The sequence below is a fragment of the Vibrio lamellibrachiae genome (assembly GCF_050337265.1).
Lineage (GTDB): Bacteria > Pseudomonadota > Gammaproteobacteria > Enterobacterales > Vibrionaceae > Vibrio > Vibrio kyushuensis.
This window is the reverse complement of record NZ_JAKJSU010000015.1, coordinates 57,672-112,271: the sequence shown is the minus strand read 5'-3', so window position 1 is coordinate 112,271 and position 54,600 is coordinate 57,672. Positions and strand designations below refer to the sequence as shown.

49 protein-coding genes and 5 tRNA genes are annotated in these 54,600 nt (G+C 42.2%); 23 read left to right on the top strand and 31 right to left on the bottom strand.

Annotated elements, in window-relative coordinates; all coding sequences use genetic code 11:
- Positions 1-122: 122 nt before the first annotated feature.
- The 9 genes from L4C54_RS21585 to pncC all read right to left on the bottom strand — a co-directional run bounded on the left by L4C54_RS21585 (position 123) and on the right by pncC (position 7,080).
- Positions 123-199 (bottom strand) — tRNA-Arg (locus L4C54_RS21585).
- A gap of 67 nt (positions 200-266) precedes the next feature.
- Positions 267-359: transfer RNA gene (locus tag L4C54_RS21580), tRNA-Ser, on the bottom strand.
- A 44-nt stretch (positions 360-403) separates the two neighbouring features.
- Positions 404-480 (bottom strand) — tRNA-Arg (locus L4C54_RS21575).
- Between the two features lie 71 nt (positions 481-551).
- Positions 552-644 (bottom strand) — tRNA-Ser (locus L4C54_RS21570).
- A 182-nt stretch (positions 645-826) separates the two neighbouring features.
- Positions 827-1,027: a carbon storage regulator CsrA gene (csrA, locus tag L4C54_RS21565; protein ID WP_248007442.1), complete on the bottom strand. Its 201-nt coding sequence runs from the start codon at positions 1,025-1,027 to the stop codon at positions 827-829.
- Between the two features lie 92 nt (positions 1,028-1,119).
- Positions 1,120-2,307, bottom strand: a complete 1,188-nt coding sequence (locus L4C54_RS21560) for an aspartate kinase (RefSeq protein ID WP_428809759.1) — start codon at positions 2,305-2,307, stop codon at positions 1,120-1,122.
- Between the two features lie 185 nt (positions 2,308-2,492).
- Positions 2,493-5,078, bottom strand: a complete 2,586-nt coding sequence (gene alaS, locus L4C54_RS21555; protein WP_428809758.1) for an alanine--tRNA ligase — start codon at positions 5,076-5,078, stop codon at positions 2,493-2,495.
- Between the two features lie 250 nt (positions 5,079-5,328).
- On the bottom strand, positions 5,329-6,366 hold the full coding sequence (gene recA, locus L4C54_RS21550; protein WP_428801194.1) for a recombinase RecA: 1,038 nt from the start codon (positions 6,364-6,366) through the stop codon (positions 5,329-5,331).
- Positions 6,367-6,561: 195 nt separating this feature from the next.
- Positions 6,562-7,080, bottom strand: coding sequence for a nicotinamide-nucleotide amidase (gene pncC / locus L4C54_RS21545; protein ID WP_428809757.1), 519 nt, complete (start codon positions 7,078-7,080; stop codon positions 6,562-6,564).
- A 103-nt stretch (positions 7,081-7,183) separates the two neighbouring features.
- Between pncC and mutS the strand changes: the two genes are divergently transcribed.
- Positions 7,184-9,745 carry a DNA mismatch repair protein MutS gene (gene mutS, locus L4C54_RS21540; RefSeq protein ID WP_428809756.1) on the top strand — a complete coding sequence of 854 codons (2,562 nt, stop codon included), beginning with the start codon at positions 7,184-7,186 and terminating at the stop codon, positions 9,743-9,745.
- Positions 9,746-9,914: 169 nt separating this feature from the next.
- Here the strand turns inward: mutS and rpoS are convergent, their stop codons facing one another.
- From rpoS to folB, 11 genes are all read right to left on the bottom strand, one after another.
- Positions 9,915-10,928 (bottom strand): RNA polymerase sigma factor RpoS, encoded by a 1,014-nt coding sequence (gene rpoS, locus L4C54_RS21535; protein ID WP_428809755.1) that lies wholly within the window; start codon positions 10,926-10,928, stop codon positions 9,915-9,917.
- Between the two features lie 70 nt (positions 10,929-10,998).
- Positions 10,999-11,874, bottom strand: a complete 876-nt coding sequence (locus L4C54_RS21530) for a peptidoglycan DD-metalloendopeptidase family protein (RefSeq protein ID WP_428809754.1) — start codon at positions 11,872-11,874, stop codon at positions 10,999-11,001.
- A 2-nt stretch (positions 11,875-11,876) separates the two neighbouring features.
- Positions 11,877-12,503, bottom strand: a complete 627-nt coding sequence (locus L4C54_RS21525; protein WP_428809753.1) for a protein-L-isoaspartate(D-aspartate) O-methyltransferase — start codon at positions 12,501-12,503, stop codon at positions 11,877-11,879.
- Positions 12,500-13,261, bottom strand: a complete 762-nt coding sequence (gene surE, locus L4C54_RS21520) for a 5'/3'-nucleotidase SurE (RefSeq protein ID WP_428801200.1) — start codon at positions 13,259-13,261, stop codon at positions 12,500-12,502. Before surE ends, L4C54_RS21525 begins: the two co-directional genes overlap by 4 nt.
- A 46-nt stretch (positions 13,262-13,307) precedes the next feature.
- Positions 13,308-14,348: a tRNA pseudouridine(13) synthase TruD gene (truD, locus tag L4C54_RS21515; RefSeq protein WP_428809752.1), complete on the bottom strand. Its 1,041-nt coding sequence runs from the start codon at positions 14,346-14,348 to the stop codon at positions 13,308-13,310.
- A 113-nt stretch (positions 14,349-14,461) separates the two neighbouring features.
- Positions 14,462-14,938, bottom strand: a complete 477-nt coding sequence (gene ispF / locus L4C54_RS21510; RefSeq protein ID WP_428801287.1) for a 2-C-methyl-D-erythritol 2,4-cyclodiphosphate synthase — start codon at positions 14,936-14,938, stop codon at positions 14,462-14,464.
- Positions 14,935-15,696, bottom strand: coding sequence for a 2-C-methyl-D-erythritol 4-phosphate cytidylyltransferase (gene ispD / locus L4C54_RS21505; RefSeq protein WP_428809751.1), 762 nt, complete (start codon positions 15,694-15,696; stop codon positions 14,935-14,937). The genes ispF and ispD overlap by 4 nt, the downstream gene beginning before the upstream one ends.
- A 1-nt stretch (position 15,697) precedes the next feature.
- Positions 15,698-15,979, bottom strand: coding sequence for a cell division protein FtsB (gene ftsB, locus L4C54_RS21500; RefSeq protein WP_428801203.1), 282 nt, complete (start codon positions 15,977-15,979; stop codon positions 15,698-15,700).
- A 135-nt stretch (positions 15,980-16,114) separates the two neighbouring features.
- Positions 16,115-16,918, bottom strand: a complete 804-nt coding sequence (locus L4C54_RS21495) for an undecaprenyl-diphosphate phosphatase (RefSeq protein ID WP_428809750.1) — start codon at positions 16,916-16,918, stop codon at positions 16,115-16,117.
- A 10-nt stretch (positions 16,919-16,928) separates the two neighbouring features.
- On the bottom strand, positions 16,929-17,423 hold the full coding sequence (gene folK / locus L4C54_RS21490) for a 2-amino-4-hydroxy-6-hydroxymethyldihydropteridine diphosphokinase (RefSeq protein ID WP_428809749.1): 495 nt from the start codon (positions 17,421-17,423) through the stop codon (positions 16,929-16,931).
- Positions 17,420-17,773, bottom strand: coding sequence for a bifunctional dihydroneopterin aldolase/7,8-dihydroneopterin epimerase (folB, locus tag L4C54_RS21485; protein WP_428801206.1), 354 nt, complete (start codon positions 17,771-17,773; stop codon positions 17,420-17,422). Before folB ends, folK begins: the two co-directional genes overlap by 4 nt.
- A 256-nt stretch (positions 17,774-18,029) precedes the next feature.
- Between folB and plsY the strand changes: the two genes are divergently transcribed.
- Positions 18,030-18,641: a glycerol-3-phosphate 1-O-acyltransferase PlsY gene (plsY, locus tag L4C54_RS21480; protein ID WP_428801207.1), complete on the top strand. Its 612-nt coding sequence runs from the start codon at positions 18,030-18,032 to the stop codon at positions 18,639-18,641.
- 53 nt (positions 18,642-18,694) lie between these two features.
- Here the strand turns inward: plsY and tsaD are convergent, their stop codons facing one another.
- Positions 18,695-19,711, bottom strand: a complete 1,017-nt coding sequence (tsaD, locus tag L4C54_RS21475) for a tRNA (adenosine(37)-N6)-threonylcarbamoyltransferase complex transferase subunit TsaD (protein ID WP_428809748.1) — start codon at positions 19,709-19,711, stop codon at positions 18,695-18,697.
- A gap of 257 nt (positions 19,712-19,968) precedes the next feature.
- On the opposite strand from tsaD, the gene rpsU reads away from it, so the two are divergent.
- The 14 genes from rpsU to L4C54_RS21405 all read left to right on the top strand — a co-directional run bounded on the left by rpsU (position 19,969) and on the right by L4C54_RS21405 (position 31,830).
- A complete protein-coding gene (gene rpsU, locus L4C54_RS21470; protein WP_004396009.1) occupies positions 19,969-20,184 on the top strand; it encodes a 30S ribosomal protein S21 in 216 nt (71 codons plus the stop codon).
- 27 nt (positions 20,185-20,211) lie between these two features.
- Positions 20,212-20,655, top strand: a complete 444-nt coding sequence (locus L4C54_RS21465) for a GatB/YqeY domain-containing protein (RefSeq protein WP_428801209.1) — start codon at positions 20,212-20,214, stop codon at positions 20,653-20,655.
- Positions 20,656-20,743: 88 nt separating this feature from the next.
- Positions 20,744-22,483: a DNA primase gene (gene dnaG / locus L4C54_RS21460; protein WP_428809763.1), complete on the top strand. Its 1,740-nt coding sequence runs from the start codon at positions 20,744-20,746 to the stop codon at positions 22,481-22,483.
- Positions 22,484-22,581: 98 nt separating this feature from the next.
- Positions 22,582-24,429 (top strand): RNA polymerase sigma factor RpoD, encoded by a 1,848-nt coding sequence (gene rpoD, locus L4C54_RS21455; protein WP_428801210.1) that lies wholly within the window; start codon positions 22,582-22,584, stop codon positions 24,427-24,429.
- Between the two features lie 143 nt (positions 24,430-24,572).
- Positions 24,573-24,648 (top strand) — tRNA-Ile (locus tag L4C54_RS21450).
- 451 nt (positions 24,649-25,099) lie between these two features.
- Positions 25,100-25,624, top strand: coding sequence for an Lrp/AsnC family transcriptional regulator (locus L4C54_RS21445; protein ID WP_428809747.1), 525 nt, complete (start codon positions 25,100-25,102; stop codon positions 25,622-25,624).
- A 90-nt stretch (positions 25,625-25,714) separates the two neighbouring features.
- A complete protein-coding gene (locus L4C54_RS21440; protein WP_428809746.1) occupies positions 25,715-25,891 on the top strand; it encodes a helix-turn-helix transcriptional regulator in 177 nt (58 codons plus the stop codon).
- A gap of 183 nt (positions 25,892-26,074) precedes the next feature.
- A complete protein-coding gene (locus L4C54_RS21435) occupies positions 26,075-26,662 on the top strand; it encodes a YagK/YfjJ domain-containing protein (RefSeq protein ID WP_428809745.1) in 588 nt (195 codons plus the stop codon).
- Positions 26,663-26,759: 97 nt separating this feature from the next.
- Positions 26,760-27,344: a hypothetical protein gene (locus L4C54_RS21430; RefSeq protein ID WP_428809744.1), complete on the top strand. Its 585-nt coding sequence runs from the start codon at positions 26,760-26,762 to the stop codon at positions 27,342-27,344.
- 15 nt (positions 27,345-27,359) lie between these two features.
- Positions 27,360-27,959 (top strand): hypothetical protein, encoded by a 600-nt coding sequence (locus tag L4C54_RS21425; RefSeq protein WP_428809743.1) that lies wholly within the window; start codon positions 27,360-27,362, stop codon positions 27,957-27,959.
- Between the two features lie 334 nt (positions 27,960-28,293).
- Positions 28,294-29,112 carry a hypothetical protein gene (locus L4C54_RS21420; RefSeq protein ID WP_428809742.1) on the top strand — a complete coding sequence of 273 codons (819 nt, stop codon included), beginning with the start codon at positions 28,294-28,296 and terminating at the stop codon, positions 29,110-29,112.
- Positions 29,113-29,685: 573 nt separating this feature from the next.
- Positions 29,686-30,888, top strand: coding sequence for a hypothetical protein (locus L4C54_RS21415; protein ID WP_428809741.1), 1,203 nt, complete (start codon positions 29,686-29,688; stop codon positions 30,886-30,888).
- Between the two features lie 11 nt (positions 30,889-30,899).
- Entirely contained in the window at positions 30,900-31,283 is a 384-nt protein-coding gene (locus L4C54_RS21410) for an STAS-like domain-containing protein (RefSeq protein ID WP_428809740.1), read from the top strand.
- 1 nt (position 31,284) lies between these two features.
- The gene (locus tag L4C54_RS21405; RefSeq protein WP_428809739.1) at positions 31,285-31,830 is read left to right on the top strand and encodes a hypothetical protein; all 546 of its coding nucleotides are present in this window, start codon (positions 31,285-31,287) and stop codon (positions 31,828-31,830) included.
- A 245-nt stretch (positions 31,831-32,075) separates the two neighbouring features.
- Here the strand turns inward: L4C54_RS21405 and L4C54_RS21400 are convergent, their stop codons facing one another.
- The 4 genes from L4C54_RS21400 to L4C54_RS21385 all read right to left on the bottom strand — a co-directional run bounded on the left by L4C54_RS21400 (position 32,076) and on the right by L4C54_RS21385 (position 36,303).
- The gene (locus L4C54_RS21400) at positions 32,076-32,645 is read right to left on the bottom strand and encodes a recombinase family protein (RefSeq protein WP_428809738.1); all 570 of its coding nucleotides are present in this window, start codon (positions 32,643-32,645) and stop codon (positions 32,076-32,078) included.
- 440 nt (positions 32,646-33,085) lie between these two features.
- Entirely contained in the window at positions 33,086-34,228 is a 1,143-nt protein-coding gene (locus L4C54_RS21395; protein WP_428809737.1) for a YadA C-terminal domain-containing protein, read from the bottom strand.
- A gap of 174 nt (positions 34,229-34,402) precedes the next feature.
- Entirely contained in the window at positions 34,403-34,873 is a 471-nt protein-coding gene (locus tag L4C54_RS21390; RefSeq protein ID WP_428809736.1) for a TetR family transcriptional regulator, read from the bottom strand.
- A 116-nt stretch (positions 34,874-34,989) separates the two neighbouring features.
- Positions 34,990-36,303, bottom strand: coding sequence for a tyrosine-type recombinase/integrase (locus L4C54_RS21385; protein ID WP_428809735.1), 1,314 nt, complete (start codon positions 36,301-36,303; stop codon positions 34,990-34,992).
- Between the two features lie 1,433 nt (positions 36,304-37,736).
- On the opposite strand from L4C54_RS21385, the gene L4C54_RS21380 reads away from it, so the two are divergent.
- The 4 genes from L4C54_RS21380 (at position 37,737) to L4C54_RS21365 (ending at position 42,221) form a co-directional block, all read left to right on the top strand.
- Positions 37,737-39,686: a PTS mannitol transporter subunit IICBA gene (locus L4C54_RS21380; protein WP_428809734.1), complete on the top strand. Its 1,950-nt coding sequence runs from the start codon at positions 37,737-37,739 to the stop codon at positions 39,684-39,686.
- A 105-nt stretch (positions 39,687-39,791) separates the two neighbouring features.
- Positions 39,792-40,940 carry a mannitol-1-phosphate 5-dehydrogenase gene (locus L4C54_RS21375; RefSeq protein ID WP_428809733.1) on the top strand — a complete coding sequence of 383 codons (1,149 nt, stop codon included), beginning with the start codon at positions 39,792-39,794 and terminating at the stop codon, positions 40,938-40,940.
- Positions 40,941-40,990: 50 nt separating this feature from the next.
- Entirely contained in the window at positions 40,991-41,524 is a 534-nt protein-coding gene (locus L4C54_RS21370) for an MltR family transcriptional regulator (protein WP_428809732.1), read from the top strand.
- Positions 41,525-41,573: 49 nt separating this feature from the next.
- Complete coding sequence (locus tag L4C54_RS21365; RefSeq protein ID WP_428809731.1) at positions 41,574-42,221, top strand: HAD family hydrolase; 648 nt, start codon at positions 41,574-41,576, stop codon at positions 42,219-42,221.
- A gap of 90 nt (positions 42,222-42,311) precedes the next feature.
- On the opposite strand, the gene glmS is transcribed toward L4C54_RS21365, so the two are convergent.
- Positions 42,312-44,144 (bottom strand): glutamine--fructose-6-phosphate transaminase (isomerizing), encoded by a 1,833-nt coding sequence (gene glmS / locus L4C54_RS21360; protein WP_428809730.1) that lies wholly within the window; start codon positions 44,142-44,144, stop codon positions 42,312-42,314.
- Between the two features lie 89 nt (positions 44,145-44,233).
- The gene (locus L4C54_RS21355) at positions 44,234-44,995 is read right to left on the bottom strand and encodes a DeoR/GlpR family DNA-binding transcription regulator (protein ID WP_428809729.1); all 762 of its coding nucleotides are present in this window, start codon (positions 44,993-44,995) and stop codon (positions 44,234-44,236) included.
- Between the two features lie 424 nt (positions 44,996-45,419).
- On the opposite strand from L4C54_RS21355, the gene pykF reads away from it, so the two are divergent.
- Positions 45,420-46,832, top strand: a complete 1,413-nt coding sequence (gene pykF, locus L4C54_RS21350) for a pyruvate kinase PykF (protein WP_428801220.1) — start codon at positions 45,420-45,422, stop codon at positions 46,830-46,832.
- A 93-nt stretch (positions 46,833-46,925) separates the two neighbouring features.
- On the opposite strand, the gene L4C54_RS21345 is transcribed toward pykF, so the two are convergent.
- From L4C54_RS21345 to L4C54_RS21335, 3 genes are all read right to left on the bottom strand, one after another.
- Positions 46,926-48,809 carry a GGDEF domain-containing protein gene (locus tag L4C54_RS21345; protein WP_428809728.1) on the bottom strand — a complete coding sequence of 628 codons (1,884 nt, stop codon included), beginning with the start codon at positions 48,807-48,809 and terminating at the stop codon, positions 46,926-46,928.
- Between the two features lie 89 nt (positions 48,810-48,898).
- Positions 48,899-49,594, bottom strand: coding sequence for an oxidative stress defense protein (locus L4C54_RS21340; protein ID WP_428809727.1), 696 nt, complete (start codon positions 49,592-49,594; stop codon positions 48,899-48,901).
- Positions 49,595-49,692: 98 nt separating this feature from the next.
- Complete coding sequence (locus L4C54_RS21335; protein ID WP_428809726.1) at positions 49,693-50,595, bottom strand: LysR family transcriptional regulator; 903 nt, start codon at positions 50,593-50,595, stop codon at positions 49,693-49,695.
- 112 nt (positions 50,596-50,707) lie between these two features.
- Between L4C54_RS21335 and L4C54_RS21330 the strand changes: the two genes are divergently transcribed.
- Together L4C54_RS21330 and L4C54_RS21325 are read left to right on the top strand one after the other, a co-directional pair.
- A complete protein-coding gene (locus L4C54_RS21330; protein WP_428809725.1) occupies positions 50,708-52,768 on the top strand; it encodes an alkyl/aryl-sulfatase in 2,061 nt (686 codons plus the stop codon).
- Between the two features lie 121 nt (positions 52,769-52,889).
- Positions 52,890-53,408 carry a hypothetical protein gene (locus tag L4C54_RS21325; protein ID WP_428809724.1) on the top strand — a complete coding sequence of 173 codons (519 nt, stop codon included), beginning with the start codon at positions 52,890-52,892 and terminating at the stop codon, positions 53,406-53,408.
- A 99-nt stretch (positions 53,409-53,507) separates the two neighbouring features.
- Here the strand turns inward: L4C54_RS21325 and mscS are convergent, their stop codons facing one another.
- Positions 53,508-54,371, bottom strand: coding sequence for a small-conductance mechanosensitive channel MscS (mscS, locus tag L4C54_RS21320; RefSeq protein ID WP_428809723.1), 864 nt, complete (start codon positions 54,369-54,371; stop codon positions 53,508-53,510).
- Positions 54,372-54,600 lie beyond the last annotated feature (229 nt).

Here is a 54,600-nt window from a genome sequence, read left to right as displayed (position 1 = left end):
GGTTCGTAGCCAGGTACTCTATCCAGCTGAGCTAAGAGCGCACAAGGTTTCGATACTGAATTCTCTATTAACTTAGTGTTAATTAAGTTATCAATATCAGGATTAATGAAAACCCTAAATAGTGGCGCGTCCTGGAGGATTCGAACCTCCGACCGCCTGGTTCGTAGCCAGGTACTCTATCCAGCTGAGCTAAGGACGCACAAGATTGTGAACAATATCACAATTTATTTCTTTTGGAACAAAAAAATTGACCTAAGGCCAATAAATGGCGGAGAGGGAGGGATTCGAACCCTCGATGCGGCTATAAACCACATACTCCCTTAGCAGGGGAGCGCCTTCGGCCACTCGGCCACCTCTCCACATTATATCTTTCATTCTAATAAGAAGTGACTCTTAAAAAGAATGGCGCGTCCTGGAGGATTCGAACCTCCGACCGCCTGGTTCGTAGCCAGGTACTCTATCCAGCTGAGCTAAGGACGCACATTTTGTTCTCTGTCTGTTTGCCTGCTAAAACAAACAATTATTTGTATGCTACAACAAATAAGCAAGAATGGCGGAGAGGGAGGGATTCGAACCCTCGATGCGGCTATAAACCACATACTCCCTTAGCAGGGGAGCGCCTTCGGCCTCTCGGCCACCTCTCCGTCTTGCGGAGGCACATATTACGATTTACCGAAAATATGTCAAACACTTTCTTGGCAAAAAGATTAAAAAAAACGTCAACCGTTTGCAATTTAATCAAAGCGATGTGAAATCACTCTTTTTACTCGTATTATCTGTTTTAAACTCACAAAAAAGGCCAGCATAGATGCTAGCCTCTTAGATATTAGTAACTGCCGCCAGGTGCAACGTTACCATTACCTTTTTCTGCTTGGATTCGCATGTAGATCTCTTCACGGTGTACAGAAACCTCTTTTGGAGCATTTACACCGATACGAACCTGATTACCTTTTACACCAAGAACAGTGACAGTTACTTCATCACCGATCATAAGAGTTTCGCCAACACGGCGAGTCAAAATTAGCATTACTAGCTCCTTGAGTAGTCTCTAAATAAATTTGCTACGAAAGTATTATCTAACAAAAGTTATATTTTCGTAAACAATAATGTTAATCAATATTAGCCTAAAAGCACGTGTTTCTTTTGGCCATCGAATGCTTGGCTTTGGGCAATATAAGCATCATGTAGCACATAAGCTGCATTATCTACGCAATCTTTAGATAAAACAATCGTCAATGATTCATTCTCAATAAAATCGCTGACAACGTTAATATCACGTCCTATTAACAACTGCTTTGATGACTTAATCAATCCTTTTGCTCGCAAGCCAACGACCGTTAACAGGCTTACCTCTGAACTATTACGGATTTTGTCACTGAACACCAGATCCAATTTAGAAATTGAGTCATGTTCAATCACAATGCTCACGTGATCTGGATGTTTGATCACATTCCAGATGGTGATCCCGAGCATTTGGCACTGTGTCGTCGCACTTGCTAAGTGTGCGGGCTCTATCTCGACCAATAGCATATTTCGACTTATCGCGATTCCTGCAACGTTTTTGGACGCTACCTCTCCTTGAATCAAACTGCCATTGTTCGTTTTGAAAGTAGAAAGAACTCGAAGCGGTACATTGTGTTTCCATGCATATTGAACTGATGGCAAATGTAATACCTTGGCACCTTTACGGGCCATCTGCTCCATCGATGGAAAATCAATGACATCTAGTTTCTTAGCATTGGGAACCACTCTTGGATCGCAAGTGTAAATGCCATCAACATCAGTGAAAATCTGACACTCTTTCGCCTTTAGTGCTCCAGCTAACGTAACAGCACTGGTATCTGATCCGCCACGCCCTAAAGTCGTGATGTCTCCGTTATCATTAATCCCTTGAAAGCCAGCTACAATGACTATGTTGTCTTGCTCTAGTCGGCTTTCAATTGCATAGGTATCAATGCATTTGATCGTGGCGTCATTATGTTGGCTATCTGTCTGTATGCTGGCTTGTGTTCCTGTTAGTGAACACGCTTTATACCCAAGTTTACTGAGCGCCATAGCAAGCAGTGCCATCGAGACTTGCTCACCAGATGACAACAAGACATCAAGCTCGCGCGCGTTTGGCACACTGTCGATCTGCGTTGCCAAAGACATTAAGCGATTCGTCTCTCCTGACATCGCTGACACAACAACCACAATATGATTGCCTTGATTCTTAGCATTAATAATATGTTTGGCGACAGTATGAATCGATTCAATCGTTCCTACTGACGTCCCACCAAATTTTTGTACGATAACGGGCTTTTTCACCAGCCTTCACCTTCCCAAGACTAAATCTTATTGGACCTACAGAAACAAACTTCATAGGTATGTAAAAGAGAAAAACCAAGTCGTCTACTTGGCTCTGTATTTCGTCCAATTAAACCACTTGGTTCTAATAACATTGTTATGCTCAATCAAAACTTTTCAATTAAGCATACTTTTTTTGCTAACGGTTACTTCAAGCGCTCTTGTAACCAAGCACGAGTAGAAGTAAGTGCTTCAGGTAATGCTTCGATATCATTACCACCAGCTTGAGCCATATCAGGACGGCCACCGCCTTTGCCACCAACTTGCTCTGCAACCATCTTGACTAGATCACCAGCTTTCACTTTGCCGATAAGATCTTTAGTCACGCCAGCGATTAGGCCAATCTTGCCATCGTTAACGTTCGCAAGAAGAATGATGCCACTACCAACGCGATTCTTAGCTTCATCAACCATTACGCGTAAGTTTTTGTTGTCACCGCCTTCGATGGCAGCAACAAGAACTTTTGTACCTTCGATCTCTTCAACCTTGCCCATGATGTTCGCGCTTTCCGCAGCAGCCATCTTGTCTTTCAGTTGTTGGATTTCTTTCTCTAATTGCTTTGACTTGCTAGCAGCTTCGCTGAGTTTCTCTTCATACTGAGCTTGCTGTGCATCAACCGCATCTAATGCAGCTTCACCAGTAACCGCTTCAATACGACGAATACCCGCAGCAATACCACCTTCCGATGTGATCTTAAATAGACCAATATCACCCGTGTTGCTTGCGTGAATACCACCACAAAGCTCTGTAGAAAACTCACCCATTGATAGTACGCGAACTTCATCATCATACTTCTCGCCAAACAGTGCCATAGCACCTTTTTGTTTAGCAGACTCGATGTCCATGATGTTCGTTTCAATAACGTGGTTTTGACGAACTTGAGCATTAACCATACGCTCTACTTCTTTCAACTCAGCAGGTGTAACCGCTTCTAAGTTAGAAAAGTCAAAACGTAGATTATTTGGCTTAACCAATGAGCCTTTCTGAGCAACGTGGTCACCAAGAACAGAACGCAAAGCAGCGTGTAGTAAGTGAGTTGCTGAGTGGTTCAAAGTAATTGCAGCGCGGCGTGATGCATCAACCTTTGCGCTTACTTCGTCGCCTTTAGCGAATACACCTTCAGAAAGCACACCGTGATGGGCAATTGCATTGCCTAGCTTTTGTGTGTCTTCAACAGTGAATACACCAGCATCAGTAATCAACTGACCTGCGTCACCACATTGTCCACCTGATTCTGCATAGAACGGCGTTTCATCTAATACGATGATCGCTTTGTCACCAGCAGAAAGAGTAGAAACTTCTTCGCCTTCAACAAAAAGTGCTGACACCTTGCTGCTGCCTGTCGTTGCTTCATAACCACAGAACTCACTTTCACTATCAATTTTGATAGTCGCGTTGTAGTCAGTACCAAACTGGCCCGCTTCACGAGCACGTTTACGCTGCTCTTCCATCGCCTTTTCAAAGCCAGCTTCATCAATAGACAATTCACGCTCACGCGCAACATCATTGGTTAAGTCTGCTGGGAATCCGTAAGTGTCGTACAGTTTGAAGACTGTTTCACCGTCTAGTACGCTGCCTTCTAGATTATCAAGAGCATCATTTAAGATAACCATGCCACGCTCTAGAGTTCGGCTAAAGTTCTCTTCTTCAATACGCAGAACTTTTTCAACGATAGCTTGCTGCTTCTTAAGCTCTTCACCCGCCGTGCCCATGACTTCAATAAGTACAGGAAGCAGTTTATGGAAGAATGAACCTTGAGCGCCTAGCTTGTTACCGTGACGTACTGCACGACGAATAATACGGCGAAGTACATAACCACGGCCTTCATTTGACGGCATAACACCATCAACAATGAGGAATGCACATGAACGAATGTGGTCAGCAACCACACGTAGAGATTGATTAGAAAGATCGTCATGACCAATCACTTCTGCCGCTGATTTGATTAATGTTTGGAAAACATCAATTTCATAGTTCGAGTGAACGCCTTGCATAATTGCAGAGATACGCTCGATACCCATACCCGTATCAACAGCCGGTTTTGGCAGTGGTTCCATCGTGCCATCGGCATGACGGTTAAACTGCATAAATACGTTATTCCAGATCTCAATAAAGCGATCGCCATCTTCTTCTGGCGTTCCAGGGCGACCACCCCAAATATGTTCACCATGATCATAGAAGATTTCAGTACATGGACCACAAGGACCGGTGTCGCCCATCTGCCAGAAGTTATCTGACTCAAACGGCTTACCACCCTCTTTATCGCCAATACGAACGATACGATCAGCAGGAATACCTACCGTTTTGTTCCAGATATCAAATGCTTCATCATCTGTTTCATAAATAGTAACTAACAGACGATCTCTTGGTAGCTGTAGAGTTTCAGTTAGAAACTCCCAAGCAAACGCAATAGCATCTTCTTTGAAGTAGTCACCAAAACTGAAGTTACCAAGCATTTCAAAAAAGGTGTGGTGACGAGCAGTAAAGCCAACGTTTTCTAAATCATTGTGTTTACCACCAGCACGTACACAACGCTGAGACGTAGTCGCTCGCGTGTAGGCTCGTTTCTCTGAGCCTAAGAAGCAATCTTTGAATTGGTTCATACCTGCGTTTGTGAATAGCAGGGTTGGATCGTTATGTGGAACTAACGATGAACTGTCTACGATTTGGTGTCCTTTGCTTTCAAAGAACTTAAGGAACGCGTTGCGAACCTCATCAGTGCTCATGTACATGCAGCTCTTCCTGAAAATTATCGAGTTAGAATTTTGCCGTATTGTAGATCATGGTTAAGTCATAGACTAGTTTTCTAACTAAAAAGACGCTATTGAGCTTAAATGAGGCACTAATTCGTCATTTAATACAGTTTCACTTTCAATATTTGAGGGGGAAATGTTCAGCTTGATCGGAGTGTTGAATGGCAAATACAACAAAGCCCTGCATTGCAGGGCTTTGGTTTAAATCAGGGAAGAATGTAGCTGAATATTACAACTCTTCTTCTGGTTGCTCTTCTTTTTCTGGCTCTTCAAGTTGAGCTGGAGTTAGCAGCATTTCGCGTAGTTTAGTATCGATTTCAAGCGCAACCGCTGGATGCTCACGAAGGTACTTACCAGCGTTTGATTTACCTTGGCCAATCTTATCGCCATTGTAGCTATACCAAGAGCCCGCTTTTTCAACAAGCTTATTCTTCACGCCTAAATCAATTAGCTCACCTTCGCGGTTAAAGCCTTTTCCGTAAAGGATTTGAGTTTCAGCTTGCTTAAATGGTGCTGCAATTTTGTTCTTAACTACTTTGATTCGCGTTTCGTTACCAACGATTTCGTCGCCTTCTTTGATAGAACCGGTACGACGGATATCAAGGCGAACCGATGCGTAGAACTTAAGTGCATTACCACCAGTTGTCGTTTCTGGGTTACCAAACATTACACCAATCTTCATACGAATTTGGTTAATGAAGATTGCCATACAGTTAGACTGCTTTAGGTTACCCGTTAGCTTACGCATTGCTTGAGAAAGCATACGCGCCTGAAGACCCATGTGGCTGTCGCCCATTTCGCCTTCAATTTCAGCTTTTGGTGTTAGAGCTGCTACTGAATCGATAACCAATACGTCAATCGCGCCAGAGCGTGCTAACGCATCACAAATTTCTAGAGCTTGCTCACCAGTATCTGGTTGAGAAACCAATAGTGCATCGATATCAACACCTAGCTTTTGTGCGTAGATAGGGTCAAGTGCGTGCTCTGCATCAACGAATGCACAAGTTTTACCAACACGTTGAGCGGCAGCGATAAGCTCAAGCGTTAACGTTGTTTTACCTGATGATTCAGGACCGTATACTTCAACGATACGTCCCATTGGTAGACCACCAGCACCCAGTGCGATGTCTAGAGAAAGTGAACCTGTTGAGATGGTTTCAACATCCATCGTACGGTTGTCACCAAGACGCATAATAGAACCTTTACCAAACTGCTTTTCAATTTGGCCAAGGGCTGCGGCTAATGCTTTTTCTTTATTTGCGTCCATCTCTATCTCCACACTGTTCGCAGTTTGAGTTGCGAACTAGAATACAATTGGTTTACCGATATACGGGTTACCCGTAAGGGTCTTTAATTGGCTTTTATTATACTGTTGATTCATACAGTGTCCATAGCTGTATGAAAAAAATAATAGCTTTATACTGTTTGGATCACACTATTTAGTGTCAATTATTTCTAACCACTATTTTGATTTCTTACTCAAATAATCGATAACGGATTGAAGTGCATGACTTATTGCTTGTGATCGAACACTCTCACGATCGCCTTCAAAATAGATCGTTTCAACCTTACGCCAATCACAATTACTTGCCCAAGCAAAACAAACCGTTCCTACTGGTTTACCTTCTGTTGCGCCACCTGGCCCGGCAATTCCACTAATGGAGACAGCCAACGTCGCTTTTGAATGGGACAAAGCACCATTAACCATTTCAACGACAATCGGCTCACTCACTGCACCATATTGCTCTAATGTCTCTTGCTTAACGCCTAACATCTCCATTTTTGCTTCATTGCTATAGGTAACAAATGCGCGATCAAACCAAGCAGAACTGCCCGCTATATCGGTAATAGAGGTGGCAACCCCTCCCCCAGTACAGGACTCAGCCGTTGCCATGATCTGCTTTGTTTCTAGAAGTAGCTGACCGACCTGTTTACTGAGCTGCTTATTAAGCTGTTCATTAAATACTAGATGTGACGCCATGACAGAAAACCTCTTTGTGTCTTTCGTATGAATTTGGATCTTTTCGCGTGAATCGTATTCACGTATCCTAAGCCGCAATAGATCAAAACGAAAGAATAGAACTGTGAAAGCCGATCAAAAACACACGCCAATGATGAAGCAATATCTTGGGCTGAAAGCTGAGAACCCTGAAATACTCTTGTTCTACCGTATGGGGGATTTCTACGAGCTTTTTTATGATGATGCCAAGCGCGCATCTCAGTTACTTGATATCTCTCTAACAAAGCGTGGGGCCTCAGCGGGTGAGCCTATCCCAATGGCCGGTGTTCCTTATCACTCGATTGAAGGCTACCTAGCAAAATTGGTTCAACTTGGTGAGTCTGTCGCTATTTGTGAGCAAGTTGGCGATCCAGCAACAAGTAAAGGCCCAGTCGAACGCAAAGTTGTACGCATTGTGACTCCGGGCACCGTGACTGACGAGGCCCTGCTTTCTGAACGTGTCGACAACTTAATTGCGGCTATTTACCATCACGGCGATAGGTTCGGTTACGCAACGCTTGATATGACATCTGGCCGCTTTCAATTAATTGAGCCAGAGAATGAAGAAGCGATGGCCGCGGAGCTTCAGCGCACATCACCAAGAGAGCTTCTTTTTCCGGAAGACTTTGAACCCGTACATCTGATGAGCAACCGAAATGGTAATCGTCGCCGTCCGGTGTGGGAGTTTGAGCTGGATACTGCCAAGCAGCAGCTTAACCAACAATTCGGTACTCGTGATCTCGTAGGCTTTGGTGTAGAAAATGCAAAACTTGGATTATGCGCTGCGGGTTGTTTAATTCAGTACGTTAAAGATACTCAACGCACTACCCTGCCACACATCCGTTCATTGACATTTGATCGCCAAGATCACTCGGTTATTTTGGATGCAGCTACAAGACGTAACCTTGAGATCACACATAACTTATCTGGCGGTTTAGATAACACCCTAGCAGAAGTGCTTGATCACAGTGCAACAGCAATGGGCAGCCGAATGCTAAAACGCTGGCTTCATCAACCAATGCGTTGTACTGACACACTCAATCAACGCCTTGATGCCATTAGTGAGCTTAAAGATTTAGGTTTATATAGCGATTTACAACCAACATTAAAACAGATTGGCGATATAGAGCGTATTTTGGCTCGATTAGCGCTTCGTTCTGCTCGCCCAAGAGACATGGCTAGACTGCGCCAAGCACTGCAACAACTGCCCGATCTGCATGCTTCTCTCAATGAGCTAAAGCAACCATATCTAGTAAAGCTAAACCAATATGCCGCACCATTTGAGGAGATACGCGATCTTTTAGAGCGTGCCGTCAAAGAGAATCCACCGGTTGTGATTCGTGATGGTGGTGTGATTGCACCAGGCTACAGCGAAGAGTTGGATGAATGGCGTGATTTAGCCGATGGTGCAACTGAGTTTCTTAATAAGCTCGAAGCAGAAGAGCGAGAACGTCACGGAATTGATACGCTGAAAGTTGGCTTTAACAATGTGCATGGTTTCTTTATTCAAGTTAGCCGAGGGCAAAGTCACTTAGTACCGCCTCATTACGTTAGGCGTCAAACGCTTAAGAATGCTGAGCGCTATATTATCCCTGAACTAAAAGAGCATGAAGACAAAGTACTGAGTTCAAAATCAAAAGCACTCGCCATTGAGAAAAAACTTTGGGAAGAGCTGTTTGATCTACTGCTTCCACACCTAGAACGCCTGCAAAATATCGCGTCAGCTGTATCACAAATCGATGTATTGCAAAACCTTGCTGAGCGCGCGGAAAGCTTAGATTATTGCCGCCCAGCCATCAGCAAAGAGACCGGGATCCATATTCAAGCAGGCCGCCACCCTGTGGTTGAAAAAGTAATGGATGCACCGTTCATCGCTAACCCAATTGAACTCAACGATAAGCGCAAAATGTTGATCATTACTGGGCCGAACATGGGCGGTAAATCCACCTATATGCGTCAAACAGCACTGATCGCCTTAATGGCACACATTGGTAGTTATGTACCTGCAGAATCGGCGCAGATCGGCTCAATAGACCGTATTTTCACTCGTATTGGTGCATCTGATGATTTGGCCTCTGGCCGTTCAACTTTCATGGTTGAGATGACAGAAACCGCCAATATCTTGCACAATTCGACACCAAAAAGTCTGGTACTAATGGATGAAATTGGGCGAGGAACCAGTACCTACGATGGCTTATCTTTGGCTTGGGCAAGTGCTGAGTGGCTTGCGAGTAATATAGGCGCTATGACACTGTTTGCGACCCATTACTTTGAACTGACTGAGCTTCCAAATCAGCTACCAAATCTTGCCAATGTACACTTAGACGCGGTTGAACATGGGGATAGCATTGCCTTTATGCATGCAGTTCAAGAAGGTGCAGCAAGCAAATCATATGGACTTGCTGTAGCGGGTCTTGCTGGTGTGCCGAAGAGTGTCATTAAAAACGCACGTAATAAGCTAACGCAGTTAGAGCAACTAGGTACGGCAACGGAACAGAATAAACCATCATCCGTTGATATTGCTAATCAGTTAAGTTTGATTCCAGAGCCAAGTGAAGTTGAGTCTGCGCTTGCAGGGATTGATCCCGACGACCTAACGCCAAGGCAAGCCCTTGAAGCGCTGTATCGCTTGAAGAAAATGATCTGATTTTCTTTATGTAGTAAAGATAAGAGTAGTAAAGAAAACAGAAAGCAATCAATACAAAAAAGATCCTGCTATTTACCTAATAGCGGGATCTTTTTATTTCAGCTTTTTCTAATTAAATCGAGTACTTAAAGCGAATAGTTAAGGTTATTTATCTTCAGAGCTATTCGTCTTATTCATCTTCGACACTAAAGAGGTTTTCCATGTTAAGCCCTTGCTTAATCAGTACCTCACGTAGTCGACGTAGCCCTTCAACTTGGATCTGACGAACTCTTTCACGAGTAAGATTTATTTCTCGTCCAACCTCTTCTAGAGTCGATGGCTCGTAGCCAAGCAGTCCAAATCGACGTGCAAGCACTTCTTTTTGCTTTGGATTTAACTCATCAAGCCAATGTACTAACGAGGCTTTAATATCGTTATCTTGAGTTGAAACTTCGGGATCTGAATTATTAATGTCAGGAATAATATCTAACAGTGCTTTTTCACCATCACCACCAATTGGCGTATCAACCGAACTCACACGCTCGTTTAAACGAAGCATTTTGCTCACATCTTCCACTGGCTTATCCAGTTTTGATGCGATCTCTTCTGCTGTTGGTTCATGGTCAAGCTTTTGTGATAGTTCTCTTGCGGTGCGGAGATAGATATTAAGTTCTTTCACTACATGGATAGGTAAACGAATAGTACGTGTTTGATTCATTAAAGCGCGTTCTATTGTTTGTCGGATCCACCATGTCGCATAAGTTGAAAAACGGAAGCCCCTTTCTGGATCAAACTTTTCTACAGCGCGGATCAATCCAAGGTTTCCCTCTTCAATCAAATCTAGCAGTGCGAGACCACGGTTGCTGTAACGGCGAGATATTTTGACCACAAGACGAAGGTTACTTTCGATCATGCGTTTACGTGCAGCTTCATCACCTCGTAGTGCTCGACGAGCAAACAAGACTTCTTCTTCTGCAGTAAGTAGCGGAGAAAAACCAATTTCACCTAGGTAAAGTTGCGTGGCATCTAGGCTTTTACTAGAAACCTCTGCTTCTTCACTGGCGACGGCTTTTGCTTTAGGTGCTGCTTTTGCTTTAGCGGTGGATTTTGCTTTCGTTGGTTTCTTTTTAGCTTTACCGGCATCCTTCGCGGTATTATCTAAATCAAACTCTTCGATTTTCGTTGCTGCATTGCTGATACTCATAGTGCCTCCCCCTGGCGAGCTAGCAAGACATTACTACTTCTTAATGTCGCTAAATTACCCTTAAAGTAAATTACGGTAAGTAACGATTTGGATTCACCGACTTACCTTGGTAGCGAATTTCAAAATGTAATCGAACACTGCTGGTCCCTGAACTGCCCATTGTTGCTATTTTTTGACCTGCTTTTACACTCTGTCCTTCTTGTACAAGCAACCGATCATTATGAGCATATGCACTGAGGTAGTTATCATTATGTTTTACAATCACTAGATTGCCGTAACCTCTTAACGCATTGCCCGAATATACAACGGTTCCTCCTGCTGTTGAAACGACGGATTGACCTCGCTGTCCTGCTATGTCAATACCCTTATTCCCTTGTTCTCCAGCAGAAAACTTCTTAATGATTCTCCCTTTGGTAGGCCATATCCAACTGCTAACTTTGTCGTTTTTTGGTTTTGTCTTAGTTGTGACATTGTTAACATTTTGTTGACTTGTTGATTTAACATACTCCTTTGATTTTGATTGATCAACCTTCTTTGGAGGATCTTGTTGTACTACTTTAGTTTTGACTGATGTATTTGCAGGTTTAGAGTTTTTACTTGTTTTTTCAGTACTTTTAGCAGCAACTGCTCCCGCACCTGTACCACCAAAGGCCGGAGCAACATAATTCTTACGCCATAAGTTAAGTTTTTGACCTGGATGAATCGTATAAGGGGGGGATAAGTTATTATTACGAATGATCTCTTTTACATCTTTATCTGTTACGTAACTGATAAAGTAGAGCGTGTCGCCTTTTTTCACTTCGTAGAAGCTGCCTCGATAGCTACCACGAGAAACACTACTGTAATCTTTCTTTAATCCAGAAACAGGCGCAGGGTTTTGTGCAGCACATCCAACTAAGAGGCTGACAAAACAAATGACCAGTATGTTTCTGGAAAATATACTCATATCTAAGCAAGATCACCGGCAACTAGGGGAACAAAACGCACCATCTCTATAACTTCTGAATGATACTCACTGCCTTGGCAGGTAATTTTAATAAGCTGCTGCTCATCTTCACCAACAGGGATAATCATTCTCCCACCTTCAGCTAACTGCGTTAGAAGAGCTTGAGGAACGCTCTCTGCTGCTGCTGTAACAATAATGGCATCAAAGGGCGCTTTATTAGGCCATCCTTTCCAACCATCACCGTGCTTGGTAGAAACGTTATAGATATCAAGTTGCTTCAAGCGTCTTTTCGCATCCCATTGCAGTGTCTTTATTCTCTCAATTGAATGCACATGATCCACCAATTGAGCAAGTACTGCAGTTTGATAGCCTGAGCCAGTCCCGACTTCCAACACGTTACTGCTGCGCTCTAGATCCAGCAGTTCTGTCATTCTAGCAACGATATAAGGCTGAGATATTGTCTGCCCCTGACCAATCGGCAGTGCATTATTATCATAAGCTTGATGAACCATCGCCTGAGATACAAAATATTCTCGAGGCAGGTTTCTGATTGCTTGTAATACTCGTGGATCTTGAATGCCACTCGCGACAAGAAAATCAATAAGCTTGTCAGCATGTGGGTTTGTCATAATCTCTTTTCCTTAAACCAATGTTCCATCGCTCGCAAAGATTCATGTGCGGTAAGATCTACCTGCAGTGGTGTAACCGAGATTTGGTTTTTATCCACCGCATAAAAGTCTGTGCCTTCCCCTGCGTCCTGCTCTTTTCCAGGAGGACCTAGCCAATAAATATCATGTCCGCGTGGATCTTTCTGCTTAATCATATTCTCAGCGTGATGGCGGGCACCTAAACGTGTCACTTTTATGATTGAGTCACTGTGACTATCTTTATCAGGGATATTCACGTTAAGTAATCGATTAGTAGGGATAGGCTGTGCGATATGCTGCTCGACAATCTGTTTTGCTACTTGAGCTGCAGCGTCAAAGTTAACTTTACCGACTAACGAAAAAGCGATCGATTGAACACCTAAGAAATGCCCTTCCATCGCCGCAGCCACAGTGCCAGAGTAAAGTACATCATCACCCAGATTTGCACCGTGATTAATACCAGACAACACAAGGTCAGGAAGATCGTCTTTCATTAGCTCATTGAGTGCAAAGTGTACGCAGTCAGTAGGTGTTCCTTGTACTGAATAAACTTGTGGTGCAATCTCATTTACCCTTAAAGGTTGCTCTAAGGTTAATGAGTTAGATGCCCCAGACCGGTTTCGATCAGGGGCAACAATGATGATCTGTGCAATCTCTTTTAAGGCATCAGCTAGCGCATGAATTCCTTGCGCGTGAACGCCATCATCATTGCTGATCAATATCTTTAACTTAGGCTTCATTTTCGTTTTACCTTAATAAACCCAACGCATTAATAAACAAAGCGCCTTAATAAACGCGTTCAACGATCTCTTCTTCCACTAGCTCTCTTACGATTGACGTTGCAAAACTACCAGCATCAAGTGAGAATTTAAGCGTTACTTGATCATCAGTGTGCGACCATGTGAGATTTTTGGGCTGCAACAAGATCGAACGACGATCATGGCGCATTCTATTACCACGGATCAGAGCCATTAAATCAGGTTCATCATCAAGGTGCGGCTGTTCGAGTTGTTGTGCTTTTTCTTGAGTAGGTAGTGCATTATCACCGGCTAATGCCGCAGTGATCATAGCCTCTTGGCCTGCAATAGCTTGCTCAATTGAAGCCAAATTGTCTTCTGTTACAGGGGTCGATTCGAAACCTGTAACGATGTCGCCAATGATCAGTGCGTTAAACACGTTTTGCTCTAATCGAGCTGAAACAATTCTGTTAAAGATCCATGAACGAGCAGAAGATAGATACAAGCTACGTTTGTTTTGATTGCGAGTTCGTACGTTCTCACGCCCCCAGCGACGAGCTTCCTCTAAATTATTACCCTGATTACCAAAACGCTGGCTACCAAAGTAGTTAGGCACGCCCACATTTGAGACTTTCTCAATACGTGCAATAACATCATCAACATCCGTCACATCTGACAGCGTGATTTCAAAATCATTACCCGCCAAATCGCCAGGGCGAAGCTTTTTGTTATGACGAGTCATATCGAGTATTTCAATGCTTGGATACTGCGTTAAAAATGCACCAAAATCAGGAGTGCCACCTTTAGGTAAATGAACGCTTAACCACTGCTCAGTCACTGCGTGACGATCTTTTAATCCCGCCCAGCTAATATCTTTCGATTTTACGCCACAGGTTTTTGCCAGCTCATTGGCAACAAAGCTAGTGTTTTCACCCGTTTTACGAATGCGCAGCATTAGGTGCTCACCAGAACCGGTGAATTCATAACCTAAGTCTTCACTTACTTTAAAGTGTTCAGCTTTTGCTTTTAATTTGGCCTTTGCCGTGGGCTTGCCGTGTAAGTAATGAAACTGGGATAAAACATCTGACATATTATTCTTCCGTCACAACGTGACTCTCGATTTGTTTTAAAGTAATACATGTTTTTAAATATCAGCTGCTTTTAAAGTAACTGGTATTATTAAAGATATGATTTTTGTAAAAGCTATTTTTTTAATAGTAGAACAACCGCTTCACAAGCGATGCCTTCTTTTCGCCCGGTAAAACCAAGTCGCTCTGTCGTTGTCGCTTTCACATTCACATTACCAAGCTCTGTTTCTAGATCTTCAGCAATCGCTGCACACATCGCTTTAATGTGAGGGGCCATTTTAGGGGCTTGCGCCATGATAGTGACATCAGCATTACCAAGCACGTAACCTTTCTCTTTCACTAAGCGATAAACATCTTTAAGCAGCTCTCGGCTATCCGCGCCTTTCCACTTATCATCGGTATCTGGAAAGTGACGACCAATATCACCTTCAGCAATTGCACCAAGCAGTGCATCACTTAAAGCATGCAAAGCTACATCACCATCGGAGTGAGCGATTAGCCCTTGCTCGTATGGTACCGCGACACCACCAATAATAACCGGCCCTTGACCACCAAATTTATGTACGTCAAAACCGTGACCAATGCGCATTATAGTATTTCCTTATTTCGGCTTAAGTAAAACTCAGCCAAAGCGAGATCTTCAGGCTGAGTTATTTTTATATTATCAGAGCGACCACGCACCAGAGCAGGTGCTTGGCCTAATCGCTCAAATGCAGACGCTTCATCAGTAATGATTGCGTTCTGTTTTGATGCTGCATCTAACGCCGCAGACAAAGATCCAACGGGAAACATTTGCGGCGTGAGTGCGTGCCATAGTGCTTCTCGATCAACGGTTGTGCTTATGTTTTTTGATTCATCAGAGCGCTTCATTGTATCTCGGACCGGACACGCCAATATCGCGCCAACATCATGATTCAACGAGACATCAATCAGGTTATCAATATCGCTTAATAGTACACAGGGCCGAGCGGCATCATGAACTAACGCCCAAGAGGCAAGGCTGTGATGGTTAACATACTCAAGAGCAGATAACACAGAGTCAGCCCTCTCTTTACCACCAGCAACACGAATTACATTTGGCTGATTGGCGATAGATAGAGTTGAGTAATAGGGATCATCTTCACTGATCGCAACAACAACGGTCTCTATCTTAGGGTGAGAGAGTAACTTACAAATGGTGTGTTCTAGAATGGTCACATCATTGATTGTTAAGTATTGCTTTGGGCGATCAGCTTGCATGCGACTACCAACGCCAGCAGCTGGGACGATTGCGACAATCGAGCTGTAACTTTGTTGAGGCTCTTGGGCTTGATTAAGCTCGTTATTTTCTTTAGATAAGTGCACTAACATTCTACTGAGATTCCTCTCCAAGCAATCGGTAGAACGTTTCTCCTTCTTTGACCATGCCCAACTCATGTCTAGCGCGTTCTTCTATAGCATCTAAACCTTGGCGCAAATCATCAATTTCAGCAAACATTTCTGCGTTACGAGCTTGGAGGTTATCGTTAACTTGATGCTGCGCTTGAATGTCACTATTAACTAAATTGAAATCAATAATGCCGTTTTTTCCAAACCACAATTCATATTGCAGCCAGCCAAACAGTAGCGTTAGTGTCAAAACAAAAATTCGCATAATCGTAACGTAATATAAGGGAGAAAGATTTAAGACCACATATATATCACAATGCAGCTTTTCAAGCGAGATGGGGCAAGTAAGGAAAGGGTGATAAATGGTGCTACATAATGAGCACCATCTAGAAAAGCGCTTTTATTGAAGCAGTAGGAAAGCAAACAAACCGCCACCTAGGATTAGGCGATAGATCACAAATGGTGTCATACCCATTCTAGAGATCAGTTTCAAGAATAAGTGAATGCAGATATAGGCACTAATAAACGATGTCACAACGCCGGTCATTAACACCCCTAAATGCAGAGGTTCACCACTCATTACGAGTTTTAACCCAAGGTAACCACCAGCCAAGAGAATGATTGGGATCGACATTAGAAACGAAAAACGAGCCGCCGCTTCTCGAGTGAATCCGAGATATAGAGCCGCTGTAATGGTTATCCCTGAACGTGAAGTTCCCGGGATCATTGCCATCGCTTGAGCGACACCGATAAACAGGGATTTCTTCCAGTCTGCTTGATGTTCATCGTAAAGCAGTTCAGCATTTTTATCGACATACCAAAGCAATAGACCAAAGATGATCGTAGTAACGGCGATGACCCAAGCACTGCGCAAATATATTTCGATAATATCTTTCATGAAAAGACCGACAATACAGGCCGGAATTGTCGCTAAGATGATCATCCAAGCAAATTTTGACTCTTTGCTTCGCTCGCCTTTAAAAATCGATCCAAAAAAGGCACTTAATAATGTGACCACTTCTTTACGGAAATAGATGATCACTGCCGCCAAGGTACCAACGTGCACAGCAACGTCAAATGCTAGCCCTTGATCTTCCCAACCTAAGACTGCAGATGGCAATATTAAGTGGGCCGAACTTGAAATAGGTAAAAATTCAGTCAGTCCTTGAATAAGAGCAAGGATAAACGCTTCTATATAGCTCATTAAAATCTCATTAGTTCTTTAGATCAAACCACGGCTTGATACTAATTAAAGAGTCAAAATCAGAGGATTGGCGCCAAACTTGGCGAACCGTTCTTCCATCTGATGGAATGTGTAAATCAGGGCATAGCTCATAAAGAGGCTGGATCACGAACGGATATTTAAAAATATCGCATCGTGGTAACTGCGGCCCACTGTCACGGACTTCATCACCAAATAAAATGATATCAAGATCCAAAGTTCGATCTTGATACTTTTCAGCGAACTCTTCACGACCCCAACTTATCTCTATCTTACGCAATGATTGTGAAAGCTCAGTTAATGAGATTGATGTTTTCATCTCAACAACTAAATTATAGAAAGCGTTACTATCGAAGCCTACTGATGCACATTCGTATATCGACGATAACTTTAACTGCTCCCCCAATTGTGAAAGCTCAGCTATCGCCGCTTCTACATGCTTTTTTCGCTCTACATTGGTTCCAACACCAATGTAAGTGGTGATCATTGCTCGCCTCGCTCAATGATCACGCCAACCCCTTTCGCTTGAGCAACAGCACCCGGCTTAGTTAGGCGAATTTTGATCCAAGGAACACTGAAGCGAGTCATAATTAACTCAGCCACTTCTTCAGCCACACGCTCAACCAGTAAAAATCGACCTTGCTCAATGTGTTTTAGCACCGCTTGGCTCACTTCAAAGTAATCTAGCGCATCAACCACATCATCACTTTTACCCGCAGGTTGATTGTTGTGGCCCATTTCAATATCTAAAACCAGCTTCTGCTTGATCTCTTGTTCCCAGTCGTACACGCCGATGGTCGTGATCACTTCTAGCTGTTCAATGAATACTTTATCCATGATGGAGTCTGTCCTTTGTAGAGGTCGGATACCCAAACGGGTCAAAAAAACTTACTATCCTGATGTATCGCTCACGCTGACCATGCATATGTCAGTAGTGCGAGGATATGAATCGCGATATGATAACAATTAGTTGCTTTTAGAGCATCTGTTTCATAAACCGCCCGTTTCACACGACTAACCTCACTTTCTATAAGTTAAGCTCGAGTCGAGTAGTGCTTTTATTAAGTCATGTTTCTATACGAGTAAACGTATCATGAGCCCACTTGTTCTCACATTGATCATTTCAGCCTATTTACTTGGCTCGATCTCAAGTGCGGTATTGATCTGTCGTTTATTACGCCTCTCTGATCCTCGCGATGTTGGATCTAACAACCCCGGTGCGACCAATGTTCTAAGAATTGGTGGAAAGAAAGCGGCCGTAGCGGTTTTATTGTGTGACATGCTAAAAGGAACAATCCCTGTGTGGGGTGGTTACTTCCTCGATATTGATTCTTTCCTATTAGGTGTTGTGGCTATTTCAGCTTGCCTTGGCCATATGTACCCACTGTTCTTCCACTTTAAAGGTGGAAAAGGAGTAGCCACTGCGCTCGGTGCTATCGCCCCTATTGGATTAGGATTAACAGGAATAATCGTGCTAACTTGGCTAAGTGTTGCAATTGTCTTTCGTTATTCATCACTCGCAGCCCTTGTCACCGTCTTGCTAGCCCCGTTTTATACCTGGTTAATTAAACCTCAATACACGTTGCCGGTTGCCATGCTCTGTTGCTTAATCGTGTTTCGACACGGACCGAATATCAAACGACTATTAGACGGTACAGAGCCGAAAGTCGGTGAGAAAAAACAAGGATTAAAAAAGGCCTCATAATGAGACCTTTAAATCTATTTTGTAACTAGACAACAATTCAGTTCAATTTCTTTTTAGCTAACTGGCTTTAACTGATCAATCGGCCAACGTGGCATCGCTTGAACGGATAAATCGCTGGTTTCACCATTCTTAAGACGCTGCATACCAGCGTAAGCGATCATAGCGCCGTTATCGGTACAGAACTCAGTACGCGGGTAGTAGACTTCACCCCCAACCTTTTTAGCAAGTTCACCCAGTGACTGGCGAAGCTGTTTATTCGCACTTACACCACCTGCAATAACAATGCGTTTCATGCCTGTTTGAATTAATGCACGCTTACATTTGATCACTAACGTGTCACATACCGCCTCTTGGAAGGCATAAGCAATATCAGCGCGAGTCTGATCATCATTGTCATTAGCAGCAATGGTATTTGCGGTAAAGGTTTTGAGGCCAGAGAAGCTCATATCAAGTCCCGGTCTATCTGTCATTGGACGAGGGAATTTAAAACGACCCGGATTGCCATTTTCAGCAAGCTTAGCAAGCAGCGGTCCGCCGGGGTAATCTAGCCCCATTAGTTTGGCGGTCTTATCAAACGCTTCACCAGCGGCATCATCAACTGATTCACCTAAGATTTTGTATTCACCCACACCATGTACTTCAACCATCATGCTGTGTCCACCAGAAACAAGCACTGCAACAAAAGGAAATGGCGGCGGATTATCTTCTAGCATTGGAGCAAGTAAGTGCCCTTCCATATGGTGGACGGCAACTGCAGGTACACCCCAAGCATACGCAATACTGCGTCCTATGGTTGCACCCACTAACAGTGCCCCAACAAGGCCAGGCCCTGCGGTATACGCAACACCATCGATGTCTTTAGAGGTTAAATTCGCTTCTTTAAGCGCCTCTTTAATCAAAGGAATCGTTTTCTTAACGTGATCGCGAGATGCAAGCTCAGGCACCACACCACCATAATCGGCGTGCAGTTTTACTTGGCTATATAATTGATGGCTCAGCAGGCCTTTTTCATCGTCATAAATCGCTATCCCCGTTTCATCACACGAGGTTTCAATACCAATAATGCGCATATTTTTCTCTGTATGCTTTTATCTATAGAGGGAATTTGCCGCAATCTTACCCTGCCTTGGCTCGGCAAACAAATTTTGTACAGACAATAAACGATAAAAGGCTTTACAAAGCTTAGGTGATCGGATTAAAATTCCGCACCATTTTTGATCAAGCTGGTTAACGACCAAACGTGAATGAGAGTTAGCTCGATGGGTAACTTCTCTGATTTGGCGATGAATAACCAGCGATAATGAATAACCCCTGAGGTGAAAGGCATATGCCAATAGTTAAAGTACGTGAAAACGAACCGTTCGACGTTGCACTACGTCGTTTCAAGCGCTCTTGTGAAAAAGCAGGTATCCTTTCTGAAGTGCGTCGTCGTGAGCACTATGAAAAGCCAACTACAGTTCGCAAACGCGCTAAAGCAGCAGCTCAAAAGCGTCACGCTAAGAAGCTAGCTCGCGAAAACGCTCGTCGCGTTCGCCTGTACTAATAACTCGATCCCATAAGGAATCCAGTTATGGCTCTTATTGAACAACTCAAAGAAGAGCAGAAATTAGCGATGAAAGCCAAGGACAAACCGCGCCTTGGCACTATTCGTTTAGCCCTTTCAGCAATTAAGCAACGTGAAGTTGACGAGCGGATCACTCTGACCGACGACGACATTATTGCAATTCTGGTCAAAATGGTTAAACAACGTCGCGATTCTGTCGCTCAATTTGAAACAGCTGGTCGTCAAGATTTAGCTGATACTGAGAAAGCTGAAATCACAGTACTAGAGGCCTTTATGCCTCAACCGCTTACTGAAGATGAAGTTATTGCATTAATTACTAGTGCAATAGAAGAATCGGGTGCTGCGGGCATGCAAGACATGGGTAAAGTGATGGCAGTATTAAAACCTCAGATTCAAGGGCGTGCAGATATGGGTAAAGTAAGTGGTTTAGTTCGCTCTAAACTCGCTTAACCCACATCAAATTGCAACAAGCCGTGCTATCCTTTGGACGCACGGCTTGTTTGTATCTATTGTAAACTTTTCTTTTTTCTTAGGTTTTATGGCAGGACACATCCCTAGAAGCTTCATCGATGACCTCCTTGCTCGACTCGATATTGTCGACATTGTCGACCCGCGCGTGAAACTTAAGAAAAAAGGTAAGAACTACGGCGCTTGTTGCCCGTTCCATAATGAGAAAACCCCCTCTTTTAGCGTAAGCCAAGAGAAACAGTTCTATCACTGTTTTGGTTGTGGTGCTCATGGTAATGCCATCGATTTCATGATGGAGTACGAACGTTTAGAGTTCGTTGAAGCGATTGATGAGCTGGCCTCTTCTTTAGGATTAGACGTACCACGTGAACAACGTAGTGGCGGATTCAGTAATCAGCCAACTGCTAATACTGAAGAAAAGCGTAACCTATACGATGTCATGGGTAGCATTGCCCAGTTTTATCGTAATCAGCTGAAAACCGCTTCAAGTAAAGTGGCCATTGATTACCTTAAAGAGCGCGGATTATCTGGCGAAATCGTTCAGAAATTTGGTATTGGTTATGTGGCTGACGAGTGGGATTTAGTTCGTAAGAACTTTGGCCAGCAGCCTAAAGCACAAGAGATGCTAGTCACTGGTGGCATGCTCATCGAGAATGATAAAGGCAACCGATACGATCGCTTTCGCGGCCGAGTCATGTTCCCTATTCATGATCGCCGTGGTCGAGTCATTGGTTTTGGTGGGCGAGTCATTGGTGATGGTACACCTAAATACCTCAACTCACCTGAAACGCCAATCTTCCATAAAGGCAAAGAGCTTTATGGTTTATATGAAGTACTGCAGGCCTATAGAGAGCCACCACAAATTCTAGTCGTTGAAGGCTATATGGATGTGGTTGCTTTAGCGCAGTATGGCGTTGATTACTCTGTTGCATCGCTGGGAACATCAACAACCGGTGATCACCTACAAGTACTGTTTCGCCAAACAAATACTGTGGTCTGTTGTTATGATGGAGACCGAGCTGGACGCGAAGCCGCATGGCGCGCATTAGAGAATGCCTTAAGCTACTTAAAGAGTGGCAATATTCTCAAATTCCTATTCCTACCGGATGGGGAAGATCCAGACAGCTTTATTCGTAAACACGGCCAAGAAGCCTTCGAAATAGAAGTTAAGCAAGCGGTTCCATTATCTCGATACCTTTTTGATCATTTAGTTGCTCAAGTTGATATGGGCAACAACGAAGGTAAAGCCGCTTTAGAAGCTCTGGCTATCCCTTTGATCAATAAAGTGCCTGATGCTTCCATGCAAGGTCAGTTACTAAAAATATTAGGTCAAAAAACAGGCATTTATAAAAAGCCGCTATTACCAAAGGATTCAGAAGCTAGACCTCAACCGCATAAAGAGATCAAGCGCACGCCAATGCGAGAAGTTATCGCTTTGCTTATTCAGAATCCGAGCTATGCTGATATGGTACCCGATCTCTCATCGGTGAGAGAATTATCACTACCGGGACTAACTTTATTAATAGAAGTCCTTGAATATTGTCGAGCGAATCCCCATATCAACACGGGCCTATTACTAGAACAATGGCGCAATAACAAAAATGAGGCGCTTCTGTCTCGTCTCGCCAGTTGGGAAATCCCAACAAATGAAGACAATCAAGAAGACATATTTTTAGACTCACTGGACAAAATTTTGGCCCAGTGCGTTGAAAAACAAATTGAAAACCTGCAGGCCAAGGCAAGAAGTATCGGTTTATCAGCCGATGAAAAAAGGGAGCTACTAGCACTGATGCTAGATTTAAAAGCGTAACCCTATTGAATTGGTCAGCATTGGAAAGATTTGTTATTACTCGTGGTTTGCATGTCGCATACTAAATCCGTCACTAGATACGAAGTTGGATACCGTCTATGGATCAAAATCCGCAGTCACAGCTAAAACTACTTGTTATTAAAGGCAAGGAGCAAGGCTATCTGACGTACGCCGAAGTAAATGATCACCTACCAGCAGAAATCGTAGATTCTGAACAGGTAGAGGATATCATTCAGATGATCAACGATATGGGTATTAAGGTAGTAGAAACTGCTCCTGATGCCGATGACCTTGCACTGAATGAAGACAACACAGTCACCGATGAAGATGCGGCTGAAGCTGCTGCTGCTGCGCTATCAAGCGTGGAAAGCGAAATTGGTCGTACAACCGATCCTGTCCGCATGTATATGCGTGAGATGGGTACAGTTGAACTTCTGACTCGTGAAGGTGAAATTGATATTGCGAAACGCATTGAAGATGGTATTAACCAAGTTCAAAGCGCAGTTGCTGAATACCCAGGTACGATTCCATACGTTCTTGAACAATTTGATCGTGTTCTAGCTGAAGAACTTCGCTTAACAGACCTTATCAATGGTTTTGTTGATCCGAATGATGATGGAACAACAGCACCAACAGCAACTCACATCGGTTCAGAGCTAGCTAAAACTGATCTTGCTGATGAAGATGGCGATAAAAAAGAAGAAGATGACGAGGAAGAAGAAGAGGAAGATACAGGTATTGATCCTGAACTTGCTCTAGAAAAGTTCACCTCGCTACGCAACACTTATCAAAACCTTCAACTAGCGATCAACGAGCACGGCGCTGACAGCAGTAAAGCATCGAACGCAACAAAACTTCTTCAAGAAGTCTTTGCTGAATTCCGCTTAACGCCAAAGCAGTTTGATTACTTAGTGACTCAGCTACGCACCTCTATGGAGCGTGTTCGTACTCAAGAACGTTTGATCATCCGTCAAACCGTTGAATACGGCAAAATGCCGAAGAAATCGTTTGTTGCGATCTTTACTGGTAACGAATCAAGCGATGCATGGTTAGACGAAGCACTGGCTTCAGATAAGCCGTATGCTGAAAAAGTTAAGCGTAGTGAAGAGGACATTCGTCGTTCAATTCTCAAGCTTGCTATCATTGAAAGAGAAACTAACCTATCTGTTCAAAGCATTAAAGAAATCAGCCGACGCATGTCGATTGGTGAAGCGAAAGCTCGTCGTGCTAAGAAAGAGATGGTTGAAGCGAACTTACGTCTGGTAATCTCAATTGCTAAGAAATACACGAACCGTGGCCTACAGTTCTTGGATCTAATCCAAGAAGGTAACATTGGTTTGATGAAAGCCGTTGATAAGTTTGAATACCGTCGTGGTTACAAGTTCTCAACTTACGCTACTTGGTGGATCCGTCAGGCTATTACTCGTTCAATTGCCGACCAAGCACGTACTATCCGTATTCCGGTTCACATGATCGAAACGATCAACAAGCTAAACCGTATCTCGCGTCAAATGCTACAAGAGATGGGTCGTGAACCACTTCCGGAAGAACTTGCAGAGCGCATGCAAATGCCTGAAGACAAGATCCGCAAAGTATTGAAGATCGCTAAAGAGCCAATCTCTATGGAGACACCAATCGGTGACGACGAAGATTCGCATCTAGGTGACTTCATTGAAGATACAACTCTTGAGCTACCACTAGACTCGGCAACATCAACAAGTCTAAGAGGCGCAACGAAAGACGTACTTGCAGGTTTAACACCTCGTGAAGCTAAAGTTCTACGTATGCGTTTTGGTATCGACATGAACACTGACCACACTCTTGAAGAGGTTGGTAAGCAGTTTGATGTTACTCGTGAGCGTATCCGTCAAATCGAAGCGAAAGCACTACGTAAACTACGTCACCCAAGCCGCTCAGAAACTCTGCGCAGCTTCCTAGACGAGTAATAAGTATTCGATCTTAAAAAAGGTGAGCACTAGCTCACCTTTTTTGTATCTGATTGGTTTAAGTGGATGAAAACTGAGCGCAATTGCCCCCTACTGTGGGTAGACATGCACAAAGGCTTCCCCTATAATCACTCACCTAATTCGGCCCCTTAGCTCAGTGGTTAGAGCGCACGACTCATAATCGTTCGGTCCCCAGTTCAAATCTGGGAGGGGCCACCAAATTCTAGAAGGTTAGTAAGCGTAGTGTTTACTAACCTTTTTTTATGCCTGTCGCTTTTTAGTCAAGTAGTTAGTCAAGTAAGGAACTGGCTGAAACGCGAAAATTGTCATTATCTAATTTGTGAACAGAATCGAAATCAAAATGGTCTTCAAAAACGACTACCTCTGTTTCCTCTACTCTCAAGTAAAAATCGCACCAACCTCCTATTAGTAAGCATCTTCTCTATGCCGACACTAATATGTACCTCAGGTCGCCTCAATCAAAGTACTGCTATCCAGTAAATTACTCACTTCCAGTAGACCTTATTAGTCAATAACCTTTACTAGATTGCATATCAGCAGAACCTCCATTTTTTGTCCTCTTCTACAGTTCTTGAAACTACAGTAGAGAGCACCTTGATTTTCCAATACGTTGTTCTTTCTGTAATCCAATAAAAATGAATGGAAGGTAATGATGCATCTAACGTCACCACCGCTTGAATGGCTTGAAATTAACAACTTAATAATTCGAGATAGTAATAAGCTGGAGATCATCAATGGCAAAGAGAAAGGGCTACTATGGAATGCGGTCTACCTAATGTATCAAGGTGATTGCTTTGAGACTCAGACAACCAATAAATACCGCCACCAGCTCGCTAAGCCATTCTATAGCGCAGCTAAAGACCTAATTGCTGTCGATACAGCAAACAAACGTGATGATGTAAATACAGAGCACATAACCTACTTAAAACAAATGGCTAGAACCAACTTCCTTTCTGCTACAGGGTTTCAAAACTCTAAACCGACCAAAGCCTATTCAAACTCTGATTTACAGCTGCTCTACAACTACGAGTGCATGCTCAATGAAGAAGAGCTTGATGAGGGCATCATAAAAAAACTACGTACCAATGCCGAGATTTACCGTCGCATAGCAAAAAAACTCGATTTAACACCCGAACATATCAAAAGAGAGATCTTAAAACTCAACAAGTCATAAATATAGGATCGTCAATGTACGGCGGTGGTGATCCACTTCTTTCTTGCATTCTTATATACGAAATAACAAAACATATAAGGATATTTCATTATGAAACCATTAATTACCCTGACTGAGCTATCCAAGCTACTCAACAGATCGAAGATTACTATCTGGCGCTGGTGGGCAAAAGACAAAATCCTTCCACCACCAATACAGAAAAAAGGACGCACAATTGGCTGGAAACAAGACGTTATCGAAGAGTGGGTTACGAATAACCAAAGGTAACCAAATAAAATAAACCGATAGAACCTGAAATGTATTGACGGAAAAAAGCCGAAATTAGATCGAAGAATTAATGCTTAAGTGAAAACAGCACTCTCATGAATGGGGCTTTCAAGCCCCATTACTCCCACCAACAGAAGCAGGATATTTATATTATCTCTGCATTTCCCATACCAGAATGATCTTATGACAAAAAATTACTCAAATATCGGTTACGTAAAATTAGGTGGTTATGTTTGGAAAGTGAACGCTGGGGGTAATTTATATGTCGACAACGTCTTTATGAAAAAGATACATGGTCAGCTAAACATCATGCACGTAAGTTATAGCCAAATTAACGTTATATTCTTCAACCTGCACCTGCTTGAAGGTGAGCTTCACCCTGACAACACCACCATTTCAACGTTTATAGCAAAGTTAAGAAAGGTACTTAAATCCAAGCCTTACAACCTAGTTCGTTTTGCTTATGTTTGGGTGCGAGAACAAGAGAAATCAGACGTTCCACATTACCACCTTGCTCTTATTGTCGATGAATCCAGAATCCACTACCCAAGTAAGTTGCTGGAAACACTCTCTAGCCTCTGGGCGAAGGTATCAAACGGTGGGCACTTCTCCTATGTCAGTGACTGCTACCACATAATAAACCGAGGGGATCTCAGTACACTTGGCGATGTGATCTATAGGATATCTTACTTGGGGAAGTTACGGAGCAAAGGGAATAGAGAAACAAACACCAACGATTACTCAATGAGCCGACTTAAGTTAGATGCTTGACGTTAGATGGCAAAAAATATACTAATAGATCATAAGGTTAAAGTTAAACGACAATTGAAAACCATTGAAATCGCATGAAATAAACTAGGTAGATACCATGGATTGGACCCAGCTGAAAAATGAGTACATTTCAGACTTTAACGCTACTAAAATCTCATTGCGTGATTGGTGTCACAAGAAAGATATCAAATTCAACACTGCTCGACGATACATAAAAACCCAACAGCTGACTAAGCTTCAAAACCCTTCAGAAACCATCACAAAGTGCGCATCTGGGAAGTTAAGCCCAGTGCGCATACAGCATAATGGATACAGTAAGTTTATTGATGAGAAGTACATCAATGCAGCTGCAAACATTCACTCACTGCAAGACGAACTATCGCTAGCTCGTAGCATCCTTGCACATCAATCAGATCGCTTATACTCACTGAGCCATCAATTAGATAGTGATACCGAAGCGGAAGAAAGGCTCGTTCAGCTTAAGTCTCTGTGGCCTTTATACGATTTAATTGACCGTACGATGGGAAGAGTAGCCAACTTAGAGCTATCCATTGCGAAACTTGAGCAGATAAAAGTTGGCATCACTCGAGATGAAGCACAAACAAAACTCTTACTTCAAACTCTTGAGCAACGTAGTGTTGATGCGGCTGGTAATAACGTGAATTACTATTTTGATTGGTAAGCACTAGGAGTGTAGATGGACAAGGAACGTAAGTGTATAGAGCTTAGCATCAACATCGAACTTGAATACCTTAGAAGAAAGACAGGATTTCAGGAGTACTCCCCATCACTACTCAGCTACATTGCGACAATAAAAGAAATCTGGACAGAGCTTTCCCCTAAAGATACCGCCCTCAAGCGTTTACTATTTATCATCATCCTTTTTCTAATAGTGGCGTTTTTACACGCAGCTGCAATTTGTCTTCTCTTGATGGAAGCTCATAGAAACGCAGTACTAGCATTAGAAATTTGGCGATTAAAAAGCTTCACGATAACGCCTCTGCCGCCAGAAGAAAAAACGCTATCTAACTTATGGCATTATCACGGTTTAGAACACACCAGCATCTCGCATGAGGTCTGTATTCAACTGGTTCAAGAATGGATAGATTTACTTTATGGAAATAGCGTAGCTGAGAAGTTTGACTTAAATGAAATGCTACTCCAGAAGCACACCATTGCGGCTCGCCTGAATAGCTCTAGCTACAAAGAAGGCACTCCCCTTATCCACTTTAATACAGGCAATAAGTTCAGAGCCGTCATTCGAGAGATTAGCAACGAGCTAGCCCTTTATGCGTAATTCGCTGAATATACACAGTACAAGCCCACCAGAGAAAGCTGCTAATACGATTGAGCCACTTAGCGACCAATAAGTGTTCGATAAGTACATGCCAACGCATTTTTGCTCTTTCCTTGTCAGACCAAAAATTCTTAACATCTACTTCAATGAACTTTGCTTTAGAGTTTTAATGAGACTGACATAGGTTTTACTTGGATTTCCCGTAGATCATTTTTGAATGGGTTGTCAACAATCACACAACTCACCCATAGTGCTTGAGTTGCATATAACATACTTGCATTATAGGTTAGAAAGATACCAGCTATAAACATTATTCAGCAAAAATGGCATAAAAATGGACTCATATAAAGAGCTAACCAAAATATTAGATTCAACTGGCTTCAGGGAGTTCTATACCGAACGCATCCAGCAATCTGTAAACAAAGTAGATTATGGCGTGCGTAAAGGTGTAAAGGAATTCCAATCTGTGAAATCAGCCGCTCAGCAATACACTTACGAATCATCTGGCAAGTATATGGTAAGTATTGATTGCCAACTCGATGCCCCTGAGTTAACTGTAGAAAATGAGCTAATCCTACAATGTATCGAAGTCTTTGATTGGGGGGGAGTTCAGTCATCTAATATAATTAATGCGATCAATCTTCATCGCGATAATGTCTTACAAAAACGTCTATTAGAATGGAAAAGGTGGTTTGAAGATGACACAACTTTGGCCATTACTCTAGACAATGTAACTTGGTCTAGCGGTTGGACCAAAGTCTTTTCGTTTATGTTCAATCTAACAACGATTTATGACTCGAGAGTAGCGGCATATATCAATTATATTTTTGCTGATTTTCACGACTCTCTCGAGAGCGAAGAATGCAAATTAATTCTGAAGTCAATTACGAAGTATCTAGTCTCATTCAAAGGTACAGGGACACGGGCTCGATGTCTTAATCGTGAGTATCGTGATTCGCTAGGCATAAAAATGAAATCAGCTAATGATGAGAATAACTTCAAGGCTAATAAGACAGCATCATGGTTTCTTCGCTACTTGTGTGAAATGGAGTACGGAGAACTAAATCAAAAGCACTTCAGACAAATTGATAAAGCAATGTTTATGTTAGGCTTTGATATTGGTCAGATCGATTCCAATGCTCCCTTTGAGTAGCTGCATAGCAAGTGGTATATGTATCAAGGTACTTTTCTGTGAGCTTACTAAAAAATAGTCAAAGGTACATTAGTCGACATTGCTCAAGCGCATCACTACCCAAATTATTTAGATTAGTCACTTGCATCACTTTTTAAGCTTACTGTTTGACCTGTTTTTTTTGATGTATCAATATGTGTTTAATGGATTAACATTCCAGTTTGCTTTAGGTATGTGGTAGATCGTTTTATAAAAACGGTAAGCGTTGAAAGAACCGATGCTATGGGTTGAACATTGAGAGTACGTTCAACGCATCTAAGGATGCTAATCGCAACGAAACTCAGCAAGCAACACGAACTAGATCCTATAGCAAATAACGTGTGTTTAGAGCGCTGTTGCAATAATAACGAATGTGACCGGTTCTCAAAAGAGATAGAACGTGTCTCCAACTACAATTAAATGCCTCGTTTTTACTACAACTGTGGTCGCCAATTGTATTTGTCACTCCCTATCCAGCGACTATTACAAACGCCGTGTGTTTGTAGATTTGGAATTAATAAGAGATCTACCATAATAAATACTAAAGGAGATGGTGTGGCATCATCAAGTAACCAAAATGTTCAAAAACAACGCTGGGCTAGAAAAGTATTTTCTCGCTACGTTAATAGCAGTAGCCGGCGAGTAAGAACTAGGAAAAAATCCTTTACGACTCTGAGAAGGAAGACATCACCTTGTGGCAGCCTAAACTGTGCCAAACCTAAAACAGAGAAATTTAAACTAACAGTCACTACCTTGAGTGTGGGACCATTCCATCCTGAAGATAGAACTAAAGTACTAAAATTTTTTGAAAATGTTTGCTCTTTTTTAGAGGAATCTAATAAGCATGGTAACTTCCATGGGGTGGTACTCTTAAACCTTGAGAAAGTTGTAAAAGTAGACCCTAGCGGGTGTGCTTTCTTGTTCTCCTACATAGAAATGTTTCAAGACATTTACCCTAGGGTTAGCTTTAAAATTAAGTATCCAAATCGAATTAAGCCTCATGCTGGTAGCTCTGCTGAGACAATTCAGCCTAATCATGTATTTAATCACTTAGAACTCTATAAACAATTAGGTAGCCCTAAAGCTCCTCTTTGTCATACACTTCCGCCTCCTAAACTTAAGATCTGGGAAACAGAGTCTTTTGCCAATAGCGACTCGTCATTAGTTGGACAGATACTAGAGAATGTCTGTCAGAAAGTCCCTAATGTCTCAAATGCTCAAATATCTAAAATATATAAGATACTGATCGAAGCGGTGAATAACTGTCCAGAACACGCATACGATAAATCGTTCATGCAGAAAAAAGGTTTACAATATAAGAAGACTCGATGCTTGTTTGCTATCATAGAAGGCAGACTTGTTGTTGTTGTCGCAGACCTTGGCGTGGGTATCCGCTACACATTGGAGCATGGAAAGGCTAAAGATTCGTGGGAAATATTTAAGCGATTCCATCGATTAGTCCGAAGAAATAAGGACTTTTCATCTAGAGATAGTGAATGCTTGCAAGGTATGATTAACATTAAAAATGTTCGTGAAAGAAACACCAGACACAAAGACTTTGATAATAGAGGTTATGGTGGTGTTGACCTACAGAATGCCATTAAAGGGCTTGAAGGTAGGCTTTTGATTATGTCCGGAAAAGGTTCTCTAATGTTAGACGCATCAATCCCTGACTCTATGGATGTAGATCTTAAAGATTTTGATACGGGATTGAATGGAACGTTAATTTCCATGTCTATCCCATTAACAGATAAATAATGAGTAATCGCATGTTCGATTTAAAAGTTACTGATTTTACGAAGTACCCCGGCCCAAGATATATCGCTCTTGGTTCAAACAGCGGGGAAGAGTTTCGAGAAGAACATTTGATCGGTGCCCTTAAAAGTAACTCTGAAGTTTCAGTTAACTTAGATGGAGTTCTTGGCTACGGCTCGTCATTCTTGGAAGAAATTTTTGGCGGTATCGTTCGCGCTATGTCAGCTCATCCTGCATCTGTACACCCAAATGGTGACCAGATCGTTAAGCACGACTTTATTACGTTAGATATGGTTAATTTTATTAAAGAAAACTTAGTGTCTAATGACGACCCGTCAGTTATTAAAGAAATAAATGGCTATATTACTCGTCAGATAAAAGAGCTGGAGGGCAACTAAAATGACTTGGTGGATAGCTTTCATAATTGCTGTTGTAGGTTGGTACTTTACTGCTACCCAAAATGCAAAGAACAGCACCCGTTCATTGATTAATCAAGAGATAAAAGAAGCAAGAGCAAAGTTACATGAGCTAATAGTGTCTTGTTCAAGTGATGATTGCCAACTTCCTCTAAAAACCAATGGTGAAGACTTCGTAAAGATGCAAACATATATCGTTTCCATTCAAGAAGTTGATCGGTTATATGCTTTTTATCACTTACCTTATTTCAAACATATTAGAATTGTAGGTGTTTGCGCATCTGTATTGACGAAGCTTTCTAGACATGAATATTTTAAAAAGACTAAAGATTTCATTCTGCATTGGTGCTCACCTCAATCACATGGTGCAGTCGTAAACCATTATTCAGGTTTTGAACTAACAGATCACGCATCTACGATTCGTCAGTCTTTAACTAGTGACGTGGAAGATATGAACGAAGAGCAACGCCTTGCAACATTGAATCTAGAGTATAAAAAGCTTTGCCTGTCATATCAGTTTGTTAGCTAAGGTTAGTGAGCTTAATACAAAAAGGAGTAGTTTGCCTTCTATTGAAAGATGTGCTGTCTTTTATCTCTAGATTCAACACAAAGAAAAATTGATTTGTTAGGTATTTCCTTTTGCTCATTATGCTTACCAAGGTCTAGCTAATCCATCTTTTACTTAATTAGAAAAATAGCTGAATCTCCTTTGTCCAAAAGTGTGTCAGTGAGGCACTAACCTCACTTTAATTGCCATTGTTAATAGCGGTAATCCTATAGAGCCTGTTTCCAGTGCCGCTTTACCGTACTTAAACCAATATTTAGTGCTCTAGCTGCTTCACTTTGCCCCATACCCTCAGCTTTTGCCGCTTGGACTTTTTTGTTGGTCTCAATTGCTGGTGGTCTTCCTAACTGCTTGCCTTCAGCTTTCGCTCGTTCAATGCCTTGTGCAGTCCGTTCTCTGATCCGGTTTCTCTCGAACTCAGCAAAAGCACCAAACATTTGTAGCATTAAGCGCCCTTCCGAACTACTAAGGTCATTTACTGGTAGGTCTAGGCAAACTAACTTTACTCCCATGTCCCCCAGCTGCTGAACTGTTTGTTGAACATCAATAGCATCTCGACCTAGCCTATCCAGTTTAAGAACAACCAATGAATCCCCCTGCTCTAGCCGATCCAATAAACGAGCAAACTGTGGTCGCTCTTTAGCCTGCACGCTACCACTGATGGTTTCACTGATAACCCTATTTTTTTGGATTGCATAACCGGCATTTGAAATTGCTAAAATCTGATTCTCAGTCGTCTGTTCTGTTGTGCTAACTCGGCAGTAAGCAAAAGTTCTCATTTGAATCACCTAGTCCATAAAATGATAGTTCATATAATATATAGGTCATAAACCTAAAGCTATACTTTATGGGCTAATTATTATTGCTTTGATACCTAGGTCATAAAACGAGTGTTTTATGGCCTACAAAGAGGACATGGAAGGATTTTGACGCCAAGTGAGCTTTATCAACAGCGTTGCTGCTATATAAAGTCAGTTGATAAAACGAAAAAAACCCATCAACGAGTAACGTTGATAGGGCTAGATGTATTCAATATGTTATTCGGACAATGCAAACACTAAAATTTAGTGAACCATACGGCTTAATAAAGGTTCTTTAAGCGCTCTAATCACTACACCGTTAAACAGCATGGATAATGACTTGATGAATAGAGCGCTTAAAAAAACTCCCTACCCGAAGGTAGGGATAAACCGTTAATACCAGTTTGTAGGGTATTAGATTACCAAGCGTAACCAACACCTGCGCCTACTGATACATCAGTGTCTGAAGCAGTTGTGATTGAAACGTTAGCGTTAGCAGTCCAGTTTTCGTTCATACGGTGTCCGTAACCAATTGCCATTGATTGTGCGTCACCTGCGTGACCAAGGCCAACACCGATAGCGTTAGTTTGGTTAGCACCCATGTATGGACGTGCTGCTGTTACTGCTTGAGTTGAAGCCATTACACCGTCCATTTTCTCGTCTAAACGGTCAACTTGGTTGTAAAGGTCGTTAATGCTAAGTGTGTTGCTTGCAATTGCTGCGTCTTGCTGTGCGTCAGTTGCTGCTTGTGTCTTAGCGTATACTTCTTGTGCTTGCTCTGCATAAGACTGAACCGTACCGTTACCTACTTCACCTGGTACTGGCGTAACAATTGGTAGGTCAGGTGTTTCTACTGGTGGTAGGTCACCATCAGCAGGGGGTGGATTAGTGCCGAAATCATTACGCGATTTAATTTCTTCTACTAGTGCTTCTTTTGCTTCAGGTGTAAGGATAATATCATCACGAATAGGCATTGGTTTTTCAACACCATCGTTAGGTGGATTAATACCTTCAACTGGCGTTGGTAAGTTCACAGCATTACGCTCTTTGCTTACTGCGTTACGAATATTTTCCTTGTATTCTCCTGTAGATTGGTAAGACACCTCTCGAATAATCTCGTTTCCTTTCTCATCTTCATAAGCAACGATAGCTGTTACCTGACCACTTTCAGACACAGTAATATCTGCAACAGTTACACCATGTTGACTATCAATAGTTTTATTCTCTAGCGCTTTATTGGCAAGAGTAGAGCGCGCTTTGTTTGTATCAACAATAGGCATTGGCTTTTCGTCAGAAGGAGGGTTAATTCCTACCCAGCCATCATTTTCACGTGGTATTGTAATTGGTTGATTTGGGTTCTCTGGAAGACCTACACGATCGTTCATATCACCGCGCTCTGGAATACCCATAACAGGTGAGTTATCAGGGTTGCGCATGATTGGCGCGTGATCACCATTTGAAGGAATACCCATAACTGGCGATTCGTCAATTGGTGTAGTTACACCAGCTACCGAACCAAAAGAAGTTGCTGCGATAAGTGTTGCTAGAATTGTCTTTTTCATTTTTCGTATACCCTACGATTAAATGCGAACTAGTACGCATTGGTTTTAATAAAAAAGCGAAGAGACGCTTCGCTGTGTACGGATACGCATTATAGAGATCAAAACCTCATCGTCAAGTACTAGTACGCAAAAAGTTCAAAGTTTTTTTGTGTTAATTTTAAACGGTTGTTTTTTCTAGTCTTCTAAGAATGCATAGACAGTGCAGCCTAATACCATCTTCATGGTATCTTCTGCTTCTTGGTGTGGCATGATGTTTTCGAGTTGCTGGATCATTCTATAAATAGCGGCTTTCGCTTGTGGTGCGGTTCCACTCGACATGATGTTATCCATTAGCATACGAACCACTTCACGAAATACATGGGAGTCTTCATCATGGTACGCTTTAACCCAACTGTTGATAAAGGCTTCACTGGTGCTAAAGTCTAATTTCTGCATAGCCAGAGGAAATACTTTCCCCTGCAAAGCCGTCATGAACATGTTCTTACTTTCGTAATAACGTTGAATGCTGCTCTTACCCATTCCCAACTCTTTAGCAAGTCGGTCATAGGTGACCACTTCCCAACCTTCTGTCATAAACAAACGAAAGATAAGATCGTCCATCATTTGTTTCTTCTGTTCGCGCTCTGCAACGGTTATACGTGCCATGTTATCGACTCTATTTAGATTTGTTTGGGTAATAATACGCAAAATATCACTACAAGGCAGTATTTATTGTTAATTAACAGTAAAGTTTTACGCCAAATACCAGTTCGCAATAACAGCTATTGCCCATGCCTCATTTGAATAACATTCGACCCATCATTTGTTTTGTTCAGCTTTCGCTCCCATAATTCCAGCGCCCTACGCTTTTCAGATAGGTAATCGTATCGGTCATAGTGCTTTGAACTGACATCGTTTTGAGCATGGTTCTGTAATCGGTCACGGATCGACTTTTCAATCCCAAGCTCGCCCATTAATGTTTTACAGGTTCGCCGAATATCACGCGCGACAAAACTTCGTACCATCGGGGTCGCCTCTCGATATCGTGTAATAGTCTGCGTGAGTGAGTCGGGGCGAATATGCTCAGCAACATCATCTCTATGAGGGAAAATATAATCACTTTCCATCGAATCTGTAATCGTTCTTTGGTGTCTTAATAATTCGATTGCGCTATCAGTTAAAGGGATAATATGCTCTCGCTTAGTCTTGGACACGCTCTTCGGTATCAATAGCGTTTTTTGTTCCCAGCTCACCGACTCCCACTTTGAACTGATCAACTCAAAAGGACGCTGCCCTCCCGTATAAAAGCATAACGCAATCAGGTTTCTTAACGTCCCCCCCATTGCAAAGCGTGTATGCTCTGTCTTTAAGTCGCCAAACAGTTGGGTTATTTCTTGATGGTTTAAGTAGTGGTCACCAACATGTTCAGCACTTTTCTGCTTAGGGATACCCGAGACAGGATTTACAGTAAGGCCAAACTTCGCTTCTTCAATATAGTTAGCCGGATCATTGTCATGCTTTAAGCCATAGCTAAATGCCGCCATTAAGTAACTTCTGACACGATTGCTTTGAGTGGGCGCACCACGTCGAATCATATTCGCTAATATTGAAATAATGTCATGAGGCGTTACATCCTTTGCCTTGGTGTCTCTGTCGATAAAATTGTAGGTCTCTTTTTCCAGCGCTCTCAAGACGGCCTCATAGGTGCGCTTTCCATCTTTTTTCATTTGAGCTGTATAAGAGTGAAACAATTGCTCGATACTTCCTTTCTGAGCGTGTTCTATTCTCTCTCGCTCTAGAGCTTGCAGTTCGTCAGCTAATCTAGCTTTAGGATCTATTCCCTGCTGTAACCAACCACCGTACTCTTTCGCCTTATCTCTAGCGTCAGAAAGCGACAGTTCTGGAAAAGAACCCAACTGAATAAAGCGAGTCTTCCCATTTTTAACAAAATAGCGAAAGACAAACCTTTTAGAGCCTTTCGGCGTAACTTGGACACCAAGCTTGCCTGCGCCACGTTCACCGTTGGAATCCCACACATAGTAAGGCTTCTCTTTAGACTTTAGACCTTTTATCGAACTAACCGTAAATACGCTCATAGAACACCTGTATAAGTACTGTACGTTACTTGACTAAATAATTTTTTAGTCAAGTACTTAGTCAAGTAAGAGTGTAGCTGAATGAAAGATCACGATACATGATGGAATTCGAATTGCAACATAAAGCACTGATATGATTCAGAAATTAAATGGAATACTATAAAATGAAATTCTATGAAATATTACATTTCGACGACTCATAATCGTTCGGTCCCCAGTTCAAATCTGGGAGGGGCCACCAAATATAGAAAGGCCTGAGAGCATTTATGCTTCTCAGGCCTTTTGCTTTTTAAGTTCCTGTGTAGCTAACATGCAGCAGACAATCTTAGCCAATTCCATATAACAGCCTCGCTCCTTGCTTCAAAACCCCTTATCTTCACCAACCATGAAAACCCGTTGTAGATATCAGTACTTAGTCCATCAGATGTGATTATAGAGTGACTTCTATTTATCGTATTCTCACTCATTCAACCATTACCGATTAGAGCCATAGCATGACCTAACGAATAAAGACTTTGCTCTGTTACTCTCAGCCCTATTTGTTTGGTGTACTACTTATAAAGAGGCCTGTGGTGAGCCACGAGAGGAATGGACTATTGTTGAATTTACAAAGTGACAGGAGTGCAGAGATAGGCTTCATACTTTTCATCAAGAGCTTCTAAAGAGCCAAGATCCTATGTCGCAGATACAACAACGGGAGCATTTAGCTCCCGTCTATTCCAGCTCAGCAAAAACGAAGTTTGTGTCATTATTTTTATAGCGTTAAACGCCTAGTCAACTTAGCAACAATCCTCTTCGATTAACATTACAGTAGAGTGTTTTGTGAGCGATAATTTATTTGCCAGTGCGAAATTTATCAATGTTGCACGCTAGTATCGCCTTACAATAAACCGATATATTGAAGTAGGTCTACTTTCGATAACTCGATTAATTATAGAAATGACACAAATAGTACACCGAACAACACATTCACAGGTTAAATACACAGATGCCTGAGCAATCAATAATCGTTACTTAATTTCAACTAACTCTATAGGGTTATTAAAAATCAATAGAATCAAGTTAAAAAGGAATGCAAATGCGATCTAAATCACACCTAATGTTTGGATTAATCAGAAAATAATCAAAATAAAGACCTAGATCACAATATATTTAAATTCATAAATCTGAAATTCGAGAGATTTGTCACTTATATTTTAATTGACTTTTATGCAACCTGCATTTTGTATTAAAATTACACACTATAAACTTGAAGAGCATCACTAAAACCCATCAATAAAAGCACAACTTCGGGATAGCGGTCACAAAAAACCCGTTGTCAGTTCTATTATTAATTTGTGTGGTAAATTGATTGAGTACTAAGCAATCAACGAAACGGTTTTAGCGAACCGTTACCACACAATAATCATTAGAACATCGAACGGGGAATTCTCATGATATCACCAGATGCTAAGATCAAGATACAAAATTTTGGTCGCTTCTTATCTAACATGGTAATGCCAAATATTGGCGCCTTTATCGCTTGGGGCTTTATTACCGCACTATTTATTCCAACAGGCTGGCTACCTAACGAAACCTTAGCAGCCATGGTTGGACCTATGATCACTTACCTACTTCCATTACTAATCGGTTATACCGGTGGTAAGTTAGTTGGCGGTGAACGCGGCGCAGTTGTTGGTGCTATCACCACAATGGGCGTTATTGTCGGAACGGATATCCCTATGTTTATGGGTGCCATGATGGTTGGTCCTATGGGCGGCTGGGCAATCAAAACATTTGACCAAAAAGTGGATGGTAAAATTAAAAGTGGCTTTGAGATGTTGGTTAACAATTTCTCAGCAGGCATCATTGGTATGGTCTGTGCGATCATCGCTTTCTTCTTTATCGGTCCATTTGTTAAAGTACTTTCGGCAGGTCTTGCTGGCGGCGTACACTTCCTAGTTGAAGCGCACCTACTTCCTTTAACATCTATTTTTGTTGAACCTGCAAAAATCCTTTTCCTAAATAACGCGATTAACCACGGTATTTTCTCTCCTCTTGGTATTCAACAGGCATCTGAAGCGGGTCAATCGATCTTCTTCCTGATTGAAGCAAACCCAGGGCCTGGGCTAGGTATTCTTCTTGCTTACATGGTCTTCGGTAAAGGCACGGCGAAACAAACAGCGGGCGGCGCTTCAATTATCCACTTCTTTGGTGGTATCCATGAAATTTACTTCCCATACATTCTAATGAATCCTCGCTTGATCCTAGCGGCTATTGCAGGTGGTATGACAGGGGTATTTGTTCTAACTGCTTTTGATGCGGGTATCGTATCTCCAGCTTCTCCGGGTTCAATCTTTGCTGTTCTCTTAATGACACAGAAAGGATCAATCATCGGTGTACTTGCATCTATCGTCTCCGCTACTGCCGTTTCATTTACTGTTGCTGCATTACTGTTGAAGACACAAACATCGACAGAAGAAGATGGTGATGAGTTAGCGTTAAGCAAAGCAACATCACAAATGAAAGACATGAAGTCAGCTTCGAAAGGCGCAACCGTTGCTAACCAAGGTAAAGGTGACATCGATTTAGCCAGCGTACAAAGCATTATTGTTGCTTGTGATGCCGGTATGGGTTCAAGTGCAATGGGCGCAGGTCTACTGCGTAAGAAGATTCAAGAAGCGGGTTTAACCATTCACGTGACAAACCTAGCGATTAACAGTTTGACAGAAAGTGCTGACATTGTGATTACTCATAAAGACCTAACTGACCGTGCTCGCAAACATGCTGCGAATGCACACCATATTTCACTCACTAACTTCTTAGACAGTGAAATGTACAATCAATTAGTGACTAAACTATTAGCGGCTCAAAAGAGCACGGCAGCCAACGACGATAACCTAGGAAAGGTATCCGTTTTAGCGGCTAACGATGATAGTTTTGAGCAGACTCAACCTTCTGTATTCCAAATCCAATCCAAAAATATCCACCTTGCTCTTAAAGCAAATAATAAAGACGAAGCTATCCGCTTTGCTGGTAATAAGCTTGTTGAGCTCGGTTACGCTGAGCCAGAATACGTGGATGCGATGTTTGAACGTGAAAAACTGGTTCCAACCTACTTAGGTGAGTCTATTGCTGTTCCCCATGGAACGGTAGAAGCCAAAGACCGAGTGAAGAAGACGGGCATCGTTATTTGCCAATACCCTTCTGGTATTCAATTTACAGACGATAAAGACGATGTTGCAAAACTGGTCATCGGAATTGCAGCCAAAAATGACGAACATATTCAGGTTATTACCTCGATAACTAACGCGCTTGATGAGCCAGATGCCATCGAAAAGCTGACTAATACACAAGATGTTAATGAAATTTTGAACATCTTATCTGGTCACCAAGCCGCATAAGGTTTTTGCTCCTGAGCAAAAAGAGGTCAACTGCCCCCTATACGGTTGACCTCACCTTAGTAAAAACAGTTATCCATTTTTGAAATATTTTGAGTAGGTAAGATTATGAAGAATGCAGTTCATTTTGGCGCAGGCAATATCGGACGTGGTTTCATTGGTAAATTGTTAGCAGACGCTGATGTTGAGGTCACTTTCGCTGATGTTGATAAACCACTCGTTGATCAATTAAGCCATAAACAAGAGTACAAAGTGAAAGTCGTTGGCTCTCAATGCCAGACAGACACCGTCACTCACGTTACCGCGGTTAATTCAGCGAGTGAAGATGTGATTGATCGAATCGTCAAAACAGATTTAGTCACAACAGCCGTTGGTCCGAACGTACTCGATATCATCGCAAAAACCATTGCTAAAGGGATTACCAAGCGTTTCGCTTCAGGAAACCTAAAACCATTAAATATCATAGCTTGTGAGAATATGGTTCGCGGCACGACTCACTTAAAAGGTGAGGTCTACAAATACTTAGATGAATCACTGCACGAGCAAACTGAAACACTGGTTGGCTTTGTTGATTCAGCAGTAGACCGTATTGTGCCACCAACATCGGCAGCCAATGATGATCCATTAGAAGTCACCGTTGAAAGTTTCAGCGAGTGGATTGTTGATGAACAGCAATTTAAAGGCGAAATTCCCGACATTGAAGGAATGGAAAAGACATCGAATTTAATGGCGTTCGTTGAACGTAAACTGTTTACTCTCAACACTGGCCACTGCATCACCGCTTATCTAGGTTGCCTCAAAGGTCACCCCACCATTCGCGATGCCATTGAAGATAAAGATATTCAGCAACAAGTTAAGCAGGCCATGCAAGAGAGCGGAGAAGTCCTCATTCAACGCTACGGCTTCGACCGAGAATTACACGATGCATACATCAATAAGATACTGGACCGCTTTGCTAATCCATTCTTAGTCGATGAAGTGGATCGCGTTGGTCGCCAACCAATTCGTAAACTAGGGCCAAATGATCGATTAATAAAACCACTTTTAGGTACAATCGAGTATGGCACTGATAATAAAATACTTTTAAAAGGTGTTGCTGCCGCATTAAAATACACAAATGCGACTGACCCTCAGGCGGTTGAGTTACAAGAGTCGATTAATGAGCAAGGCATTAAGCAAACCTTAGTTCAATATACTGGCTTGGCTGAGAACAGCAAAGAAGTGGCAGAGATCGAAGCCATTTACAACCAACTATAGATAGTTGAGGGGCTAGGAACGCCCCTTTTATCGCAAATTTAAAGACAGGTATGGCAATTAATAATATTAACGAAACTGAAATCATCGAACAGCTAAACAACGCACCATCGGTACGTGGTTTTTTTATTGCAGCCGTCGACGTCTTTAATAGCTCGATTGACGCGCTCGTTCAACGAATCTTTCGTAAAGACAATTTTGCGGTGCAATCTGTTGTTGGTCCTCTACTACAAGACTCAGGCCCGTTAGGGGATCTCTCTGTACGTTTAAAACTGCTATTTGGTTTAGGTGTCCTTCCCGATGAGGTATATCACGATATCGAGGACATCATAAAGATCAAAAATATGCTCAACAATGATGCGTCTGATTATGAGTTTACCGACCCAAACATTCTCTTGCCTATAAAAGAGCTTAACCTAGTTAAGAAGATGGGAGTGGTGCAACTTGAAGTCAGTGAGCCTGATGATGATATTGATTTGGAATTTTACCACCTTCAGCTGCAGCGCCAGCAGCAAATTATTAAATCCGGCCTTTCACTTGCCATTGTCGACATCTGTAATGAACTTGGTAAAGAAAGTCCGTTTTAATCCAGTATCAGCCCTGTTTTCTATTTCGCTTCTTTATTAAGGAGTCACGATGATCAAAGCCGTTCTCTTCGATATGGATGGTCTTATTTTCGATACAGAGTCTGTCTATAAACAAAGCTGGAAATTTGCAGCCAAAGAACAAAGTCTTCTCCTTACTGACGATTTCTATCAGCAGTTTATCGGCGTCCAAGATACTCAGTGTGAACAGATTCTCTACTCTCATTGTACCGAGCAGATCGATATAGTTCAGTATATAAAGGTAAGGAACGCGCACTTTTCAGCGCTTCGTCAGCAAGGTATCTCATTCAAACCAGGGTTTGACGAATTATTTCGCGTGATTAAAAACCTAGGACTCACCACCGCCATTGTCACTTCTTCTCGCCTTGAGGATGTTCAGCAGAACTTTCGTTCAAGCGAATACCTAAACCAATTTGAGCTAATCATTACCGCTGAAGACGTGACTCGTAGTAAGCCTAAACCAGACTGCTATCTATTAGCCTGCCGAAAGTTATCTTTAGACCCGAAAGAGTGTTTAGTACTAGAGGACTCCAATCACGGCATCAATGCCGCGCTATCTGCAGGGTGTCAGGCAATCATGATTCCAGATCTGCTTCCCCCTTTAGCTGAGTTTAAGGACCAGATACACATTGTCACTAATTTGAAAGATGTTATCCCCTATTTAGAAGACGCCGGATAAACAAAAGCCAAGGTCATCACCTTGGCTTTGTAGTATTTAACACGACCCTATAACGGTCGGAGGACAATAACGTCGTATTGTCTCTTTGCGCTACTCTACTGTAACGGCTTTCGCTAGGTTTCTTGGTTGATCTACATCGGTCCCTTTGATCAGAGCAACATAGTAAGAGAGCAACTGCATCGGAATCGTGTAGTAGATAGGAGCAGTAATATCACTCACGTTAGGCATGGTGATAATCTTCATGTTCTCATCTGCTTCAAAGCCTGCATCAGCATCTGCAAACACATACAACAAACCGCCACGTGCTCGAACTTCTTCGATATTAGATTTTAGCTTCTCTAATAATTCATTGTTCGGAGCCACAACAACAACAGGCATATCTGCATCAATTAGTGCTAATGGGCCGTGTTTCAGTTCACCAGCTGCATACGCTTCAGCGTGAATGTAAGAAATCTCTTTAAGTTTCAACGATGCTTCCATTGCGATGGGGTAGAACTCACCGCGGCCTAGGAACAGTGTATGGTGCTTATCTGCGAAATCTTCAGCCAGTGCTTCAATCTCTTTTTCAAACGCCAGTGCAGCATTGATCTGCTGTGGAATCGAATGCAGTGCTTCTACGATCTCTTTCTCTTTCTCAGCACCAATCAGGTTTTTCTGTTTGCCTAATGCTGTTACTAGCATCAGCAGCGCTGCAAGTTGCGTGGTGAAAGCTTTCGTTGAAGCTACACCAATTTCAACACCAGCTCGGGTCATGAAGGCAAAATCAGACTCACGAACCAATGAAGAACCAGCAACATTACAGATAGTCATTGCTGACATATAGCCTTTCTCTTTCGCTAAGCGCAATGCTGCAAGCGTATCAGCGGTTTCACCCGACTGAGATAGGGTAATTAATAGGCTGTTTGGACGTGTGACAAACTTGCGGTAACGGAACTCTGAGGCAATTTCGACATCACAACTAACACCAGCGAGATCTTCAAACCAGTAACGTGCCGCCATACCTGCATTGTAAGACGTACCACAAGCGATAATCTGTACGTGTTCAACGTTAGCGAGAATTTCCGCTGCATTAAGTCCGATACTTTCAGTCACGACAGAGTCTTTGGTGATGCGACCTTCCATCGTATTCGTCAATGCAGTTGGTTGCTCGTAGATCTCTTTTTGCATGAAGTGACGATATTTTCCTTTATCACCCGCATCATGCTCAGCGTTCGATTCAGTTATTTCACGTTCAACTTGCTCGCGATTTAGATCGTAAACGGTAACGTCACGGCGAGTGATCTCCGCGACATCCCCTTCTTCCAAATACATGAAGCGGCGAGTGACATTAAGCAGTGCCAGTTGATCAGAGGCTAAGAAGTTTTCACCCACACCAAAACCAATCACGATTGGGCTACCAGAGCGAGCTACAACAATACGGCTAGGGTCTTTACGGTCCACAACCACCGTACCATATGCACCATCTAGCTGAGCGACTGTTTTTTGCAGTGCTTCACGCAAAGACTTACAGCTACGCAATTCCCATTCTACAAGGTGAGCTATCACTTCGGTGTCAGTTTGAGATTCGAATACATAACCACGCTCGCGAAGTAATTCACGTAGCTCTTCATGATTCTCGATAATACCATTATGAACAACCGCAATATCACCAGACATATGAGGGTGAGCATTAGCTTCAGAAGGTTCACCGTGTGTCGCCCAACGAGTATGGGCAATACCTGTACCACCAAGTACATCTTGCTTTTCAACAGCGTCAGCCAACTCTTGAACTTTACCTAAACGGCGAACACGAGTCAGGTTGCTTTGAGCATCAACAACTGCCACACCCGCAGAGTCATATCCGCGATACTCAAGGCGACGAAGACCTTCGACTAAGATTTCTGCTACATCACGCTGCGCGACTGCGCCTACGATTCCACACATAGTGTTTACTCCATTATAATTTTATTTTTTATATCCCTAACGGCTGCAAGCAAGGCCTTAAAGCTAGGGTGATTTTTAGTACAACTTTATTAAGCTCGAATCACCCGCACGTTATTTGATTCAATTTCTGCGGTGTGTTCAGGTGAAAGTTCACTATCGGTAACCAATACATCGATACTTTCCCAGCTCAACTCTAAATTTGGAATTTTTCGGCCTAACTTTTCAGACTCGACCATAACAACCACTTCCCGTGACACTTCTGCCATAACCTTGCTTAAACCAACTAACTCATTAAATGTAGTCGTTCCTCGGCTAAGGTCGATACCGTCAGCGCCAATAAATAGCTGATCAAAGTCGTAAGATCGCAATACAGACTCTGCAACTTGCCCTTGAAATGATTCTGAATGAGTATCCCAAGTACCGCCGGTCATTAATAATGTTGGCTCACTTTCAAGATCGTTAAGTGCATTGGCCACATTTAGTGAGTTGGTCATCACCACTAGGCCCGTTTTGTGGTTTAACTGTTGAATAAGTGCAGCAGTGGTACTGCCACTATCGATCACAATGCGATTATGGTCCCGAATAAGAGCTGCGGCAGCCGTTGCCAATTCTACCTTTCGTGGCGAAACCTTAGGGGCCAGTGCCTCATTAACCACTTCTTTAGGTAGTGCAATTGCACCACCGTATCGGCGTAATAGCTGACCATTTCTCTCAAGCTCTGCGAGATCCTTTCTAATAGTGACCTCTGATGTTGTAAACTTACAGGATAGTTCCTCAACACTTACCTCACCCAACTCAATAATGAGGTTGGAAATCGCGTGCCTTCTCAGCTGTGTGTTTCGTTTCGACATCTAAAATTCAACTTTAAGTTTCAAACTGAAAGAAAGTATAGTCGAACCGAAAGATATTCGTCCATTTATTTCGATCTAAAAAATAAATATTTCATACCAAAACCTTGTCCTAAGACAACTCTAGACCGTGATATTGAGTTGATTCGGTGGTAGAATTGCGCCCGAAAAGAAAATTAATTACAGAATTAACCGTAATTTGTTTGAAAACTTACTCATATAAAGTGGGTTAAGTCACATAAAGCCTAGATTCGTGGCCTTTTGCTTGGTCATAAAATGACTAAATCAGGTGAAAGACTTACAAGATTGATGTAGTTATTTAAAAACCGATGAGTTTTAGCTAAATAAGAAGCGCTAAACACAGGTTCTGCATTAAAAATACAAACCAATTTAAAATTGAAACAATACTTACCGGAGAGTATCTTCCATGAAAAAGACCAAAATCGTATGTACGATCGGCCCTAAAACAGAATCTGTAGAGAAGCTAACTGAGCTAGTTGATGCAGGCATGAACGTAATGCGCCTAAACTTCTCTCACGGTGACTTTGCAGAGCACGGCACTCGTATTGCGAACTTCCGTTCAGTAATGGAAACTAAAGGCGAGCAACTTGCTATCCTTCTGGATACTAAAGGTCCAGAAATCCGCACTATCAAACTAGATGGCGGCGATGATGTTGATCTAGTAGCTGGTCAAGAATTCACTTTCACAACTGACGCTTCAGTTGTAGGTAATAAAGACGTTGTTGCTGTTACTTACCTAGGTTTTGCAAAAGACCTTTCAGCTGGTAACACTATCCTAGTAGATGACGGCCTAATCGAAATGGAAGTTATCTCAACTTCTGAAACTGAAGTTAAGTGTAAAGTTCTTAACAATGGTGCTCTAGGCGAAAACAAAGGTGTTAACCTTCCTGGCGTATCTGTTCAACTTCCAGCTCTTTCTGAAAAAGACAAAGCTGACCTTAAATTTGGTTGTGAGCAAGGCGTTGATTTCGTTGCTGCTTCTTTCATCCGTAAAGAAGACGATGTTAAAGAAATCCGTGCACTTCTAAACGCTAACGGCGGCGAAAGCATCCACATCATCTCAAAAATTGAGAACCAAGAAGGTGTTGATAACTTCGATTCAATTCTTGAAGCTTCTGACGGCATCATGGTTGCTCGTGGCGATCTAGGTGTTGAAATCCCAGCTGAAGAAGTAATCTTTGCTCAAAAAATGATGATCGAGAAGTGTAACCGTGCACGTAAGACTGTTATTACAGCAACTCAAATGCTTGATTCAATGATCAGCAACCCACGTCCAACTCGTGCTGAAGCGGGCGACGTTGCGAACGCTATCATGGATGGTACTGATGCAGTTATGCTTTCTGGCGAAACAGCGAAAGGTAAGTACCCTGTTGAATCAGTAACTATCATGGCTCAAATCGCGAACCGTACTGACAGCGCGCTTAAAGCTGAGCTAGGTTCTCGTCTAGACAGCCCACGTCTACGCATCACTGAAGCAGTATGTAAAGGCGCGGTAGACACAGCTGAGAAACTAGCTGCTCCACTTATCGTTGTTGCTACTGAAGGCGGTAAATCTGCACGTTCAGTACGTAAGTACTTCCCAACTGCAAACATTCTTGCTCTTACTACAAACAAGAAAACAGCAGCTCAACTAGTACTAACGAAAGGTGTTAAGCCTGTTCTTGTTGATTCAATTGAAAGCACAGATGCTTTCTACATCAACGGTAAGAACATTGCTCTAGAGTCTGGTCTAGGTAAGAAAGGCGATATCGTACTAATGGTTTCTGGTGCACTAGTTGCTTCAGGTACTACTAACACAGCTTCTGTTCACGTTCTTTAAGAACTGATTAGATTCTGATGTTAAAAAAGAGAGCTTCGGCTCTCTTTTTTGTTGCTTGCAGTTATTGTGACTGACGTTTCTATTTTCTATTAATTAAGCACAGAGTAATGGCTTACTCTTTACAATCGACAGCTGATTACGCCCTAGCGATTTCGCTTTATAGAGTGCAATATCAGCCCGCTTATAAGAGTCGGTGCTATTTGATGTCAAATCAGTATAGCCTCCACTCACAGTGACTGGCAGTTCAACATTCTCTTCCACCGATTTTCGTAATCGTTCCAATACTGGTGTTGCTTCATCAAGTGACGTATTGGGTAGTATAACGGCAAACTCTTCCCCTCCAATTCGAGCAATCATATCCGTTTGCCTTAAGTTCGATTGAAGTGTCTGAGCAACGACACGAATAACTCGGTCACCTTCGTCATGCCCTTTCTCATCATTCACTCGCTTGAAAAAATCAATATCAAATATAGCTAAACACACCGGCGATCGGGCTTTATAACGTTCAACGATTTGAGCGTGGTTCAGCAGTGCCTGTTCAAATTTACGTCTGTTATACAGGTTCGTTAATTCATCTTTTTCACTCAATAGTCTTAACTGATCTTCTAATTGTTTTCTCTCGGTAATATCAACAAAGGTCGTGATGTAATAATCCACTTCTGACTTTATCGTGTGGAACGCCTGAATTCTTGTAATTAGCGTTGACTGGACACCCGCGCTATTGTTGATCATCACCTCCCCTTCCCATGTATCTTGAGTCTTGAGAAGCTGACTCACTTGTTTCAGTTTTTCAATATTAGTGATGTCAGAGACCAATTCATAAGCATCTTTATTGAGTGCTTGTTTCTGAGACAAGCCAGTCATGATCGTAAATGCTTTATTCACCATGACAATACGATGCTGTTTATTAGTAATAACAACAGCAGACATACCATCAATGGCAGCTCGAGCAAGTTTACTTTCTAGGTTTCTACGGCGGTAATGTAGAAAAGTGAATACAGTGGGTATAGCAAACAGAAGCATCGTTAAAAAGACTAAGGCGACCTCTTGCTGAAGCGTAACAAGGTCTTTGGAAAGCCTTTGATTTAGTGTTTTTTTGTTCGCTTGTACGACAATGAATAACGATTGATTTGAAGACACGTCTAGCTGTTTGAAAGTAAATAGGTCTCCATTATTTACAATATATCCAGATTTTTCGTTGAGCATGCGCTGCCACACTTTAGGGTGCTCTGATGATAAGTTGTAACCTACTCGCCTTTCGATTAAATGCCCATGAAGCTTATCTGCTCGATGACTTTCAATATAATACCCTTGGTCACTGATCAGCTCAGGGCGAAAATCTCGACTAAATTTGTAATTAAAACGCGATGACACATAGCCAATATCCATATTAAGGATTAAATAGCCGGCCTTTTCCTGCATCACAGAAATAGGGCTAATGATTCGAAAAACAGGTGCATTATGAGCAGAGATTGAATCATTTTCGTTTTCTAGGTCTATTCCCCAAGAGCCCATTTGGCTAACCGATAACGACTGAGCAAGCTTAAAGTAGTCTCGGTGACTCTCATCCCCAAGATTGTTGGTAATCGATATTTCATCATTTACTTCGGAGTATTTAACACTGACTTGCTCACTACCGTTAGAATCTACATAGCGAATTTGAGGAAACCATTTTTGGTGGATCATTGTTGATGACCAAACCTGCTCTAATTGCTTTTTATTAAATAGAGTCGGTGAAAAAACGTAGTCATACATTGCCTGATTTTTCGAGAGCAGATCCGATATCGAAATCACTTGAGTACGTAAAAAACTGTATTCTCGATGACTGTATGTGATTTGCTCCTTCGCCTCTTTAACACTTTGATTAAAGCTATCCTGCTTAACCGTTTGGTACCGCTGGGCGTAATAGACGAACGAAATGAGAATAAGGGCCAAAGTAGTCGCAAAAAATGGCAGAATGGTTTTGAAATACTTCATTTATGACTATGAGATACCGACAATAAACAACAAAGATAGAAATAAAAAAGTGGCGCTAAAGCACCACTTCATCTAATAACAAAAGCTCATTAATTTTGAAGCTTATAAATCACATCAACTCGATCTCGGATCACTAACGTCGAATCTTGATAGCTATTACTTTCGGACTTAGCATCCATAGACATAGAGCGCATCAAAACCGGTTGAGAGCTAGGCATATTATAATCAATACGCCATACGCTTCCAAGCTCTTGTTCAAAACCATGAGCTAAAGATTGTGCTTTTGCGTTGGCATCTTTAATCGCTTCAAGACGGGCTTGCTGTTGATATTTGGCTTCATCACGCACTTTCAAACGAATGGTATCAACCTGGTTAATGCCCTCACTTAAAGCAATATCCAGATATTGATTGAGATTAGCCAAATCATCCACCTTAACCGTCATGGTGCGAGAAGCTCGATAGCCTACAAGTTCAGGCTTACCCTTCTTTGGATAATGGTACTGTGGTGTCAGGTAAAGATTAGAACTATTGATGCTAGTCGCCACTACACCATGTTCCGTCAATTTAGCGATAAAGCCATCGACGACATTATCGACCATCTGTTTTGCTTGCTCGGCTGTCATGGTTGATTCAACCACTTTTACCGTAAATTCTGCCATATCGGGAGTTGCAGTGACCTCACCATAACCCGTTGTCACAAGGTGAGGAAATGTAGGCGCATTGGCTGATACACTTAAACTTACTAAGCTACTGAGAGCCAAAGTCAAAATAGGTAACATCTTCATTTTTACTACTCTGATAGTTTTATCACCTACATAATAGGTAAATGCTGACAATTGGCTACCATTCAATCAATAACCTGACACAACTTTTACCTAGCCACTTATTTAATGGCGATCTGCAATAACTCTCCTACGGTTTTTCGCAACCAGCGATGAGCTGGACTATTGTCGACCCTTTTATGCCAAATTGAATGATGTGTAACACGTCCACTATTGAAGGGGAGAGTGTGCACCGCAAGCCCCATACTGTCTGCATACATATTTGCAAGGCTTTCTGTCACTATCGTAATGTTTTGTGTACGAGAAGCCATTGCCATGGCAGATAACATTGAATCAGCCTGCGCGACTATCTTTCTCTTTCCTAGTTGCTCTTTGGCAAAATACTCCGCGATTCTCATATTCGCTCGTTTAAGGTTCTGCACGATATGACCGCAGCTGAAGTACTCATCAATCGTCATATCTCTATTTGCGAGTTGATGCTCTTTACTTATCACCATCACAAGGTTCTCGCTAAATAGTTCACTTGAACAAAAAGAAGGTAACAAGTTATCTAATAGGTCGATGACCAAATCTGTTTGATTCTCAATAAGCTGTTTTGATACTTCATCATCAGAAGGGGGCGTTACCGAAACAGTTAACTCACATGCTGCAAGTTTAGGGTGATTCAATAGAGGAAGAAGGAGGTGCTGAATTGGCTCACTGAGTGTCACATGAAATTTATGGGCACGAGCGGGATCGAACTCCAAAACCTGATCCAACGCCTGATCGATAATGCCGGTAGCAAGCTCTAATTGCTCAGCCAACATTTTTGCAGAAACCGTCGGTGCAATGCCTCGCCCTTTTCGAATAAACAGTGTCACCCCTAGGTTTTCCTGTAATCGCTTTAATGCGTTACTTACCCCAGGCTGAGTCATATTCAGCACTTCTGCTGCTGTCGTGATTGAACCAAGGCGATAGACCTCAATAAAGACACTGAATAAATTCCAATCTATTTTAGTTTGCATAGCCAACACATCACCATTAGGAATGTTTAATCCTAATTTTAGTTTATATATATAAATGTTTCATCTGTTTATTATTACCTCAATCCAGTACGAATACTCCTTCGAGGTTAAGATGAACAAGATTACATTAAACAAATCAGTTATCGCTTTAGCAGTCATGATCGCACTTCCAGCAAGTGCTGCATCTAACAAACCAGTCGGTGATATTAGTGCCAACGGTAAGCCTGCTTCAGAGCACACGGCTACTGCCAATCATAGACTTGCTGCTCAACTTAATTTCGACGATGTTCGTGCTTTCGAAAATAATGATAAAGGGTTAATTGTTCCGCTAACAGAAGAGACACGTAAGAGCCTGAGCGATCGTTTCTCTCACTTGCATAAAGGTCAAACCATTGCCGCTGACGCACCGGACACAGTAAACCCATCCCTATGGCGTCAAGCTCAACTTAACCACGCTGCTGGTGGATTATATCAAGTTCGCGACGGCATCTATCAAGTACGCGGAACGGATCTTTCATCAGCCTCGTTTATTCGCAGTGAATCAGGTTGGATTGTTTACGATGTGCTGCTCACCAAAGAAGCCATGGCCGCCTCGTTAGAATTCTTTTTAGATAATGTACCTGAAGGTGGCGAACTACCGATTGTAGCGATGATCTACTCTCACAGCCATGCCGATCACTTTGGTGGTTCTAAAGCTGTTCAAGAACGCTTTCCAAATGTGAAAACTTACGCTCCTCACGGATTTATCAAAGAAACGATTGACGAAAATGTACTTGCTGGTAATGCAATGTCTCGTCGTACTGCTTATCAATATGGTGGCACGTTAGGCAAAGCGTCTGAAACAGGTGCGATTGACGCAGCATTGGCAAACGGTCTTTCAACTGGCGCTATCACTTTAGTTGCACCAGATGAGACTTTCCCAAGCGGCGAAGATCAAAAGTTCTTCACCACAGAAATTGACGGCCTTGAGTTTGTCTTTATGGATACAGCAGGTACAGAAGCACCTGCAGGCAGTGCCGCGTATATTCCATCAATGAATGCACTTTGGACTGGTGAAATGATGTATCACGGTATGCATAATGTATACACACTGCGTGGTGCGAAAGTTCGTGATTCATTGAAATGGTCAAAAGACATCAACGAAATGATCAACGCTTGGGGCGGCGACATTGAGTATCTATTCGGCTCTCACTCATCACCTATCTGGGGCAATGAAGAAATCACTGAATTCATGAAGCTTCAACGTGATAACTACGGCTTTGTTCACAACCAAACGTTGCGTCTAGCGAACAACGGCATGGTGATGCAAGATATCGGTGCAAAAATCGATGATGAGCTTCCTGAGTCAATTAAGAACTCATGGCACACCAATGGTTACCACGGTACTTACAGCCACAATGCTCGCGCTGTTTACAACATGTACCTAGGTTTCTTCGATATGAACCCTGCAAACTTGAATCCACTTCCAGTTCAAGAAGAAGCAGAAAAGTTCGTTGAATACATGGGTGGCGCAGACGCTGTCGTAACGAAAGCGAAGAATGACTTTAGCGAAGGTAACTACCGTTTTGTTTCTACCGCGCTTAACAAAGTTGTTATCGCACAACCAGAACACAAAGAAGCGCGTCAATTACTTGCTGATAGTTATGAACAACAAGGCTACCAAGCGGAAGGCGCTGGGTGGCGTAATATCTACCTAACGGGTGCTCAAGAGCTAAGAATTGGCACTATGCCGGGCGCTCCTAAAACAGCGTCGCCAGATGTTCTTGCAGAAATGACGGTAACAAACTTACTGGATTACCTAGCGGTTCAAGTTGTGGCAACTAAAGCTGATAAAACACCGTTTACTATGAATGTGAATGTGCCTGATATTGGTGAAAAACACTTTGTTGAGCTATCTAATGGTAACTTGAACAACGTGATGACAGCGGAGCTAAGTGACGATGCAGACGCTACTCTTCACGTGAATAAAGCAGATCTGACTCAGATTCTGCTTGGCCAAACGACTATGGCTGATTTGCTGAAATCAGGAAAAGCTGGAATCACGGGTGACGCAACGGTACTAGAGAAGCTTAAGCAATCAATGGTTCGCTTCGACGACAAGTTTGAAATTGTTCCTCGCCCAGCGAAAGGACAAGAAGTAGATGCAAACATCTATCGTCCGATGAGCCAATAAGTCGGCACTATTAAGTCTAAATTAAATAGCACTACCTAATAACAGCCACACTAAGAAATAAGGCCATGATCAAAATGGCCTTTGTTTCTTGTCAAAACCATCTACGTTACAAATGAGGTTAATGATGAAACGCAATCTAGCAACGACAATACTGACTGCCCTGCTTGGTTTAACGTCAATAAATACTTTAGCGTGTGGTATTGATGGTGGCGCTTTCTTTCAAACGATTGGGACGATGCCTTCAGGAACTTTTAGTGTTGCCCTTGCGATTAATGATGCAAAAAAGAACCAACAGATTGTCGTTTCAGAAAAGCACTCTCAACGGTTGGATATGGTGCTGTGGCAAGTTCAGCAACGATTGAAACCACACTACCAAGGCGAAGAGTTTGAAGTGACTGTTTATGATATTGCAGGGAATCATTTTTTAAATATCAAAGCCGATGGAAACACGCTAAGTAGTGCAGCTCACGAGCTACCAAAAGAAGGCGAAGAAATCGTATTTGGTGTAACTGACGCGTCGGTTCTATTTGCTCTTGCAACAAATGAACTAACCTTTAGCCAAGCTCAATCAATGGGTTTATGGAGTAGTGAAGACGGTTCAGAAGAGTTTAATGGTTTGCTTCAAGCAGCATTTGGCTAAGTAGAATCTAAATTAAAAAAAGAGGCGCCATAGCTGATGTAGCTTTGGCGCCTCTTTTTTTCAAACAACGAATGCTATTTAATAATCGACAGTAATTAGCTAGTCGACTTTATTTAAATGAACATCCATTTGTGGGAATGGAATTTCAATTTCGTTTTCATCCAAAGCAATCTTAATCGCTTGAAGCGTATCGAAATAAACATCCCAATAGTCTGCTGTTTTACACCACGGTCTTACAACGAAGTTAACCGAAGAGTCTGCTAAAGCGCTTACACCAATCTGAATGCCTTTCTCTTTAATAAGGCGAGAATCGGCTTCAAGTGTTTCGCGAATAACCTTTTCAGTCTTTTTAAGGTCTGCGCTGTATGAAACACCAATAACATGGTCAACACGACGAGTATCATGGCGTGAATAGTTGGTAATTGGGCTACCAATAACACCACCGTTTGGTACAACAACCATTTTATTATCTGGTGTTGTTAGAACCGTTTGGAAGATTTGAATGGATTCAACCGAACCTGCAACACCGCCAATCTCAACATAATCACCTGATTTGAATGGACGGAATGCAACGATCAACACGCCAGCTGCAAAGTTTGATAGTGAGCCTTGAAGAGCAAGACCAACAGCAAGACCAGCGGCACCAATCACTGCAACAACAGAAGCAGTTTGAACGCCAAGTCGACCTAGAGCGGCAATCAATACAATAGTGAATAACAGGTATCGAACTAAGCCATGAATAAATTCAACAACAGCTCTATCCATATCCTTTTTCTTCAATACTTTGGCAATACTATTTGCCACAGCTTTAACCGCTATATTACCTATAAATAGAATAATAACAGCAGAAAGGATGTTCACCCCATACTGCAAAAATAACTCAGAATTATTTGTTAACCATGTTTCTGCTTGTGTTAATCCATCAACCAAGGGAGTTTCGAGCCCCAGTGAATCATCTGCCATAACTTAATCCTCTAAAAATACATCTCAATTGTCTAACCAATACATACGCAAGCGTCACTAGAAACATTTAGTTACACCTCGCGTTAATTTTTGGGAACAATATCTTATTTTGGCGACTTGAACGTAAGCGTCGGGTCAATTCTGACCTTGCTTAGTTAAGTTCGCTCCTTTTGATAACAACCTGTTACAGGTTACTCACAATTGTAATGTTTCGCTAGGGTTAATAACG

Coding starts and splice junctions, on each gene's coding strand:
- csrA (WP_248007442.1), bottom strand. CDS start 1,027: ATGCTAATTTTGACTCGCCGTGTTGGCGAAACTCTTATGATCGGTGAT.
- alaS (WP_428809758.1), bottom strand. CDS start 5,078: ATGTACATGAGCACTGATGAGGTTCGCAACGCGTTCCTTAAGTTCTTT.
- recA (WP_428801194.1), bottom strand. CDS start 6,366: ATGGACGCAAATAAAGAAAAAGCATTAGCCGCAGCCCTTGGCCAAATT.
- pncC (WP_428809757.1), bottom strand. CDS start 7,080: ATGGCGTCACATCTAGTATTTAATGAACAGCTTAATAAGCAGCTCAGT.
- rpoS (WP_428809755.1), bottom strand. CDS start 10,928: ATGAGTATCAGCAATGCAGCAACGAAAATCGAAGAGTTTGATTTAGAT.
- L4C54_RS21530 (WP_428809754.1), bottom strand. CDS start 11,874: ATGAGTATATTTTCCAGAAACATACTGGTCATTTGTTTTGTCAGCCTC.
- L4C54_RS21525 (WP_428809753.1), bottom strand. CDS start 12,503: ATGACAAACCCACATGCTGACAAGCTTATTGATTTTCTTGTCGCGAGT.
- surE (WP_428801200.1), bottom strand. CDS start 13,261: ATGAAGCCTAAGTTAAAGATATTGATCAGCAATGATGATGGCGTTCAC.
- truD (WP_428809752.1), bottom strand. CDS start 14,348: ATGTCAGATGTTTTATCCCAGTTTCATTACTTACACGGCAAGCCCACG.
- ispD (WP_428809751.1), bottom strand. CDS start 15,696: ATGTTAGTGCACTTATCTAAAGAAAATAACGAGCTTAATCAAGCCCAA.
- ftsB (WP_428801203.1), bottom strand. CDS start 15,979: ATGCGAATTTTTGTTTTGACACTAACGCTACTGTTTGGCTGGCTGCAA.
- L4C54_RS21495 (WP_428809750.1), bottom strand. CDS start 16,918: ATGAGCTATATAGAAGCGTTTATCCTTGCTCTTATTCAAGGACTGACT.
- folK (WP_428809749.1), bottom strand. CDS start 17,423: ATGATCACCACTTACATTGGTGTTGGAACCAATGTAGAGCGAAAAAAG.
- folB (WP_428801206.1), bottom strand. CDS start 17,773: ATGGATAAAGTATTCATTGAACAGCTAGAAGTGATCACGACCATCGGC.
- plsY (WP_428801207.1), top strand. CDS start 18,030: ATGAGCCCACTTGTTCTCACATTGATCATTTCAGCCTATTTACTTGGC.
- tsaD (WP_428809748.1), bottom strand. CDS start 19,711: ATGCGCATTATTGGTATTGAAACCTCGTGTGATGAAACGGGGATAGCG.
- rpsU (WP_004396009.1), top strand. CDS start 19,969: ATGCCAATAGTTAAAGTACGTGAAAACGAACCGTTCGACGTTGCACTA.
- L4C54_RS21465 (WP_428801209.1), top strand. CDS start 20,212: ATGGCTCTTATTGAACAACTCAAAGAAGAGCAGAAATTAGCGATGAAA.
- dnaG (WP_428809763.1), top strand. CDS start 20,744: ATGGCAGGACACATCCCTAGAAGCTTCATCGATGACCTCCTTGCTCGA.
- rpoD (WP_428801210.1), top strand. CDS start 22,582: ATGGATCAAAATCCGCAGTCACAGCTAAAACTACTTGTTATTAAAGGC.
- L4C54_RS21445 (WP_428809747.1), top strand. CDS start 25,100: ATGATGCATCTAACGTCACCACCGCTTGAATGGCTTGAAATTAACAAC.
- L4C54_RS21440 (WP_428809746.1), top strand. CDS start 25,715: ATGAAACCATTAATTACCCTGACTGAGCTATCCAAGCTACTCAACAGA.
- L4C54_RS21435 (WP_428809745.1), top strand. CDS start 26,075: ATGACAAAAAATTACTCAAATATCGGTTACGTAAAATTAGGTGGTTAT.
- L4C54_RS21430 (WP_428809744.1), top strand. CDS start 26,760: ATGGATTGGACCCAGCTGAAAAATGAGTACATTTCAGACTTTAACGCT.
- L4C54_RS21425 (WP_428809743.1), top strand. CDS start 27,360: ATGGACAAGGAACGTAAGTGTATAGAGCTTAGCATCAACATCGAACTT.
- L4C54_RS21420 (WP_428809742.1), top strand. CDS start 28,294: ATGGACTCATATAAAGAGCTAACCAAAATATTAGATTCAACTGGCTTC.
- L4C54_RS21410 (WP_428809740.1), top strand. CDS start 30,900: ATGTTCGATTTAAAAGTTACTGATTTTACGAAGTACCCCGGCCCAAGA.
- L4C54_RS21405 (WP_428809739.1), top strand. CDS start 31,285: ATGACTTGGTGGATAGCTTTCATAATTGCTGTTGTAGGTTGGTACTTT.
- L4C54_RS21400 (WP_428809738.1), bottom strand. CDS start 32,645: ATGAGAACTTTTGCTTACTGCCGAGTTAGCACAACAGAACAGACGACT.
- L4C54_RS21395 (WP_428809737.1), bottom strand. CDS start 34,228: ATGAAAAAGACAATTCTAGCAACACTTATCGCAGCAACTTCTTTTGGT.
- L4C54_RS21390 (WP_428809736.1), bottom strand. CDS start 34,873: ATGGCACGTATAACCGTTGCAGAGCGCGAACAGAAGAAACAAATGATG.
- L4C54_RS21385 (WP_428809735.1), bottom strand. CDS start 36,303: ATGAGCGTATTTACGGTTAGTTCGATAAAAGGTCTAAAGTCTAAAGAG.
- L4C54_RS21380 (WP_428809734.1), top strand. CDS start 37,737: ATGATATCACCAGATGCTAAGATCAAGATACAAAATTTTGGTCGCTTC.
- L4C54_RS21375 (WP_428809733.1), top strand. CDS start 39,792: ATGAAGAATGCAGTTCATTTTGGCGCAGGCAATATCGGACGTGGTTTC.
- L4C54_RS21370 (WP_428809732.1), top strand. CDS start 40,991: ATGGCAATTAATAATATTAACGAAACTGAAATCATCGAACAGCTAAAC.
- L4C54_RS21365 (WP_428809731.1), top strand. CDS start 41,574: ATGATCAAAGCCGTTCTCTTCGATATGGATGGTCTTATTTTCGATACA.
- glmS (WP_428809730.1), bottom strand. CDS start 44,144: ATGTGTGGAATCGTAGGCGCAGTCGCGCAGCGTGATGTAGCAGAAATC.
- L4C54_RS21355 (WP_428809729.1), bottom strand. CDS start 44,995: ATGTCGAAACGAAACACACAGCTGAGAAGGCACGCGATTTCCAACCTC.
- pykF (WP_428801220.1), top strand. CDS start 45,420: ATGAAAAAGACCAAAATCGTATGTACGATCGGCCCTAAAACAGAATCT.
- L4C54_RS21345 (WP_428809728.1), bottom strand. CDS start 48,809: ATGAAGTATTTCAAAACCATTCTGCCATTTTTTGCGACTACTTTGGCC.
- L4C54_RS21340 (WP_428809727.1), bottom strand. CDS start 49,594: ATGAAGATGTTACCTATTTTGACTTTGGCTCTCAGTAGCTTAGTAAGT.
- L4C54_RS21335 (WP_428809726.1), bottom strand. CDS start 50,595: ATGCAAACTAAAATAGATTGGAATTTATTCAGTGTCTTTATTGAGGTC.
- L4C54_RS21330 (WP_428809725.1), top strand. CDS start 50,708: ATGAACAAGATTACATTAAACAAATCAGTTATCGCTTTAGCAGTCATG.
- L4C54_RS21325 (WP_428809724.1), top strand. CDS start 52,890: ATGATGAAACGCAATCTAGCAACGACAATACTGACTGCCCTGCTTGGT.
- mscS (WP_428809723.1), bottom strand. CDS start 54,371: ATGGCAGATGATTCACTGGGGCTCGAAACTCCCTTGGTTGATGGATTA.